This window comes from Paenibacillus sp. GCM10023252, assembly GCF_042653305.1.
GTDB lineage: Bacteria > Bacillota > Bacilli > Paenibacillales > Paenibacillaceae > Pristimantibacillus.
Map to the genome: position 1 here is coordinate 57,143 of NZ_JBHSHW010000023.1, position 57,671 is coordinate 114,813.

Below are 57,671 nucleotides of genomic sequence, written 5' to 3' on the forward strand. Positions count from 1 at the left end.
CTCCTGCAGACGGCAGGCGATCTGCTCGTTCGCAGGTACAGCCGGAAGTAGGATTGGCATAGATAGAATATTACTTGGAGGGATTCACTTACTATGAAAAAAATCACCTGGTTGTCACTTGTATTGGTTCTCGTTCTAGTCCTGTCTGCGTGCGGCGCGAAGTCGAACAACACAAACAATGGGGAGTCTGGTTCGAATGGACAGACTCAGCCTACAGATGAGCCTAAGACGGAGACCGTTAAGCTGAAGGTTGGCGCTACTTCCCGTCCTCACGCAGAGCTTCTGAACTTCGTTAAGCCTGCATTGAAGGAGCAAGGCGTAGAGCTTGAAGTCGTAGAATTCACGGATTACATTCAACTGAACACGCAAGTGTTCGAGAAGCAGTTGGATGCGAACTTCTTCCAGCACACGCCGTTCCTGGATCAAGATAACAAGGACCGCGGCTACAACCTCGTGAATGTTGGCGGTGTCCACATTGAGCCGCTGGGCAGCTACTCGAAGAAGATTAAGGATATTGCTGAGCTGAAGGAAGGCGGCCTGGTCGCTATTCCGAACGATCCGTCCAATGGAGGCCGTGCGCTGTCCCTGCTTGCAGCTAACGAGTTGATTAAGCTGAAGGAAGGCGTCGGTGTGAACGGTACGGTAGCTGATATCGTGGATAACCCGAAGAAGCTGAAGTTCAAGGAGATTGAAGCCGCTACTCTGCCGCGCGTGCTGGATGAGGTTGAGCTTGCCTTGATCAACACGAACTATGCTCTTGAAGCGAAGCTGGTGCCAACGAAGGATGCTCTGTTCATCGAAGGCAATGACTCTCCTTATGTGAACATTGTCGTTGCTCGTCCGGACAACAAGGATTCCGACGGCATCAAGAAGCTGGTTGCCGCTCTGAACACACCTGAAGTGAAGAAGTTCATTGAGGATGAGTATAAGGGCGCGGTTGTTCCTGCGTTTTAATTAGTTAGTTTGTGAGATTGTGAAGGCCCCGGTTCCTTTGTGGAATCGGGGCCTTTGTTTATTGGGCGAGGCGAGGGTGCGTTGGGCAGGAGGAAGTGGGCAGGTGTGACCGCTCCCGGGAGCGGCATGATCGATAAGGTGCAAAAGTGCACCACAATGACCGCCAACGGGGCGCGGTGCGGTCGATAAGGTGCAAAAGTGCACCACAATGACCGCCAACCGGGCGCGGCGTGGTCGATAAGGTGCAAAAGTGCACCACAATGACCGCCAGCTGGGAGCGGCGTGGCCGATAAGGTGCAAAAGTGCACCACGTTGACCGCCAACCGGGCGCGGTGTGGTCGATAAGGTGCAGAAGTGCACCATCGCCCGCTCGAATGGAGATGTCGTTATTGACGCGCCTGATGGCCATAGCAATATCGAAGCTTGGGACGCATTCGTGAGGAGTGTGGAGAGCAAGCAAGAGGCGAAGGTCAAGATGGGGGTAACTTGTCTGGCTATTGATGTTCAGAAGAATGCAGGATGGGTGGAATACCAGCTTGTCGGCTGCGGGGAAGGCGAATATGAGAAGGTGGAGTTATTCCGTGTTAAGGAGTAACTCCACATCTTGAGTATCACGGATTTAATGACTTGTAGCAGGCTTGAGTTAACCTGCCGTGACTTGCCGTGGGATCATGTTTTTCCGGCGATAGACACTTAGTAACAGACCAACGATACCAAGCTCCAAGACATAATTGGTTCCTGAATAGCTTACGAATGGCAGGGTGACAGAGGTCATCGGCATTAGTCCAATCGTCATTAGGATGTTCCACATGAAGTGTACGGTCAGAATGCCAAGTAAGCCTAAGACAAGTCTCTTCGCGAATGGGTCTGCAAGCTGCTTAAGCATGAGACTGATTCTGCGCAGGAAGTAGAAGGATAAGAGAACGAGCGTGATACCGAACATCCAACCAAATGAATAAACTAAATAGCTTAAAATAAGTTCGTTATGAAGAGAAGCCAGTTCTAAGGGCTCAGCATGAAGGCCTTGTCCCCACCAACCGGCGGATTGTATGGCTTGCATAGAATGCTCCGTTGCGTACCTTGCATCTTGTGACGCCATCGATGGCGTGAAAAACGCTTTTAATCGATAAAGGGTAAATTCTCGTTGATCCACATTGGCTAGAAGTACTAAGGCAAGCATAAGTGCTGGATATACAAGGGTGAACGAAGTAACCTTCCAACTCCGTTGTCCGAACGTAACCATTAGAATGATGGTGAAATAGTAGAGAGCCAATGGTATAGAGGTATGGGCAGTAAAGAATAGCAATGCAGGAATAGTTAGGAATAGAAACAGTGTACCAAAACCTTTGATGGTATCTAACTTGTTGGACATCATTGCTGCAAATGCAATAATGAGAAGGATTGTTGATACCATAGTTATATCAAAATAGAATGCTCCGAAGCCAAGCCATTTTTGTTGACCATTAAGCTGAGCGCCGTAAAATATTACAGCTAACATCAACGTTACTGCTAAAGTACTAATGGGCCAGCTTAACTTCACAAACTTCCGATAGTCTAAGAAATACAAGCCAATCATTAATATTAACCCGCTTCCCGTGTAAAAGGCTTTGTGCTCAAAAAAGTGAACTTGGCTTAAAGATACTGAGAGATTAGCGGAATCGAGAGAAAGCATGGCCAGCAATCCTAAAGCAACGAAAATTAATATGGCGGCCACGATTGACCACTCTGTCTTTGGCTTATGTACTTGGTGAAGCTGTTGTCCTACGGTTGTGGAGTTCCCCATCTGCTCCAACGCCTTTTGGATAGCATCTTCTTCATTCATGCCTTGGGCCGCATAATCATCTAGGATATCTTGCAAATGGCTCTCTAGTTCCAGCCTAATCTCTGCGTGCAGCTCTCTTGCTTTAATCTGACTGCAGACCTCATTAATGTAGGTATTAATCTTCTCATGATTCGTTAGCTGATTCATGACTTCCCCTCCCCAAGCACCTGATCCACAGCGGTACGGAACACGGTCCATTCCTGCTTCTTCTCTCCAAGCTTCAGCCGGCCTTGCTCGGTAATTTTGTAATATTTGCGCTTGCGCCCCCCTTGTTCACTCCAGATTGCCACAACTAGGTGATCTGCCTCCAGCGAGTGAAGGATGGGATACAAAGTGCCTTCCTTGAAAGTGAACAAGCCGCCCGATGTGCGCTCAATCTCCTTCGTCATCTCATATCCGTACATCTCCTTGCGATCAAGCATGGTAAGGATGAGTATGACGGTGCTGCCCTTCATCAGTTCCTTGTTAATCTGCATGCAGTTGAACCTCCAATTCTATATATAGCTTATCAATGCATCGAGTATCTATGTATAATAATAATGGGTACATATGGAATTGGCAAGAGGGGCTTAATGATTCATAAGTGAACTAGACTAGAGGTCATAATTGGAACATGACATCGCTTGGTATGAGTCGGAAGGGTTAAACTTTAAAGATATTTGCAAGATCAACTTGGAGTATAGTAGAGCTCATGTACTCAAATATCTGCTACATCCTTGCATCCCTATATTCAAGATAGGTCGTTAAATTCACAATATCCCTCAGATGAGCTTAGGGAAATGGCTGACCAATGGCTGTCGAAGTATGATGAGAGAGAAAAGCAAAAGGGATTACCTATCGAGACTACTACAATTTCGGCTGTTTTTTATTGAACTATAGGGCATGCAAGCGCAACAATACTGGTCGATTCTCGTCTAGATAGATAAGGGGTGAGAAGAATGAAAATAAAAAAATATGTTAAACCAGTTATTTGTGCTTCATTAACTGTATTGATGTTATCTGGCTGTGGCTTAAGTTCGCATGTAAACCAAGTAGAAACAGAACACAAACAGACAAATCAAAATACTATTGCATTTGTAGGTCAAAATTCTGAAAGCGTAATTTTACCAAAATTAAAACTACATAAAAAAACGAATGAATCTGCAGATATGATCGGTCTTATCGTGTATAAAGGTCGAATTTATACGCAAACTGCTACACACATAGCTCCGAAGTTTGCATCCTCGCTGCTTGGTGAGAAAATTGGACGTACGAAAGGTAACATTGATGAGTGGAGCGATCAATCTGCTTATGCAACTGAGCTCGCCTCAACCATTGGTGAAATTGAAATTTATACCGTTACGGGATATGACAGTGACTTCAGAATCATGTCGTATATGGAGCAGGATGGGGAGATATTGTCCGAGTTCTATGAGTGTCTTAACGGACTATCAGTAAATAGTGGAGAAGATATTTTTAAGAAACTGAAATTAGAAGACAATATTCAATCTGCTTCTTGGGAAGAACGTGACAGCTGGAATTATAATAAACAGGAATTTCATAATCTTTCGGTCAATGAAACGTTGCATAAATTTCTAGGCGAGTTAAATAAGGCATTACCAATTGAACAGCAACCTTTACAACAGATTGGTATCTTTGAAACCGAAGAACAAAAATTTGTTTTACTAAAATTAAACGATAATAGTGAAGTCAGATTACGGTTATTCAAGGATAGCTATGTGATGTATAGTAATGCCCATGTTTTCTTTAAAATGGACGATGGAGTATTTGATGATCTATGGAAGAGCTTAATGTGAGGTTAAATCAGATAGCTTAATTAACAACGAGAACAAGCTTCTAATTAGATTAAACTACGGAGAACGTTAACTGAACAAAGCCGGCTAAGATCGGGTAGATTACACTAATGCATACACCTCTCTGTTCTGGATAAATTATTTAATGTTTGTTTGGATAAAGGTAGAGAGGGGCATGAATCTTGAGGATAATCATTTGCTTTGTAATCCTATTATCAATGGCAGGATCGCAATTGTGTCATGCATCTGTTGAAAAGCCAAATAAGGACTCAAAAGAATTACAATTTCAAGATATGCTTGTATTGCTGTTGCTTCCTCATATGACAGAAAAACTTGCTGATGTATATTCGGATTTATTTACAGTACCAGGATCACCAGATATTTATCCTTATTTTGTTGATGTGAAGGATGTCAGAAGGGTAAATGGCTTCCGTGGTTTTGATTTCTTGATTACTCTTGATGTGCATCCAACTGTGGGACCTCATATTCCCGTTGGTGAAGATATTTTTACATATCGAATCTCTCCTGCTGGAGTTGAGATTAAAAATTTCGAACATGTTAAAGGGCCCAATAAACATGATTTCTCTCCAAATTACCAGGATCTTTTAAAGTAACGGAGATCGATAACTTAAAGCTGCTCTTAGGATGTAAAATGGCCGCAACACTGACTGACTCAGTGTCGCGGCCATTTTTTCAAATCAATGACCGTGCAGCTTATCGTGAATCGCTTGCTCGATGGCGTCCATAGGATCCTTAGGTGTCTCGGGCTCTACAGGCTTCTCAGGAGCTGGCGTTGGTTGTGGATTGCCTTCTTCAACCAATAGACCAGTGGCAAGAGCTGCCTCCTTCGTCACTTGGCCCTTCGCAACGAGGCGGTTCAGGACGGTCTGTTCTTCCCCCTTCAGCTTCGTCGTAAGCATCGCATACATGACCTCGACCATACTCCCGCGAACGAACGGATCTGCTGAGGTTAGCCGGGCAGCTGCATCGGTGCTAAGCATACCCGCCTGGACGGCGAGCTTGGCTGCGGATTGTGGCTGAGCATCTACATATCCTAATGAGCGCAGCATCATCGTAATGAATTGCTTGCCTGTTACACTCTGCTCAGGTGAGAATTGCGTTGTGCTTGTCCCCTTGATATAACCCTTATTAGTCGCATGCATCACGTAGGGATAAGCCCAATGTGTAGAACTCAGATCTGTGAATAGGGAAGCAGCACCGACTTCACTAGCCATTGACGTAAGGTCTCCAGACATTCGAAGCAGGACAACAGCTGCTTGCGCACGAGTCATCGTTTTACTTAGTTCGGGACCCTTGCTCGTACCTTGGAATAACCCGAGAGCCTCAAGCGTCTCCCGCTCCTTCTGATAGGGGCTGTCATTCGCATGTGAGATAGCAGTTGGCAGTATAAGCACTGCGATCATGAGGAGGACGAAGACAGCTCTAGTTATTTTCATCAGCAGGAACCTCCTTCAGCGGAGCAGCGGCATCGGCGATTGTATCGACCAAGGTGCTCGCTGCCATGGAGTAGTGGTTGACAGCAGACGCCACATCCTGATTGGTTGCTCCCTCATGAGGAGAGGATAACGTATAGCCTAGAATATTGCCCGACGGGTCGAGGTTTTTGACAAGGTGGACGGTCTTCATGGGCTTGGTGTAATCCTTAATCACTTCCTTGCTGCCTAATTGCTTACCAGACCAGAATTGTATGGTGGAAGTCCGGAGCAGCTGGTGGGATTGGTCATAGTATTCATTCGAGAGTGAGTTATGAAGGAATCGCTCGCTCCCATTCTCTCCGGTCAGCTTAATGAATTGCTCTTCGAATGCGTTGCTCCCCGTCTTCAGTGTGACTATGCCATAGACGATCGACAGCGGCTTATCCGTTCCCCCTGCTAGGGCGGTCAGCCAATGATTGGGATCCGCGGCAGTGGGGTGCAGAGTGAACTCGGCAGCATAACTAACTTCAATAGAATCAATTGCATAATGAAGAGCTTCTCCTTCGGCTGAAGCTTGATGAAGCGGGATGGCAAGCAGGGCGAGCAGCAGCAGGGTGGTCATGATTTTTCTCATTGGTTAATATCCTCTCCGTAGTAAAATGTCGGAATTCCTCCTCTCTTATTCGACATATCCCTTATATTTCCTTCATTACCACCTCGTGCAACTATTGGAGGGTCAGATTCGTTCATATTCATAACGAGGTCAGGAGGATGTTGAGGAGAGGAGAAGTTACGATGCACTTAGGGAAGTTAGGGTTAGCAGTCTTGATGAGCCTCATATTGTTCGGGGTGTTGGGATGTGCAGAGGAGGAGCCGGCTCAAGTGGAGACAAGCCCAAGCCCGACATTAGCTGCTAGTCCAACCCCATTGGTCCGCAAGGAGGGGGTTAAGGTGGAGGTAAGATTCTACAGTAATCTGGTGAAGGATAGTGACTTGTTAGTTGAATATGATAGGGAGGAGGGTCAGGTGTTCACAGCCGCGCTCAGCACAGGGGTCCGAATGAAGGGGATTATGAAAAGCAGACAACCAGATTACCGGGTTACAGTGGCTGGGGAGAGTGCCCCTGCTGAAGTCATCTTGTGGCTGAACTTCGACAAGTCTAGCGGGATGTACAGGTATGAATCTGACCCGGACACCCATTATACGCTGACGGAAGCTTCAGCGCAGGCTCTAGTTGAACTGATGTCCAAGCTAGAGTACTCTCCAGAGCAGGCGGAGAAGAACGGTGATCTGGTGAATGTGCATGGTCAGATTAGCAATCTGTCCGTATGGAAGAAGTTCACGGGGAATGTGGAGGCAGGCAAGCAGGATGCTGTGCGTGTAACGTCTTATACCACGGAGGGAGGCGCAGTGTTCGATCATCTGTCCTTCGACGGGAAGAGTATACAGCATATTCAAGACGGCACACTGGATGCATGGGGATCACGCGAGCGAATACTCAGCTACTGTGAAGGATTAGATTCGGACCAAGTGGAGGGAGGCATCCGGTACAAGGTAACTGGCTGCCGGGAAGGGAGTGTAAGTATCCCTCTCTTCACAGTAGAGAAGCTGAAATAGGGGGGGTGAAATAGAGGTAAAAAATACCTCTAAATGAGCCGGATGGTGGGTTTGAAGCGAAATAGAGGTAAAAAATACCTCTAAATGATCCGGATGATGGGTTTGGAGGCCTCGCCGCCTCGGCCGTCAAGGTTAAAAGACAGATATGAATGGGAAGGGCCATCCTGCAAAGGATGGCCCAAACTTGTCGTTACAGATTGCGTTGAGGGACCTCTAGCTGGAAGTGCCGGCCGGAACGGGAGGCTTCTTCGCTGCGTTCTTGGCTGCCTCCACATGGAAGTACTCCTGCAGCTCGGCTGCCTTCTTAGGATCCTCGAGGGACAGCTTGTCCTTCAGAAAATGCTCCACAAGCAGCTCCCAGCTAGGCACGGCCTTGCGAGCGAGCATCGCCTTAATGGCGTTCTTCACCATTCGGCGTTCCTTCGCATTGGAGTATACATCCTTGAACTTCTGCATCCGCTCTAAGTCCAGCTCGGTGAACACCGCACGCAGAATCTCCGCCGTCATCTTCGCATCATCAAGCGCTCGGTGAGCCGAGCCTTCTCCAGAGATGCCAAGCTCAAGCAGGGCTCCTTCGACGCTGACGTCGTTCGTCAGCCCATTCACCCGCAAGTAGCCCTTCAGCAGATCGTAATAGTCTGCCGCCATCCAATAGGAATCGTCCAGCTTATGCATGCGCGTGTCGAACACGATTCGCTTCAGATCCTCGCCGCCCCAGGTGAAGAGCAGACAGGACTCACTCCTCGCCAGCCAGCTGAGGAATTCACCAATTACCTTAGGGAATCCATCTGCGGTATCGATGTCCTCTTGGGGGATTCCGGTTTTTTTCTTAATGAAGGAATTAAGCTTGGAGAAGTATACGGGCTTCACCAGCGCCGTGAATTCATCTACATACTGCAGAGAGGAGTTCAGGCGTACCGCTCCAATCTCAATCACCTCCATCGGCAGCTCGCTTGCGAACTTCCGTCCATTGAACTCAATATCCAGAATAATATAATCCATGATGTCGTCCTTCCTCCGTCCTCGAACTCGTACCTCCATTCTATCAGAAATACTTCTCCTTAGGATAACCGAATTCGCAGCTCTTATCCTGTCATCTACTAGACAGCCCCCTCATATAATCTATCAGAGTGGTCAGTAGATCACGACAATTCGCAAGATAGAGAGGAAGATAGGGCATGCGGCGTAGGATGAGGATGCTGGGGTGGGCTCTAATTATTGCGTGCAGCACGGCAAGTGCAGGGAGCTGGGCTGGGTATAAGGGAGAGGCGGTTAGAGCGGAAGGACTACCATCAGGGAGGATAGCCGTAGTTCCACAAGAAGGCTCACCGCAAGCCCCTTCAGCGTCATTCACAGCGCCGAATTCCACCGCGCAAGGGGGGATGGTGGCAGGTATGCCAGACGAGCCCGTGGAGTCCGCTATGCTGGACAAGCCAGCCATGGCGGAAGGGCCAATCGAGTCCGCTAAGCTGGCCATGACGGATGGACCAGTCCAGCTTGCTGAGCTGGACAAGCTGGCTGCGGACGTGCAAGTCGCGGTCGCGTCCACTGAGCTGGACAAGCTGGCTGCGGACGTGCAAGTCGCGGTCACGTCCACTGAGTCGGAAAAACTGGCCACGGACATCCGAGTCGAGTCCGCCAAGCTGGCCAAGACGGGCGGACCAGCCCAACCAGCTAAGCCAGCTAAGCCAGCCCAGCCGGCCAAGCCTACCGTGTACTTGACCTTCGATGATGGACCTAGCGAGCATACGCTCGAGGTTCTGGATATTCTAAGCAGCTACAAGGTCACAGCCACCTTCTTCATGCTCGGAGAGCATGTGGACGAGAGACCGGATATCGTGCGCCGTGTCGTCCAGGAAGGACATGCCATTGGCAACCATACGTATGACCATGAGTACAAGAAGCTGTACGGCGGATTCGCTGAATTCGCCCGGCAATTGATGAAGACGGATCAGACAATCTATCAGGCTGCAGGGCAGCATACTAGGCTGGTGAGGGCTCCTGGAGGTAGTTATGGGAACTTCGACAAGGGGTATTGGGAGGCGATGAGGAAGTCGGGCTATCTGGTTCACGACTGGAATGTAGACAGCGGAGATTCTAGGCGGCTGGACGTAACGGCTGATGAGATTATACAGAATATACACAGCTCCAAGCTTGCTCATGAACTGACGGTGCTTCTGCATGACAGTCATAGCCATGCCGAGACGATTAAGGCGCTGCCTCGGATTATTGATTTTTACAAGGGTAAGGGGTATACGTTCGCTGCTCTTAATGAACAGGTGAAGCCTGTCCAATTCTCCCAAGCAGCGAAGCTGAAGTGGTCACGTGGTGAGGTTGAGCTTGCTGCAGCAGATGAGCTGAGGAAGTATGTCCTGCGTATGACGACGCCTCCTCCACAGCCGAAGCCGCCGCTGCTCGTCCATCTAGAGGATGGAGACCTGAAGCTGGCGGGCAGTGAATACATGCTGAGCAAGGGTGTCATCTCGGTCCCGCTGGACAAGCTGGTGGAGGCGCTAGGCGGAACCTACACCGAGGATAGGGAGAGCGGCATTGCTGAGGCGGCAGTAGGGGACAAGAGGGTGTTCTGGGTGAGAGAGGAAGCGGACTTAAGCAAGCCTCATCTAGTGCCGATCCGCGCCGCATTAAGCGAGTTCGGGATTCAGATTACGGACTATGCCTTCACAGCTGAGCTGAAGGAGATCTGGACATAGAACATCCGGGCGAATCTAGCAGGTCTATATCGAGAGGAAGCTGGCGAGACTGGAAGATAGAATAGATATACTCTTCCAGGAGGTCGGATGTCATATGAGTACCCCAAGTTACAGATTGAATTGGCAGGAGAACGAGCAAGGAGCGTGGCCAGAGCCCCCTCATGTCTTGCTTAGCCGCCTCATCTCGAGGGTGGAGACGGTCATGCTGGGCAAGCATGAAGTCGTATTGTCGGTATTGACCGCGCTGCTGGCGGGAGGTCATGTCCTCTTGGAGGATCGGCCCGGCGTTGGCAAAACGATGCTCGCGCATGCCTTCGCGCGTGTACTCGGAGGGGATTACCGCAGAATACAATTCACCTCAGATCTGCTTCCTGCGGATGTAACAGGCGGTCAGGTATGGGACAGCCGCCACAGTGAGTTCGTCTATCGGCCTGGCCCGATTATGGCGAATCTAGTATTAGCGGACGAGATTAACCGCACCTCGCCCCGCACACAGTCTGCCTTGCTAGAGGCCATGGAAGAGCGGAAGGTAACGATTGATGGCGAGACGCGGTCCTTGCCGGAGCCCTTCATGCTGATTGCTACACAGAATCCGCTTAGCTATGAGGGAACGAACGCGCTGCCTGAAGCGCAGCTGGATCGATTCATGATGCGGCTGTCCATCGGATACCCGGATGCAGAGCAGGAAGGGAGGATGCTGGACAAGTACGCCTCAGGACAGAGGATGGACCCTGAATCTCTTCGTCCGGTCGTGCATCCGAATGAGTGGCTGCGTATGCAGCAAGAGGCTAGAGGGGCCCATGTGCATCCTGATCTGATTAGCTATATCGTGCGAATCATAGGAGCTACCCGTTCCACGCCAGATCTGCTGCTGGGTGGGAGCCCGAGAGCTTCAAGAGATTGGCTGCGAGCTGCGAGTGCACGCTCGTATATCGAGGGCCGCAGCTATGTGCTCCCGGATGACCTTCGGGCAACTGCGTCTGCCGTAATAAGCCACCGGCTCATAGCTAGAGGAGGAGCACACCATGGTGGAGCTGCTGAGGCCGTGCTCCAGCGGATCATGAGGGAGACGCCGATGCCTGCAGGAGCAGTGACTTCGGCTGCGGCTGGGTCTGCTTCGGGGAGACGGAGACCGCTATGAAGAGCGCAGCAGGCAAGGCGAAGCAGGCGGGATATCAGACGAGATGGGCGGCCTGGACGATCATTGCTGCCGGCTGGTTAACGAGTGTGGCAGCCATCGTCCTGCGGGGAGGGGCTGCGGAATGGTTCCTTGCTGTGGTGCTGACTGGGCTTATACTCACCAGCGGATGGCTGCCTCATGCGGCCTTGCGAAGTGTGGTCCTTGTTCACAGAGAGATTAGCGAAGAAGTCGCGGAGAGCGGCTCATCGGCCACGATTAGACTGACAGTAGAGCAGCGGCTGCCCTGGTTGGTTGGCTGGATGGTGGCAGAGGAGGAGCTGCTTAGCCGCAGCTCAATGAAGCCTCGTTCAGCCTCACTAACCGTTATGCACGGATTAGGAATGAGCAAGATATGGTCGCTGAAGTATGAGGTGACTGAGCTGCAGCGAGGGCTGTATGAATATGAGGAGATTCGGATTACGGTACTGGACTGGCTGGGATTGACAGCGGTCAGCAAGTCACTTCGCTGCCCAGGCCGTCTGATCGTGCTCCCTGCTGTAAGTGTGGGAAGCGGCGGAGGGAGCGGCAGCTCGCCATGGATCGAGCAAGTAGAGGCGCCATTGTCAGTAGCGTCGAGGTATGGGGCAAGCACAGCGATGAGGACGGGAAGAGAGCTGGGCTATGGAGCTGACAGCCGTCCGTATCGTGAAGGAGATTCTCTACGCCATATCAACTGGAAGGCTGCAGCGAAGGGAATTGGATTGTACACGAAGGAGCATGGCAAGGAGCTGCAGGTGGAGGCGCTGGTCGCTATAGATATCGACGCTGCTAGCTATGGCAAGGATGACGGCTTGTTCGACGCTTGTGCAAGCTTGGCAGGAAGTGCTCTGCAAGAGGCGGCTGATGCAGGCATGAGGTGCCGACTGCTGATTCTGTCTCGTGAGAGGAGTACCGGACTTCCTGTGGGTGCCAAGCAAGCAGCCGAGGAGACTGTAGTTGTCACTAAGCTGCTCCAAGGGTCCAATGACGGTGTGAGAGGAATCAGCTTACTTCTTCAGGAGCTAGGGACAATCTGTCCTATGGATGACAGTAAGGCAATCGTGAGGAATGGGGCGATGCAGACGTACCGACTCCCCCGCAATAGCGAGTTGGTCTGTTATACGGCTGACTGGCAGAGGAGCAAGAGCTACGAATCACTTGCCGCGGAGGCAGCCGAACAAGGCAGCAGAGTCCATCTGCGAATTGTGGTGAAGGACAGCCAGCTGACCTACGCTATGCGCGAACAGCAGAGCAAGCTGGAGCGGAGCGGGGTGCTGGTTAGCTGGGTGCCTTACAGTCAACCGCTCGGTACGCGACTAGCTGGGAATGAAGGAGGTGCTTCCCATGGCCAAGTTCAGACGGTCTAGCTCAAGCGGTCCAAGCTCGAGCGGGAGAGATGGCTCGGCAGATGCTGCAGGTGCAGGGGCAGGGGCAGCAGGAACAACAGGAGTGGCAGGAATACCAGGGGCTAGCAGCCCAACGAGTCACTTCGGAGGGTCATTATGGTATCGGCTGCTGACGAGCTTGCTGTTGTATGGGCTAATCATCGAGTGGCTGCTGCCGTGGATGCATGCTGAGGATTGGAGTGAGGTGTACCAGTTCGGTCCGCTGCTCGTGGTGGTGGGCTGCATACTCGGAGCGGGGCTGTTCCAGCTGCCTTGGGGGCTGTCTCTGCTGGTGCAGGCATCCATCTGTATACTCACCGTAATGTGGCTGTTCCAAGGGAGCGAGCAATCCAGCCTGGCCTGGTTGATGGCGCTGCCAAGGCTAATCTGGGACGATGTCCGGCTGCTTTTTCAAGTGGGGATGTGGTCCATGTCGGGTGAACTGCGCACCTTGCTCCTGTTCGCAGGCTGGGCGATGCTTGCGCCAGCGCTTCAAGCGCTTATCTGGATGAGGCAGCTTGCTCTGGGGCTTGCTGCTATTACTGCAGCTTACTTGTTAGTGCTGGACATCTGGCTTGGTATGAATGTGCTGGACGGATTGGTCCGTACCGCTGTGGAAGGGCTATTGCTAGCTATGCTTACAGCAGTTCCTCGCGCACAGAGATTGCTGGGGGAGGATACTTACAATGCCTCGGGCAGCAGACGGCAAGGAAGAGGGATAGCGGCTCCTCTCCTGCTTATTCTGATGCTCATTGGAGCGGGAATGCTGCTTGCGAATGGCCGACCGGAATCTAATGAGCCTGCATCATGGACAGGTAAGCTGACGAATCGTCTGGAAGAGGCTGTAAGTAATATGGGCGACGGGACTAGCAGCGGGGCGGAATTGAAGGCTGGAGGAGTCGGCAGCTATTCCTTCAAGACGGGCTACGGATTCGATGATTCACAGCTTGGGGAGGCTCTGGAACGGGATGAGAGAGTGATCCTCATAGGGAGTTCGCCTGTGCGCACATATTGGCGTGGTGAGAGCAAGAGCGTCTATGACGGCAGAGGCTGGCAGAGCAGTGACAGCTTGATGTCGATGCTGCCTGTTCAGGATGAGGAGCAGGGGGGAGGGCGGCAGGTCCAGGGCGCTGTGGATAGTGGCCGTAAGATAACACAATCGGTTAAGGTTGCAGCTCCTGCTGCGGGGATGCCGCTCTTCAGCGGAAGTGACCGTGTACGAGTGAAGGGTCTGATAGGTGCGGATCCGAGGCGGAGTCTGGATACTTACATTCTGTATAAGGGCAATGGCGCCATCTACCCTCCGAGTGACAAGGTGAAGGTAGAGAGTTACACGCTTGATGTGACACTTCCGGTTACGGATGCAGCTGCTCTTCGAGCGTCTTCGGGAACGTTCTGGAGCGGACTCCGAGGGGAGACGACTAGTGAGTCGGTTGGAGTGAGCAATAGCGGGCTGGGGGTTGGAGCGGACGAGGCGAGCCAGTCTACCCAGAAGACCGCCGCCACTCTGTCCGTGACGGAGCTTAAGCCATACCTTCAATTGCCGAAGTCTCTTCCGAGCCGAGTGGTTGCACTTGCTTCGGAAGTATCGGGAGGCGGGGTCACGAGCCGTTATGACCAGGTCAAGGCGGTTGAGACTTATCTGCGGAGCAACTATAAATACACCCTGACGGAGAGCAAGGTTCCACCGGCGGGTGCTGACTTTGCGGATGATTTCTTATTCGAGCAGAAGCAGGGGTATTGTGCGCACTTCTCAACGGCGATGGTCGTTATGCTGCGAAGCCAAGGAATTCCGGCCAGATGGGTGAAGGGATATGCTTCGGGAACGTTGTTGTCAGACGGGAAGCTTGGGGGGAGCGGCCTTGCTGGCGACGAATCTGATGAGGCTGGCGGTGTTCGCCTAGCTGAGTATGAGATTCGTGCCAAGGATGCTCATGCTTGGGTGGAGGTCTACTTCGACGGCATAGGTTGGGTGCCGTTCGATCCGACGCCGGGCTTCGCCGGCGTCATCGGTGCCGCAGCAGCGGCACCTGCGGGCACGGCCGGCGGCGGCTCCGCCCAGCCGGCCGGCACGCACGGCAGCGCAGCCCTCGGCGAAGCCGCTAGCGCTGCCGCAGCGCCGGCAGCTCGCCCGGACGGACTGTCCGGGCGCGCGCAGGCGCTGCTCGAGGCGGCCGAGGACGCGGCCGCCTCAGGGGTTGCGCGAGTAGGCGAAGCCCTCGCGCAGGCGGCGCGGAGCGCCGCCGGGGCAGCGGCGGGGGCGGAGCCCGCCGCTGTGAGCGCCGCAGGCGCGGCCGCGCTAGCGCTGGCGGCAGCCGCGCTGGCTATTGGGCAGCGCGAGAGGCTGCGCCTCGCGCTGGCGCTGCGCCGCTACCGCGCGGCGTATACCGCGGCGGAGGCGGCCGTGACGGCCCCCCTTCAGCCGAGGACTCGGCTTCGGAACAGCTATATTCAGGCGGCCAATCTCATCTGGCCGCAGCTGCACCGCCGTATCGGCGGACGCTCGCCTGATCAATCGGCTCGCGAATATGCAGCCTCGGTTGCCCTCGAACTCTCGCCGGAGCGCATTGCTGCTCTCCAGCAATTCGTCGCTTGGGACGACTCGGCCAGGTACGGCCGGCCCGATTACTGGGCCGCACCAACCCCGCAAGAGCTCGAAGCCGCAGCGCAGCAGCTCTGCGGCCCGCGTAGGCGAGTCGTAGCTGTTAACAAGTCGGCAAGTACCAATCAAGGCAGCCCAATCCTACCTAGCAGCAACAGACCTACCTAGCCGCTCCACCATAGCGGACTAACTCAAGCATTGATTGTATGGTCAATGCTTATGGGTAGTCCGCTTCTTTGTTGTTTCCAGCAAGCCCCCTCACTCTTATTGGGATAAGCGTAGCCACTTAACAAGGATTTTCCTCGTTAAGCGTGCCCGGGTAGAGGGTGATAGCAGGTTTAACAAGGATTATCCTCGTTAGTGCCTAAGAGCAAGCTAGTTTGGGGCTAGCGTAGCCACTTAATAAGGATTTTCCTCGTTAAGCTTGCCCGGGTAGAGGGTGATAGCAGGTTTAACAAGGATTTTCCTCGTTAAGTGCCTAAGAGCAAGCTAGTTTGGGGCTAGCGTAGCAACTTAATAAGGATTTTCCTCATTAAGCTTGCCCGGGTAGAGGGTGATAGCAGGTTTAACAAGGATTTTCCTCGTTAAGTGCATAAGAGCAAGCTAGTTGGGGGCTAGCGAAGTCACTTAACAAGGATTTTCCTCGTTAAGCTTGCCCGGGTGGAGGGTGATAGCAGGTTTAACAAGGATTTTCCTCGTTAAGTGCCTAAGAGCAAGCTAGTTTGGGGCTAGCGTAGCAACTTAACAAGGATTTTCCTCGTTAAGCGTGCCCGGGTAGAGGGTGATAGCAGGTTTAACAAGGATTTTCCTCGTTAAGTGCCTAAGAGCAAGCTAGTTTGGGGCTAGCGTAGCAACTTAATAAGGATTTTCCTCATTAAGCTTGCCCGGGTAGAGGGTGATAGCAGGTTTAACAAGGATTTTCCTCGTTAAGTGCATAAGAGCAAGCTAGTTGGGGGCTAGCGAAGTCACTTAACAAGGATTTTCCTCATTAAGCTTGCCCGGGTAGAGGGTGATAGCAGGTTTAACAAGGATTTTCCTCGTTAAGTTGCTGCGAGAATCCGTGCAGCCACCATTTTCACCAGCTTAATATGGAATGTCTAGAAGCCCTTGCTTAATCGGTCTTAGCCTAATAACGCACAAGTCCCATCCCGCGTTGATCCCCAACCTTGACTCCCTCGAAGACCATTCTATATAATTAACCCATTAATTGAGGGAGGCTCGGTCATGAATAAGAATGAAATTATCGTTGTCCTTGATTTCGGGGGACAATACAACCAGCTCATCGCGCGTCGCATCAGGGATCTAGGTGTCTACAGCGAGCTGCTGCCTTACAATACTCCAGCGGCCAAGATTGCTGAGCTTCAGCCGAAGGGCATCGTCTTCTCCGGCGGCCCGGCAAGCGTCTATGCGGAGAACGCTCCGCAAGTAGATCCGGCTGTCTATGATCTTGGCGTTCCTATATTCGGAATCTGCTACGGCATGCAGCTCATCTCCCATCAGCTGAAGGGCAAGGTTGAGCGTGCAGGCAAGCGGGAATACGGCAAGGCTGATGTCCTGTTCGAATCTACCAGCCATCTCATTCAAGGATTGGACAAGCAGCAGACGGTCTGGATGAGCCACGGCGACCATGTCGTTGAACTGCCGGAAGGCTTCCGTGTGGATGCCAGCACAGAGCATGCGCCAATCGCAGCGATGAGCCACCCGGAGCGTAATATCTATGCGGTTCAATTCCACCCGGAAGTGCGCCACTCCCTGAAGGGCAACGAGATGATTCACAACTTCCTCTACAACGTGTGCGGCTGCGATGGCAACTGGACCATGGAATCCTTCATTGAAGACACCATCCGTGACATTCGCGAGCAGGTCGGAAGCAGCAAGGTGCTCTGCGCCCTGTCCGGCGGTGTAGATTCCTCCGTCGTTGCCATCCTTCTTCACAAGGCAATCGGCGATCAGCTGACTTGTATGTTCATTGACCACGGCCTCCTCCGCAAGGGTGAAGCCGAGAGCGTCATGGAGACGTTCGTGGGCAAGTTCGATATGAAGGTTGTTAAGATTGATGCTAGCGAGCGGTTCCTCGGCAAGCTTCGCGGCGTAGATGATCCTGAGCAGAAGCGCAAGATTATCGGCAACGAGTTCATCTACGTATTCCAAGAGGAATCTGCGAAGTTCGATGACTTCGAGTTCCTGGCTCAAGGCACCCTGTACACCGATATCGTCGAGAGCGGTACAGCTACAGCGCAGACGATCAAGTCTCACCACAACGTGGGCGGCCTGCCGGAAGACATTAAGTTCAAGCTGGTCGAGCCTTTGAAGGCGCTTTTCAAGGATGAGGTTCGTAAGGTTGGAGCAGAGTGTGGACTTCCAGAAGCAATCGTATGGCGTCAGCCGTTCCCGGGTCCTGGTCTAGCGATACGTGTATTAGGTGAGGTAACGGATGAAAAGCTCACCATCGTACGCGAATCCGACGCCATTCTCCGCGATGAGATTGCTAAGGCGGGTCTGGATCGCGAGATCTGGCAGTACTTCACCGCGCTTCCGAACATGAAGAGCGTAGGCGTTATGGGCGATGCCCGCACCTATTCCTACACCGTCGGCATCCGCGCCGTGACGTCCATCGACGGCATGACCGCTGACTGGGCGCGCATCCCTTGGGATGTGCTTGAGAAGATCTCCGTCCGTATCGTGAACGAGGTCGACAACGTCAACCGTATCGTGTATGACATCACTTCCAAGCCGCCGGCCACTATCGAGTGGGAATAGGCTCTACTCTATATAAAGCACGCAACAAGCACACCCCCTTCATGCAGAAGCGGGTGTGCTTGTTTTATCTACGCATTTTTTTCGGAACAAGATATTACCGCCAGTTCATGAAGTTGGGGCGGCCGTGGAGGCGACATCCCTGTTTTTCTCCTTTTGCACACTATCCCCTTTGCTCAGCAACACGGTGCGTGAAGCGAGTTATGTTTTTTTCAGTATGACGACAGAGTCCTGTATAGCCCATCCCTGACCGAAGGGGATAGTGTAGCAAAGGAGCGCAAAAGCCTTACCGCTCGAATAGTAACGGTGGTCCGATCTTGCCTCCCTTCCTCAGCTTCTCTTAATCTTCCCTTCAAGTTCACTTAAGACTGCTCGGTTATACTAAGCTCATTAGCAAGAGACGGAGGAATAATGATGAGCAGACGATCCAATCTGAAAATGCTGGCAGCCAGCATGCTGGTCACGAGCCTAGCCTTGAACGGGCTATTGCAGCCAGACAACGACGAGCGCGGCGTGCAGCCACCGCTTACTAATCAGTCTGACCGGCAGGATAAGCCTGCAGATACGAGCAGCTAATTGTCGAATGGTGACGAAATGTTCGCTATATACGTACAATGTAAATTTTACAAATGAATATTATTCGTGTTTCATCTTGACGAATAGGACCTAAGTCATTATGATGAGTATCTGAATACAACATCAGGAGACACAACAACAGAATATCTTTTCGTATAATCTCAAGAATCGGCTTGAGAGTCTCTACCAAGGTCACCGTAATGATCTGGCTACGAAAAGTAAGGATCGTATACCCGCGCTCGGTCCAGCGGTATACTTTCCCTCTTTTTGCGGAACCTAGGAGAACATGCGATTACTTGCATCTGTTTTCTTCTAGGTTCTTTGTTTTGTTCCACACAAATTTTGGGAGGTCATTTATCAAAATGGAACGTTTCTTTCGTCTTAAGGAACACGGGACAAATGTCAGAACAGAAATCATGGCAGGCCTGACGACTTTCATGACGATGGCTTATATTCTAGCTGTCAATCCAATCGTGCTTAGCCCTACAGGCATGGATTGGACGAGCATCTTCCTTGCAACGGCGCTTGCTGCTGGTATCTTCACCATCGCGATGGGATTGTTCGTGAACTTCCCGGTTGCACTGGCACCAGGGATGGGGCTTAATGCGTACTTCGCTTCAACCGTCATTGCTTCGCAAGCGACGGACCAGCCGATCTCGGTGTCTATGGCGCTGACGGCTGTGTTTATATCGGGTATTATTTTCATCATTCTTACCGTTACTCAAGTTCGTCAGATGCTGTTAACCGCTGTACCGGACAGCTTGAAGCATGCAATTACGGTAGGTATCGGGTTGTTCATCACGATTATCGGTCTGAAGAACAGCGGTCTGCTGACCGTTGCGGTGACTAGCTTCAATGATATTAAGGCCGGTGCATACACAGATGTTGGCGGCGCTGAGACGGTTATCCACCTCGGAAGCCTGCACAACGAGAACGTCATCCTGACAATCGTTGCTCTGCTGCTCATCGCCATTCTAATGGTTGTTCGTGTGCCGGGTGCGATTCTGTGGGGGATACTCGGAACGACTGCAATTGCTATCATTACTGGTCAAGTAGATGTGAAGAAGCAGCTGACTGGCCAGACTTGGGCCCCAGACTTCAGCAAGCTGAACTTCTTCGACTTCGACTTCGCAGGTGTGATGGAAGTGGGATTGGTTACCGTCATCCTGACATTCACCTTCGTCGAGCTATTCGATACGTTCGGTACACTTGTCGGTACGGCTAACCGTGCAGGCATTATGAAGGACCCTGTGCAAGGCAAGAAGCGCGTAGGTAAGGCGATGTTCGTGGATGCCATAGGCGTCAGCGGCGGCGCCATGCTCGGTACGAGCACAGTGACTGCATACGTTGAGAGTGCAGCGGGCGTGGCGCAAGGCGGACGTACAGGTCTGACTTCGGTAACGACAGGGATCTGCTTCCTGCTTGCTCTGTTCCTCTCGCCGATAGTTGCCCTGGTTCCAGGTCCAGCAACGGCAGCGGCTCTAATCATCGTCGGCGTGCTGATGATGCAGTCTGTTAAGGAGATTGACTTCAGCGACATGGTGTACGCGATTCCGTCGTTCTTCACGATCGTGCTTATGCCATTCACGTACAACATTGCGAACGGCATTTCCTTCGGTATCGTATTCTACGTGGTTCTTGCTTCGCTCGCGAATGCAACAGGCCGTGGTGAGAAGGGCAAGTACACCGTTCACCCGCTCATGTGGATTCTAGCCGTACTCATCGTAGCCCGCTTCATCTTCCTCGGCGGCGAATAGAATAGACACACCAAAAAAGCAGCGCTGGACCGGCGCTGCTTTTTTGGTGTTATTTCAGCTAACGCCCAAACATTGCTTCTAAGCATCAGAAGCAAGATAACCTGATAAGCCCTCACAGAGGTCTTAACTTACTTAAGAGCTTATATAACAATGAGTTTAAGACCTCTGTGAAGTCTTAAACTTCCAAGAGGGGCCGGCATCAGCAACCAATCAGCAGGTTAAGCCCTCCAGGAGGTCTTAACTCATCAATAATTGGATGCCAGAATGAGTTTAAGACTCCTGATAAGTCTTAAACTTCAGATAGAAGTGGCCTGTATGGGATCCTAGAGTTGGATGTTTCTAAGATAAGGGGAATCCAGGTTAAGTTTATAAGCTCTGATTCTACTTTGTCCGGAACCTGCTGGCAGCAGAATGTTTTTCTGAGTCATGCTCCTCAGTATAATGCGAGCCTTCTCATCCATAACTCTCATATATGAACACACATCAGCAGGCTGAATGGGGCGGCGTAAGCGCACTAGAAGTCGGACCACTTCCTTCTCCACTATATCATCTATAGACGTGCTCTCGTTCCTGCCCAGCCTGGATCCCATGTATTGCTGGAGAACCTGCTGACACAGGCGAGGGTTGTCCTTCACGGTATCGTAAGAGAATCGGATGACCTCCCAGCGGTCGATGACTAGCGAATTCTGCCTCATTCGTGAGTCTGCGAAGTCCCTGCGGCTAATGTTAGCCTGATGCGAGCCATAGCTGTCAATCTCAATAATGAATCGAACAGGATATTCCATCCAGGCATAATCAACAAATCTTATGCCATCAAGGTAGTCAATGATCTCATACTCAGGGTGCAGATTATGAAAATGTCCGAATCCAGGATACCAGACCTTCTCGGCAAAGGCCCTCTCTGCGTGTGCATGACCCTCCACTAATCGTCTTCTTCGTTCGCCACGACGTGCGTTCGTATGATGCTCCAGCCAGCTATTGTACATGCTCTCGAATCCCATCTTCGCTATCCTCCCAACCTAATAGAACAAAAAAGCCGCAACCCTGCAAAACGATTACTCGTCCTGCAAAATAGCGGCGTGTTCTTCACGACCAATAAACTCTTATACAACTGCTCAAAACATAGCATAATCTTCCAAATACCACAAGAGGGTAAAAGAAAGAAGAAAAGCATTGTGAGAACAGCAGGTTGAACACCAGTAGTGTGAAAAGGATTGTGCCACGGGAAGAGAAGAAGTTATAAGAGATGTAAGGAAGGAGAGGGTTCATCAAGGAAGATTAAACGATCTAGGAGGTGTGAAAGGGATCTTGCGGTGGGTTAGTGTGTATCCGAGAGTGAGTGCCTAGATTAGTAACTCCTGCCCAACAGAGGTATAATGGTATAAGGCATGAAGATAGAAGCAACCAACAAGCTGGAGCGATCTGCATCAAGCAAGTTGATGATTACATGGACAAGGAGAGGTTAACGATGAGAACAGAACAAGCAATGTTCGCAGGAGGCTGCTTCTGGTGTATGGTGTCACCCTTCGAGGAGATGCCGGGCATCCTGTCTGTCGTGTCTGGATATTCGGGCGGCCATACGGTGAACCCGACCTACGAGGAAGTATGCTCGGAGACGACCGGTCATGCCGAAGTGGTACAGATCACGTTCGATCCGGACGTATTCCCCTACGAGAAGCTGGTGGATCTGTTCTGGCGGCAGATCGATCCTACCGATGAGGGCGGACAGTTCCATGACCGCGGCAATTCTTATCGGACGGGAATCTTCTATTATAATGAAGAGCAGCGCGCGACGGCAGAAGCGTCCAAGCAAGCTCTGCAGGAGAGCGGCCGCTTCGATAAGCCAATCGTAACGCCAATCGAGCCTGCTCAGACGTTCTACCCGGCGGAGGATTATCATCAAGGCTACCATAGAACGAATCCGCTCCGTTACAAGATGTACCGCAAAGGCTCAGGCCGCGACGCCTTCCTCAAAAAGATGTGGAAAATTAAAAAGGATACCGGTGAGCTTAGACAGCGCCTGACGCCTATTCAATATGAAGTGACGCAAAATAGTGCGACGGAGCGGCCTTTTCAAAACGAGTTCCATGACTTCAAAGGAGAAGGGCTATACGTGGATATCGTATCGGGCGAGCCGCTGTTCAGCTCTCTGGACAAGTTCGACTCCGGCTGCGGCTGGCCAAGCTTCACAACTCCGCTCCACCAGGCGTCCATTAATGAATTAACCGACACGACACATGGCATGGTGCGGACCGAGGTTCGCAGCCAGGAAGCGGACTCCCATCTCGGCCATGTGTTCAACGACGGTCCAGGTCCGAATGGACTGCGCTACTGCATTAACTCCGCGGCCCTTCGCTTCATTCCGAAGGACGAGCTGGACAAGGAAGGCTATGGACAATATCTGAGCCTGTGGAAATAAAAATAAGAAAAGAATACCGCGCCGCCATTCAGTCTCCTCTGAATGGCGGCTTCTTCCATATCACCGCATATTCAACTCTTGTCTGAGGGATACTCTACCTATCAGGGAGGAGGAAGATTACCCCAATGACTCAGACCCCGCTATTCCCCATTCATCTGGAGCATACGGTACGTGAGCTTATGAAGCTGATGGCTGCGGGAAGCTCGCCAGCCATCCGCTCTCGTGAGTTCATCTTCCATGGCAGCAGGGGAGTCTTGCTCTACCATGGGTATTATTCTGATCAGAACAAGCTGGAGACGCATGTGCTTAGACCGATTCAGGAGGCGCATGCGATACAGCTGCAGGATACGATACCGATACTAGCTATGCACCCTTCGATAAGTCTGGAGGAAGTGAAGCAGGCCTTGCTTCAAGGTCATTGCGCTATACTCCTACAGGGGTCTGCCGTAATCTGGCTGGCTGACTTGAGTGTCCAGCCTGAGAGCGTGCTCACTGAGCCTCAGAACGAACAGGTCGTTCGCGGCTCTCAAGAGGGGTTCAATGATGACATCGACAGCAACATCCAGTCCATTCATAAGAGGCTGAGTGCCGAACAGCTACGAATTCAGACCCTGCAGCTGGGGAAGAAGAATAAGACCCAAGTATCCATACTATACGTCGACAGCCTAGCACAACCATCCGTCGTTCAGGCCATTGCCGATAAGCTCAATCAATTCCCTGGAGACTACGTGAAGTCGCCTGGGCAAGTGAGCGACAGCTTAGAGACAAGTCCTTGGTCCCTATTTCCACAGATGCTCTACACGGAGCGGGTTGATACCTGCGTCTCTCATCTCATGGAAGGCAAGGTCATCGTATTCATCAACGGGAGTAACTCTGCCCTCGTCTTGCCCGTTACGTTCTATATGTTCTACGAGGCAGCTGATGATGCAACCGCTCGCTGGTGGAACGGGACCTTCTTCCGCATCTTGAGGTTGTCCAGCTCTCTCATTACACTAGCGCTGCCCGCTATCTATATAGCGATCGTCTCCTTCCATTATGAAGTATTGCCTATAGATATCGTCTTCTCTCTTAAGGCGTCCTTAGAGAATATCCCGTTCGACCCGCTGCTGGAAGCGCTATTCATGATGATGGTGCTGGAGCTGCTTAGGGAGGCGGCTCTTCGTCTGCCGAAGCCGATTGCTCCAACCTTGTCTATCGTTGGAGGTCTCGTAATCGGGACAGAGGTGGTTAGGGCGAATCTGGTGTCGACGACGATGATTGTTGTGATCTCATTAACAGCGGTAGCCTCCTTCAGCCTGCCTTCCAATGAGATGCGCAACGCCTATCGGCTCGTCTCCTTCCCCTTGCTGTTCGCTGCTGCTATGCTCGGATTTCCTGGAATTGTACTAGGGTTCAGTCTGCTGCTCATGCATCTATGCAAGCTGGAGACTTACGGCGTTCCATACTTCTATCCAGCTGCCCCGCTTAAGGTTGGCAAGCTGCTGCAAGCCTTCATTCAGCTGCCCAGCCATTTCCTCAAGAATAGACAGTGGCTAAGGAGGGAGGATGAATGACAAGATTTCAGTTATTTACCTTTCTGCTGCAATCTCAGATTGGGATTGGCATATTAGCTTTTCCATATGATCTGCATAAGGCGGCTGGAGCTGACGGCTGGATCTCTGTACTCCTAGCTGGAGCTGCAATTCAGCTGCTATTGGTGATTTATGTTAGACTCATGAACCGTTATCCTCAGATGAGTCTGTATGAGTTGGCCCCTAAGCTGCTCGGTCGGTGGGCAGGAGGGGGCCTTAACTTGCTCTTCCTCATCCATTTCATACTGGCAGCCTGTGTCATTTTACTGCTGGAGATGGTGCTTATTCAGAATTGGATTTTTCCTTTTTATAACCCATGGCTTATGCTTGTGGCTAACTTAATCCTGCTAAGCTACTTCGCGAAGGAGCGAATCCAGATTATCGTTAGATACCATACGCTGGTCTCCTTCTTCATACTAGTGATGCTTGGCTTAATGTTCTTCGGATTGAATCACTTGGACATCAGATACTTGCTGCCCATCGGTCGAGAGGGATGGCAGGAATGGCTGCTCGGAATGCGAAGCTCCATCCTTACGTTCCTCGGCTTCGAGCTGTTCCTGATTGTAAGCTCGGAGGTGAAGCGCACGGAGGGCAAGGGATTAATGGCGCCTGTCATGTGGGCTAACGGCTGCGCGACACTCTTCTATCTCATCATCCTGCTCATCTGCTTCATGCACTTCAGCCCCGAATCCATTGACAAGATTCCGCAGCCCGTTCCATATTACCTGAATGGAATTACGATGCCGATCATTGAACGATTCGATCTGCTGTTCCTCTCCTTCTGGTTAGTTAAGGTCACAGCGACCTTAATTGGATATGTCTATGCAGCAGGTATGGGGCTCAAGATACTGTTCAAGAGCAGGGAGTCGAAGTGGCCCACTCTAATTCTCTCACTGATGATCTGCGTGGCAGGAGCTTGGTGGAATTCAGGAGAGATGGTGAGCATGTTAATCAGCTTGCTCGAGAATGTAAGCTTCTTCGTAATCGCGGCACCCATTCTACTGTTCATTGTGGCGCTGATGAAGCATAGACGGAAGGAGCATAGAGCATGAGCAGACAATGGGCAATACGAGGCTTAGCGACGTGGTTAACACTGATTGTCTTAACTACAGGCTGTGAGTACGGGGAGAAATTGAAGGATCTGCAGCTCATCTACGCAGCGTCACTTGACAGGAATGATCGGAATGAGATTGTAACGACGATAGCCCTCCAATCCCCTGGCAGTGAGGAGCGAACTACACCCGTTCATGAAGTGCTCAGTGACGCTGGACCGACCGTAGAATATTCTATGTTCAAAAAAGTAGGCATCCAAGTTGCAGGCCCCATCGCCACCTCCAAAAATCAAGTGTTCCTCATCGGGGAGCAGTTAGCCCGTGAGGACTTGTCTGTCGTGCTGGATACTCTATTCCGGAACTCGAATGATCCATTGGTAGCTAAGGTTGCTGTGGTACAAGGCAAGGCTAGTGACCTTATTCGACTGGAGCGTATCGGATCGGCAACGGCAGGGGAATATCTGCGCAAAATTCTCGTGAGTGCGAGATATGAGACAGCGATTCCGGAGGTAACTCTGCACTCTCTCCTTCCAATCTTCCACGATCCCGGTATGGATTCCGTGCTGCCATTCATTCAGAAGCAAGGGGACCGGGCTGCCATTAAGGGCATAGCCTTAATGAATAATCGGAGATATACCGGCGTATTCCTGAATGATACGCAGGCGCCAGTATTCTTATTACTCGCAGCGAAGAAGGGGCCCTTGTGCATCCTGACACGCAAGTTGTCAGAGGAGACCGAGGCTGAAGGAGAGATGACTGGACGAGAATCTTATATCTCCATTAATGTGGACAAGATGAAGCGTACCAAGCAGGTAAGGGTAGATCAGACCGGCCGAGTACACATTAAGCTGCGACTAGACTTGAAGGCGAATGTGCTCGAGTATCCGGAGGGGGGACTCAATGACAAGGCCAGGAAGGAGCAGCTTGGCAAGCAGCTGTCAGCCTTGCTGCAGCAAGAGGCGGTACAAGTCGCAAGTATCCTCCAGCAGTCGAATTCCGATGCCCTTGGCATAGGACGGGACGTGATGGCCTATTATCCTAAGGCTTGGGAAGCTATGAATTGGAAGGAAGACTACCGTAAGGTCAAGTTCGACATTCAAGTTCGGATGAAGCTCGGGACACATGGCATTATGAACTAGTTCATCGCTCATTGGTTCCTGAGCGGCTCAGCATGAGGTACAATGAGAGGACGACGACGTCAATCGTCAATGTAACTTGGTGAGGAGTGGGTAGGAGCGATGATCTCCTTATTATCTGTCTATGTAGATGACCCTGATCCGGATTGGCATAAGGCGAGATCGCCGATTCCGAGGCATATCTTCTTCTTAGTCACACAGGGCTCCTTCACGTACGAGGTGGATGGGGTCATCTATAAGCTCAGCAAGGGTGATGCCTTGTTCATGCCGCACGGCGTCATCAGGGAGGGGACTCAACAACCTGGTGAGACCCACCAGAAGTACACCATTCTATTCGATATGAAGCAGGATGAGAACCTGCTCCCCCTGCTGGCCGAGCGGCGTACCGTCCATGTGAAGGCAAGCAGCTACGATTATATGAAGCAGCGCTTCTCCATCCTGATTCAGCAATGGCTGGGCCGTATGCCTTATTATGAGACGATATGCGAGACCATTGCTGTGGAGATGCTTGCTTCTATGAATCGGGACCGGGATTATGCAAGAGTACCTTCTATTAAGATGGCCCACGTTCAAGCCATTCAGCAATATATACTGAACCACTTCCGTGAACCTCTAGCTATTCATACTCTTGCGAAGCTTGTTGACCGCACGCCGAATTACGTCACATCCTTGTTCAAGGAAGTAACCGGCATCTCGCCGCTCACATATCTCCAACAGGTCCGGATTGCTGCTGCGAAGGATCTGCTGCTTCACACCACCTTGACGGTGGGGCAAGTGGCTGAGCAGCTAGGATTTTATGATGTATCCCATTTTCACCGCACATTCCGCAGGCATACCGGTCTTCCTCCATCAGCTCTTCATCAGGAATCGACTGTAGATTCTTACAATTCATTGTAGATTGGTCCATCGCAATGTCTCCTCTGTATCCGCTATCATAGTAGTGGAATGTACAAGATAGATATCGGAGGGATAAGTGATGGGCAACATTAAGATGGATATCATGACGAGTCACCCGGCTCTGGTTAGCTTCTGGGACTTCCAAGAGGAAGCTGGACAAGCTCGGAAGGATTACGGACCGTATGGATATGCGCTTCTTGAAGGGAGCGGCGGACCCGTTGCGCGTGAGGAGGATGGGGTATTCGGCGACTATAGTGCTAGAATCGAGGAAGGCAAGTGGTTCCACATCCCGCGAGCGAGCTGTCCTGCACTTAATCTGTCGGGTCCGAACGCTCGGTTGACGGTGGCTGCGTGGGTGAAGCGCGGACATAAGTCGAATACACAGTGCGAATTCCTTGCGGGTATGTGGAACGAGACCGGGGCGAAGCGCCAGTATGGGTTGTTCCTGAATCTATGGATCTGGGACAGCGGGGAGCAAGTATGCGGACATATCTCGTCTACCGGAGGACCAACCGAGGGTCATCCCTGGTGTATGGATGCTTCTATTGGAGAGACGCGCGTGCCGAGAGAAGAGTGGCAATTCGTAGCTATCACCTACGATGGGAGGTATGTTCGTTCCTACCTGAACGGAGTGCTGGATCAGCGCGAGATACGCAATCCCTACGAATATCCTGGCGGAATCTATGAGGGAGGCGTAGATGGAGCCGACTTCACGGTAGCGGCCGTTGATCGGCTTGGTGAGATTGGCAACTTCTATGTTGGCAGTCTAGGGGGGCTTGCTGTGTACGAGGAGGCGCTTGCTGAGGAGGAATTGCTTGCCTTGGCACAGGCAACAGCAACTTAACAGGCTTTGATAGGTTGAGATATGTATAGCCCCGGTCGGCAGTTGCTGACCGGGGCTTGCCTGTCGTTGAACGAGGTCCGTTTATTCCTTACAGCTATCATATCGAGCACTGGGACGGGCGCTTGATTACAGGCACGGTATCGGTTCGTTAAGGTCGTGTGTGGGACGTAGAAAGTATAGGGCTGCCGTTCATGGTTTCCGCATTTTGTTGAGTACCGCCTGGGCGATGAACCAGCCATAATGAAGGTGACCGGCATACTACCGCTGCCAGTCTACTTCGGGAATCACAAGAGGAGGAGAATGATGAGAAGATCAAGCAAGCGATGGGGAAGGACGCTGGTCGCCTTGCTGGCAGCAGTCTTGGCCATGCCTGGACTGCTGCTGATGGAGCAATCTGCCCAGCTCGCCCATGCGGCGGGGGCATCGTACTATGTCTCTACTACCGGCAATGACACGACAGGTGCCGGAACGCTCGCCAGTCCTTGGAGGACGATTCAGAAGGCTTCGACCGTCGCGACTGCCGGCGACACCGTCTATATCCGCAGCGGCACCTACCGCGAGACGGTCACACCGACGAATTCGGGTACTGTCGGCAATCCCATTACTTACACCGCGTACAATAATGAGAGCGTTACTGTAAGCGGCGCTGATGTCGTGTCAGGCACGTGGACCGTACATTCCGGCAACGTGTACAAGACAACGGCTATGAATTGGACACTTGGACGTGGAATGGACCAGATTTTTGTAAGCGGTAACATGATGACAGAGGCTCGGTGGCCGAATTCCACGGACATCAACAAGCCGGTATTCAAGACGGTTGCGACGACGACAACGCGCAACACGACAGCCAAGACCGTATCGTTCACGGATACTGCGAATCTGACACAGGCGTCCGGGTATTGGAATGGGGCCAGTCTGTTCATGCATATCTACAACGGATTCCCGCAGACCGGCATAATCAATACTTACACAACTGGGACCATCCAAGCTACCATGGATACCTCACCCGACTATGAGAGTGCGGGAGGAACGAAGTCGTACTACATCTTCGGTCATCTGAACGCGCTCGATACGGCGAAGGAGTTCTTCCGGGATAGCGCGGGAACGCTGTATCTATGGACGGCTGACGGCACCAGCCCGGCCGGATATACAATTGAAGCGAAGAAGAGAGAATATGCCTTCAACCTGACGGGACGCTCTTACGTCACGATCAAGGGCATCTCTCTCAAGGCTGCTACGATCACGACCAACAGCAGCTTCGATTATGCGACACCGTCGACGCATGCGGCAACCGCTCATCATATCGTCATTGACGATATCGATGCGCAGTACGTGTCTCACTTCAACACACTGGTGGGAGGAGGCATGTGGGTCGGCAGACCGTATAAGCATGGATTGTTCCTGGCGGGGTCCGACCATACGGTGAAGAACAGCACGATTAACTGGAGCGCAGGGAACGGCGTGTACATTGGCGACGGAGCGAATAACAAGGTGCTGAATAATACAATCAGCAATGTAGGCTATACGATGGCTGGAGCCGCCGTCGACAGCGGCTCGAGCGATGAAGACGATGGTACGGTTGATCATGCCAACGAATTCGGCGAAGTTGCCTACAATACCATTCACACCTTCGGCAAGATCGGAATATCCATGTCCGGCATCAAGGGGGGGAGCATCCACCATAACGAGCTGTACAACGGGCTGCTCCAAGTGGCTGATGCCGGTGCTATCTATGGCTGGAATCGGGATACGAACCGGCTGGAGATTGCCTACAACCGGGTGCGGGACATGAACGCCGGGGTCATTAGCGGGAACAAGACGGGCATCTATCTCGACAATCGGATGCGCAATGCAATCGTACACCATAACCTGACCTACAATGTGCAGCGTGCACTCATTCTGAACATGCCGGGCGCATCCTTCCCGAAGGACGGCCAGTTCCGGTATGTGTACAACAACACATTCGATGCCACGAGCCTCGGCATGACCTACTCTCCTACGGGAACGACCGAGCAGGACTGGGGACAGACCTATCTGAAGAACAATATCTTCACCAGAGGATTCTTCCCGGCGGATGGCAATACGAAGGGCATGCAGCAGAACAATCTCTACTCGGGAACAAGTCCCTTGTTCGTGAACGCCGCAGCAGGCAACTATACACTGCAATCGACATCCCCGGCCATTAATGCCGGACAGGTAATTGGCGGTATTACCGATGGTTATGCTAGCAGCGCACCGGATGTGGGGGCCTTCGAATCAGGTGCAGCCGCCTGGACGGCAGGTGCGGGAACGATGCCTTCGGATGCGGAGACGATCACTTCACTGGCCTTCACCGCGACTGAAGATGCGTTCGTCAGGCAGGATGCGGCTACGACGAATTACAACGGAACGCAGAGGCTGTATGTAAGATCGTCCGGTACGGCGGCGCAGTACGGCTATGTGAAGTTCAACGTAACCGGTATTACTGGCAAGAGGATTCGCTCTATTAAGCTTAGGCTGACAGAGTCGAGCACGGATGCGGCAGGCAACACGAACTGGACGGTTAACAAGACGACTAGCGCCTGGAGTGAATCAACAGTGACCTGGAATACGAAGCCTGCTACTGATGCAGTTGCGACAGGAAGCTTCACACTTGCTATTCACGGGGCTGGATATGACAGCAGCATTGGGGAGAACACCGTGATGGAGCTGGTGCTGGACCGAACGGCATTCAGCACAGACGGAACGGTAGGACTGGCCTTGCTGCCACTCAGCGGTGCTAATCCGAGCGCATACATGAATCGGGATACGGCGGCTATGCCGCAGCTGATTGTCGACTATTATGGTACCGGTGGCACGCCGGATACGCAGCCGCCGACTGCGCCGGCTAATCTGGCCAGTCCTTCCAAGACGTCGAACAGCGTCAATCTGTCATGGAGCGCATCCACGGACAATGTGGGTGTTGCAGGCTATGACGTGTACCGTGGGGCGACCAGAGTGAACGCCAGTCTCGTCACATCCACTTCCTATATAGATACCGGGCTCGCCGCCAGCACGGCTTATACGTATACCGTCAAGGCGAAGGATGCGGCGGGCAATGAGTCGGCCGCCAGCTCAAGCCTTGGGGTAACGACGAACGCGGCTTCCGGCAACCGTAATGCTTATTCGACTGTTGAAGCGGAGAGCTACAACGCGATGAGCGGCATTAGTCAGCCAGGAACCTACATCGGCAGCTTCGACAACAACGACTGGATTCGGTACGATAATGTGGACTTCGGCAGCAACGGGGCCGCCTCGGTCACCATCCGTCTAGCGGTACCAGCAGCCTATGCCGGACAGCAGATTCAGCTTCGCCTCGGAAGCACGACTGGCACATTAATCGGAACGTTAACGACTGCAGCAACAGCAGACTTCAATACGTATGCCGCTCAGTCGACTGCGGTGAGCGGTGCGACTGGAGTTCAGACGCTGTTCCTTGTTGCCTCAGGAACTAGCGGAATAGCGAATCTCGATTGGCTGACGTTCACACAATCAAGCGGCAGTTCCACCGTCCTAAGCGAGGGATTCGACGGTATGACGAGCAATACCGCTCCTGCAGGCTGGACCGTGTCTACTCCTGCTAGCACTACTGCTACAGTAGCGGAGCTGCCGAGCCCAACGGACAAGAGTCTCCAATTGACAGATGCCAATGCCGCTAACCGTGCGACGGCTTCCAAGTCGTTCACGAATCAGACGGGGACCTTCACGTGGGAATGGAGCTATTACCTGACTTCCGGAACTAAGCCGGACTTCAAGCTGCTAAGCGGGAGTACGGACGCCGTAGTGCTCACACATGATACGACGGGACAGCTTAGTTACACGAATGCGTCCGGAACACCCATTAACTTCACAGCGGTAAGCGGACAGACCTGGAATACCATTAAGGTAATTGCGGACCCTGCAACCGATACGTTCGACCTGTACCTGAATAATACGCTGGAGTTAAGCAACGCTCCGTTCCGTAATGCGGTAGGAGGTATCGATGCCGTTCTGTTCCAGACTTGTTACGGATGCACGACATCCGTTCTGATTGACGACCTGTCCATCACCAATTAAGATGAGCGCCAACCAAGACCGCTTCTGGCACCAACAGGCGTCTGAAGCGGTCTTGGTCTACTGTCATATGCCATGCAGGCCATATTCAGCTGTCATCCTCTAACAAGCAGGAATGAGCGGGCAGTGCATCATTTATGTGATTAGTAGAGTGAGTTTCTTCAGTGATAGCGGGCTAAGTTGAATAGAAGCATAGCTTGCGGAATGAGATACTCGAGATAGACGGAGGAAGGGAATGAAGAGCATGCTTGAAGCAGATTATCCGAAGAGGAACAGCCGCATCGTGTTCATAGGCGACAGCATTACCGACAGCGGGAGGTTCGACGACGCCGAGGGCTTGGGCCGTGGCTACGTGCGTCATCTGCACAATCACTATGCAATAGATTATCCAGATCGAGGTATCGCGATTATGAATAAGGGAATAGGCGGCAACCGCGTCACCGATCTGGCTGCCCGCTGGGACGAGGACGTACTGGCTCAGGCTCCGACTCTGGTGTCCATCTCCATCGGCATTAACGACGTATGGAGGCAGCTGGATTGCCCGAATATCGAGCAGGTCATGCCCGAGCTATTCGAACAGGTATATGACGAGATTCTGGTGCGGACGCGCGAGGGCAGCACCGCAGACATTGTCTTGATGGAGCCCACCGTCATTCAGGAGGATCCGAACGCGCCGGGCAACAAGCTGTTAACCGTATATGTGGACATCGTGCGGCGGTTGGCTGCGAAGCATGGGACCATACTCGTTCCGCTGCATGGCGCGTTCCTTGAGTTCATCGCCCGAGGTACCGGCAAGCCGCTCACTTGTGACGGGGTGCATATGTCCCCGCTGGGGGACATGTTCATCCTGCGACAATGGCTGAAGGCGGTGCATGGCGATCGGTAAGGAGCACCAATCCATGAAGGACAATTGGGAGACGCTTGCGCCGGGAATCTTCAGGAGAGTAATCGGCAATCCGATGGGTGAGACTCCGCTGTCAGTGCTTAAGAGGCTGCCGCTTAGGGATGCTCTGGAGCGCAAGGGCAAGACGGATCTGCCTCCTGCAGCTTCCGAGATGGAAGAAGAGCGTCGGCATAGTGCAATTATCATTCGAGTTCCCCTGCTGGAGGACGAACGGCTATACGGCTTGGGACTGCAATTCTTCAGAATGAATCATCGCGGGAGAACACGCTATATGCGGGTGAACAGCGACCCGGGACAGGACACAGGTGAGACACATGCACCGGTGCCGCTGCTAGTTGCCGATCGCGGCTGTGGAATCCTCGTCAATACGTCTCGTGCGATTACGATTCATTGCGGGTCAACGAAGCGGCTGAAGGATACCCGGCCAGAGGAGGTGCGGGATCGCAATAGAGATTCGAGCTGGAGGGCGACGCCGGTATCGGACTTCCTGGAGATCGTGCTCCCCGCTGAAGGAGCGGAGCTGATACTCATCGGAGGGCCTGCCATGCTTGACGTCGTCGAGCGTTACAATCTGCTGTGCGGGGGAGGAACGCTGCCGCCTCGATGGGGGCTCGGATTCTGGCATCGTATGCCGTCTCTGTACGGCGAACAGGAGGTTCGTGAAGAAGCACGGCAATTCCGAGATAGGGGCATTCCGTGTGACGTCATCGGGCTAGAGCCCGGCTGGCACAGTGCAAGCTATCCCGCAACTTATGACTGGTCTCTCGAACGATATCCTAATCCAGCGCTGTTGACGGAGCAGCTTGGTGAACAAGGATTCAGAGTCAATCTATGGGAGCATCCTTACGTATCACCGCAATCGTCACTGTATGACAAGCTCTCGCCGCTGTCCGGGAATTACTCGGTGTGGGGAGGTGCGGCACCGGATTATACGATGGAGGAAGCTCGGCAAGCATATAAGGATCACCATGACGCCAATCACCTCGCTATCGGTGTCTCCGGCTACAAGCACGATGAATGCGACGGCAGCGAACTGACCAATGCGTCATGGATGTTCCCTGCCCACGCCAGCTTCCCATCCGGACACGATGGGGAGCAGATGCGCCAGCTGTACGGACTGCTCCTCCAGCATACGGCTGATGAGATGTTCCGCAAGATTAACCGGCGGACATTCGGACTTGTCCGGGCGTCCAACGCAGGAGCCTCCTCCCTGCCCTATGTGCTGTATTCCGACAAGTATGATCACAGACAATATATCCGGGCGCTCTGTAATTGTTCCTTCAGCGGTCTCCTCTGGACGCCCGAGGTGAGGCGGGCTGAGGATGCAGAGGACTGGGTGCGCCGCATGCAGACCGTCTGCTTCTCGCCGCTCGCAATGCTTAATGCTTGGGGAGACGGAACGAAGCCATGGTCTTATCCGGAGGTTGAGCCGATTATCCGTCATTATATCCGGCTGCGTATGCGACTCATGCCCTACCTGTATACAGCCTTCGCCCGTTATCGATTCTATGGCACGCCGCCATTCCGTGCCATGCCTCTTGTTATGCTGGGATCTGAAGGTGACGCCGTCATGGAGACAGGAGAAGCGGTGGACACGATGGAGTCGCTGGATACGGTGAAGGCTGCCTATGGAGCAAGTAACGAGCGAGTCTGGGACGATCAATATATGGTTGGAGAGGATCTGCTGGTGGCTCCCTTGTTCGCAGGAGAGACTTCGCGAGAGGTGCTCCTGCCACCTGGTATCTGGTATGAACTCGAGACCGGGGAGCGTCACGATGGAGGGGTAATCATTCGCGCCGATGCCGGCCTGGAGCGAATTCCAGTCTATGTGCGCGGAGGAGCCATACTTCCGCTAGCAGAGGCTGTCGATCACGTGCCGAATAGGGGATCCAGGCTGCCGGTGCAGCTCGTCCACTTCGGTGATTCACCGGGGGAATGTCTCCTGTACGACGATGACGGAGAGACGTTCGACTACGAGCGGGGACACTACAAGTGGGTAACATTCCAGGCCAAGCGGGATGACAGAGGGAAGCTTGTCGGTACGTCTGCGGATGAAGCCGACAGATTGATGAGCTATGAGATTATCGGATGGGAATTCGGCGCTAGCCGACTGCCCGAAGATCATTAATTCACAGGAATGATTCATCCTGCTGATGGGCGGCAAGATGTCCTAATCCTAGACAATGCCAATAGCCGCAAGCGGAGCATACCGCTTGCGGCTATTACCATGTATTCGGCAACAAGGTTGCCTGCGCGCTAGAATATATTCCGCTGCCAGCCTGCCAGCTTGGCATAGGCCTCTACATAGTAGTAGTCGCCGTAGATAAGTGACACGTTAATATTCTGACCTCCCGGCTTATTCCCCGTTCCCCCTAGCAGTATCGCTTCATGCTCCAAGTTGTCTAGCGCGCTGTAGTTGTCTGTCAAGGATTGCAGCATCTGCTCAGCCTTCCTCTTGTAGAAGCGAGACTCAGCTGGAGGCACATGCAGGGCGATCTCGAGCAAGCCGGAGGCTGCTATAGCGGCTGCTGACGTATCGCGCGGCTCATCCGCAGCCGGCTCATCCACACGGAAGTCCCAATGGGGAACATGGTCATCTGCAAGCGATGCGAGGAAGAAGTGGGATACCCGCTTAGCCGCATCGAGGTAGTGAACGTCCTTCGTATACTTGTACGTGTTGGCGAAGCCGTAGATAGCCCACGCTGCACCGCGGCTCCATGCGGATCCGACTCCGAAGCCTTGGCCGCCGATGGATTCAATCGCTTCACCCGTCTCCGGATCGAAGGAGACGATATGGTTGACGGATCCATCGGGACGAATGAATTGCTCCAGTGAGGTATTCGCATGCTTGACGGCAATATGCTTATACCTGGGGTCTCCTGTCTCGTTAGACGCCCAGAAGAGCAGCGAGATATTCATCATGCAGTCTATAATGGCCCAACCCGGATTATGGTTCCAGGCACGGATGAACCCTCCTGCAGCATTGAAGCGTCCAGCTAGGAAGTTCGCTGCCTGCAGCCCTCTGCGCCTGCCGTCCTCATCGCCGGTAATCGAGTGCTTAATGACGGCAGTTGCCAAGAATTGGAATCCTACATCGTGATGCAGATCATGGGCAGGCCTACTCAGCCACTGTTCAATATCCTCATCCCACCGGAAGGCGGCTTCCTTGTAATGGTCCTTACCCGTCATATCATGCATAATCCACAGCAGCCCAGGCCAGAATCCGGAAGTCCACCAGTCGGTGGAGAGGTTGTCATACTTCCCGTCCTCCTTGGCTACATGCGGGCTCTTATCCCCAATGAGCTCTATCATGCGGTCTACCTTAAGCTCCAGCTTCTCCATTACGGACCGTGAGCCAACTTCAATCATCGTAACAATCCCTCCAAGATCATGATGACGTCATTGTACCGTACAACCTCACTCTGAAAGTTGAAGCGTAATGTGCTAAAATGTTGTTAGGTTGTCATGTTCATGAAGGAGCGCGGACAAAAATGAGAATGATGATGGAGCAGGTTAGAATCGATAGGGGCTCACTTGGGATGAGTTATCGCAAGTATACGGAGCAGCCGTTCGAAGGGTATTACCACAGCCATCATGTCGGTGAACTTCTCTATATCCACCAGGGCAAGGGTAAGGTTATTGTAGGCGGGCGAACGTATGACATGAAGGCTGGCATGCTCTTCTACTTCCAGCCGTTCCAGCTTCACAGAGTCCATGCGGATATAAGCGCGGACGCTCCTTATGTACGAACGATTATTCATTATGTACCATCAATGGTAGAGAAGCATCTGCAGGCTGCGCCTCTGCTGCAGCAATTCTACCTTCATCTATGGCAGGATAAGCTGGATGTGCAGGGCTACGATCTGGGTACAACTGCCTCTTATATGGAAGCGCTATGCAGGTATTATTCCGATCGGCTGCAGCAAGCGTCGGCTGCGGAGCTGGAGGAGGTTGTCGGCCTCTTCTACACGCAGCTGGTTGAGATCGTTAGGCCCTTCGATTCGGGGGCGGGAACAAGTATGGACACGGGGATATCACGAGTCCAGCGGTATTCGGAAGTCATAATGCAATGGGTGGAGAAGCATTACAGAGAAGAATTCCATCTGGACCTGCTGGCGGAGTCTATGCACTTGTCCAAGTTCTATGTGTCTCGAATATTCCGTCTGGAGACAGGGAGCTCCATTACGGACTATATGATGGCTTATCGGCTGAAGGAAGCTTGTCTGCTGCTCCATTCGACTTCGCTCTCCATCGAGCGAATTGGAGCTGAGGTAGGTATGAAGGATACATCCTACTTCATACAGATGTTCAAGAAGCATATTGGCGTTACACCGCGGCAGTATCGAGTTAGAGGGGATAATTAGAAGGAGGAATAACGAGATGAACAAGATGAGTATGAGCTTGGAAGAAGCGATACGAACAAGGCGTACGATCGGGCGTGTGAAGAAGGATCCCGTGGAGAGGGCAGTCATTGAGAAGCTGCTGGAGGCCGCTTGCTGGGCGCCTTGCCATCATCATACGGAGCCATGGCGCTTCATCGTCATGACTGGCGAAGGAAGGGCGAAGCTGGGAGAGGGCTATGCCCGGGTTGCGATGTCTGAGATGGCAGGCAGCACAGACTCGCTTGAAGAGAGGCTGCTGAAGGAGAAGGGCAAGGCTTACCGTGCACCGGTTGTCATTGCGGTAATCTGCTCGCCCTCTAGCGATGCTAAGGTGAACCGGATAGAGGAGCTTGCTGCGGCTCATGCTGCTACGCAGAATCTGCTGCTCGCCGCGCATGCTGATGGACTCGGGGCGATCTGGCGCTCGGGTGACCCGATGTATCATCCGCTCATGAAGGAGACCTTCGGTCTGCAGCCGCAAGAGGAGATCGTTGCGCTCGTCTATCTGGGTTACCCGGAATTGGCTCTGCCTGCAGGCAGACGTACAGCGCCGGCTGCCAAGACGACTTGGCTGGAAGAATAGGCTGCCATTATAGCCATTATCATATCGCTCCGCCATGACATCATGGCGGGGCTATTTATTTATACTCCCTCTTATTCACATTGACTCTGCAGCTCCATCAGCGTTATAATGCTAAATACTTCACTTATAATTATCTTAGTACTAAATTAATAGTCGGCGCAGCAAGAAAGGAGGGAATGGCTATGTCGGCAATCGATCAGAATGATCTTACTCAGCAGCTGACTGAGCAGTCAGGCTACAATGCGGGTCTAATGGAAGTGTCGACACTATTCCGTACACTAGTCAAGAGAGTATCCCAAGAATGGAATAAGCGAATCCAAGGCAACTTGTCCTTCTCACAATTCAAGATTATTTTCAGGCTGCACTGCAATGGTCCGCAGAAGGTATCGGAGCTGGCGCAGTCGCTCAATATTACTTCTGGGGCAGTCACAGGTGCTGTGGATAAGCTGCTAAGTGGGGGCTATGTGAGTCGAGAGCGTGCAGAGGATGATCGCAGAGTCGTCTATATTACGCTCTCAGAACCAGGCCGAGAGATGATTGAATCGGTGCTGGTCGAGCAGAAGGAAGCCATCACGGACTTCTTCGGCGGACTGCCTGATGAAGACATGGAGCATCTGAAGCGTATATTCACGGACGTGTTGCAGAAGATAGACAATAGACAACAAGAGGAGTAGAGAAATAATGGAACACCTGACACCGAAGCGCAAGCTTACGATTATGATTGCCATCATCTTCGCGATGTTCTTCGCAGCTATCAATCAGACGATTGTATCGACGGCTATGCCTACGATTCTGGCAAGATTGAATGGCATGGACTATTACACATGGGCAATTACCATCTATATGCTCACTTCAACGATTGCAACCGTACTAGTCGGCAAGCTGTCGGACATCTACGGACGCAAGCCGTTTATTCTGGCGGGTATCGGTTTTTTCATGGTGGGGGCGTTCCTTACCGGCTTGTCCGAGACCGCACAGCAGCTCATCACCTATCGTGGCATTCAAGGGGTAGGGGCTGGCATTATTATGGCCACCGCCTTCACCGCAGTAGGGGATCTATACCCGCCTCGCGAACGGGGCAAGTGGACGGGCGTCATGACGGCGGTATTCGGCTTCTCCAGCGTCATCGGGCCAACTCTTGGCGGATATATCGTGGATCATCTCGCTTGGCACTGGGTGTTCTGGATCTTCCTGCCGCTGGGCATCGTCGCCTTCATCATGATCTTAACCCTGTTCCCGAAGGTAGACCGCAAGGCCTCAGAGTCGATCGACTACTTAGGATCACTCTTCCTGACTACCACCATTGTCCCTCTGCTGCTGGCCTTCTCCTGGGCGGGCTCCAAGTATGAATGGGGCTCCAGCGAGATTCTGTGGCTGTTCGCGGCGACGCTAGTCTCCCTGCTTATCTTCTTATATGTAGAGACACGTGCGAAGAGTCCCGTCATGCCGCTATCGCTGTTCAAGAATAAGCTTGTCACCCTGTCGAATGTCATCGGCTTCCTCATGAACTTCGGCATGATGGGGGCGCTCATCTACCTGAGCTTCTTCGTGCAGGGAGTGCTTGCGATCTCTCCAACCTATGCCGGGTATGTGACGATGCCGATGTCCATCGGAATGGTCATTACAAGCGCGCTTGGCGGACAGCTCATCTCCAAGACGGGCAAGTACAAGCGGTTCGCCTTAATGGGCATGCCGATTATGGTAGTGGGTATGGCGCTGATGATTGTGATGAACAGCGTCTGGATGGCCGTACTCAGTATGATTATATTCGGTCTCGGCTTAGGACTAGGCATGCCTGTGTTCTCTCTAGTCGTGCAGAATGCTGTACCTCACAAGGAGCTTGGCGTGGCTACAGGGACGATGCAGCTCTTCCGTAATATGGGCGGTACGATAGGTATTGCAGTCATGGGCTCCGTGCTCAGCTCCTCCTTGAAGCATCATATGGAGGATGCCGTGAAGTCAGGACAGGGCGTTGACTTCTCCAAGCTGGATCCGAAGGTTGCGGAGCAGCTTGCCGCCTTCCAGAATCCGCAGATGCTGACAGATCAGAAGAAGCTTGAAGCGATACACCAGAGCTTGCCTCAGGATCTTCAGCCCATGTTCGTTAAGCTCGTTGATTCACTCCGAGATGCGCTCAGCTCATCCTTATCGACTGTATTCTTAGTCGGTACGCTTATTCTTGTCGTTGCACTGGTGCTTACTTTCTTCATTAAGGAAGTGCCTCTGCGCACGACGAATCAGACGCCTCTTACCGAGGTGAAGAACGACAAGGAAGGGGCTCCGCGGAAGATCGGGGAACCAGCCTCGGACTAACATCAGCTATGAAGAAGGGCAGCTCATGAGCCGTAATTTCGGTTCTTGAGCTGCCTTTGCTTCTGGCAATCTGTATGGCAAGAGTGAATGGTTATTTGTATGATTTAATCTCGACAAGCAGGAATTGGTTTATATTTGCAAAAAGCGAACTTTAACTGTTTCCTTTCTGTTTAATGTTCGTCTTTTGGCGTTGACAAGGGAAGTGGGGCTTGTTAAACTATAGAAGGTCTTAGAAGGACCGGAACCTTTCAATTATATAATTTTGTAATTTATACTCGTATAATGTCGGGAATATGGCCCGATGAGTCTCTACCCGAGAACCATGAATTTTCGGACTACGAGCTTTTCAAGGGGCGGGGACTTCCGCTCGCGGAGCAGTCTGCGCTTGCCCCTGGGAGGCCCTGAGTCCCGCGACATCGGATGATCCGTTGTCTCCGGGACTTTTGTCGTTATTTAAGAGTGATACACTACATTCAACCAAGCAAAGGTGGGTTCAATCGCATGTCTGCGACAGTTGGCGTCATCATGGGCAGCAAATCGGACTGGGATACAATGAAGTTAGCCTGCGATGTACTTGATGAATTGCAAATACCGTATGAGAAGAAGGTCGTGTCCGCGCATCGGACGCCGGATCTCATGTTCGAATACGCGGAATCAGCAGCAGAGCGGGGCCTTAAGGTCATTATCGCGGGTGCTGGCGGAGCCGCACATCTACCCGGCATGGTCGCTGCGAAGACGATCTTGCCGGTTATTGGCGTTCCGGTGAAGTCCTCGAATCTGAACGGGCTCGATTCTCTCCTCTCGATCGTTCAGATGCCTGGCGGCATCCCGGTCGCTACAGTAGCTATCGGCAATGCAGGCGGTACGAATGCGGGCCTATTGGCAGCTCAGATCTTGGGTGCATTCGATCCGGAGGTGCAGGCTCGCGTGCAGGCACGGCGGGATCGCATTCAGCAGGAAGTGCTGGCAAGCGGTGAGACGCTATGAGCCGAGAGGTTACAGCAGCAGGGTGGCAGGGTGAGGGGCAGACCTCTCAGACAGGCAATGAGCCGGGACAGGCTGCGGAGCAAAAGGTCATTCTGCCAGGCAGCACGATTGGCGTGCTGGGCGGCGGACAGCTGGGCCGGATGATGGCGCTGGCTGGAAGCGCGATGGGCTATCGCTTCGTCACGCTGGATCCGACAGCGGACGGGCCATGCGGCCAAGTAGCCGAGGGGATCGTTGCGGCTTACGATGATCGGGAGGCCGCTCGGGAGCTGGCCGCGAGATCGGATGTCATCACGTACGAGTTCGAGAACGTCGATGCGGAAGTTGCGGCCATGTTAATGAAGGAATCTTATGTGCCGCAGGGAAGCGAGCTGCTCTATACGACGCAGCATCGGCTACGCGAGAAGCGCGCGATCGAGGCGGCGGGTGTAAGAGTAGCACCGTACCGTGAGATTCGAAGCAGCGTAGAGCTGCTCGAAGGCGTCCGGCAGTTCGGCCTTCCGTGCGTGCTTAAGACCGCAACCGGCGGTTACGACGGCAAGGGTCAGTGGGTCGTGCGCGCTGAGAGCGAAGTGGAAGAAGCTTATGCGACACTCGCACGCTCTGGCGCTGAGCTGGTGCTCGAGCAGTTCATTCGCTTCGAGCGGGAGTTGTCGGTCATCGCAGCAAGGAGCCCGCACGGTGAGGTGAAGGCCTTCCCCGTGTCGGAGAACATCCATGTTGAGAACATTCTGCATCTGTCCATCGTACCCGCCAGGGTGGATGAGCAAGTTCAGCGTGAGGCGGAAGCACTGGCGATTCGAATTGCTGAGGGGCTTGGCGTCGTGGGGCTCATCGCTGTAGAGCTGTTCCAGACCGCGGATGGCGAGCTGTTCGTCAACGAGCTGGCGCCGCGCCCGCACAACAGCGGCCACTACACGATGGAAGCCTGCCGCACCTCGCAGTTCGAGCAGCATGTACGCGCGGTATGCAACCTGCCGCTGGGCGACCCGTCACTCATGACGCCGGTCGTCATGGTGAACGTGCTGGGGCAGCATGTGGAGCCGGTCATCCGGCGAATGGCAGCAGCCGATGAGGCAGCAGCAAGGCTCGGCGCAGAGCCGAAGCTTCACCTGTACGGCAAGAAGGATGCAGTCCACAAGCGCAAGATGGGACATGTGAACGTGCTCGCTTCCTCCGTGGAAGCCGCACTTGATTGGATAGAAGAGACAGGAATATGGACCGAAGAGATAACCAATTGGAAGGTGTGAAGGGTACATGTTAGAGCGTTACAGCAGACCTGAGATGAGAGCAATCTGGACCGAGGAGAACAAGTTCAAGGCATGGCTGGAGGTTGAGCTGTGTGCTTGTGAAGCTTGGTCAGAGCTTGGCGTTATTCCGAAGGAAGACGTCGAGGCGCTGCGCCGCGGAGCAAGCTTCAACATTGACCGCATCTACGAGATCGAGCAGGATACGCGCCATGACGTAATCGCCTTCACTCGTGCGGTGTCGGAGACCGTAGGACCTGAGCGCAAGTGGGTGCATTACGGCCTGACTTCCACGGACGTTGTAGATACGGCTCTTGGCTACCTGCTTCTTCAGGCGAACCAGATCCTTACGAAGGACATCGAGCGCTTCATCGCGATTCTGCGTGAGAAGGCCGTTCAATACAAGGATACACCGATGATGGGCCGTACGCATGGCGTTCATGCCGAGCCGACGACCTTCGGTCTGAAGATGGCGCTGTGGTACGAAGAGATGAAGCGGAACCTGGAGCGGTTCCAGCATGCGGCGAAGGGCGTTGAGTATGGCAAAATGTCCGGAGCCGTAGGCACTTACGCCAACATCGATCCATTCGTGGAGACCTTCGTCTGCGAGAAGCTGGGCATTACGGCAGCTCCTATCTCGACCCAGACGCTGCAGCGTGACCGCCACGCGGAATATATGGGAACGCTGGCTCTCGTTGCGTCCTCGCTGGACAAGTTCGCGACCGAGATTCGCGCCCTGCAGAAGAGTGAGTTCCGCGAGGTGGAAGAGCCTTTTGCCAAGGGGCAGAAGGGCTCCTCGGCAATGCCTCACAAGCGCAATCCGATCGGCTGCGAGAACATCTCCGGTCTGTCCCGTGTCATTCGCGGCCATATGCTGACCGCCTATGAGAACGTTCCGCTCTGGCATGAGCGCGATATCTCGCATTCCTCCGCAGAGCGTGTCATCCTGCCGGATGCGACGATGCTGCTCAACTATATGCTGAATCGTCTTGGCAACATTATTAACAACCTTCAAGTGTTCCCGGAGAACATGAAGCGCAATATGCAGCGTACGTTCGGCGTTCCGTTCTCGGGCCGCGTCATGACGAAGCTGATCGACAAGGGCTTCTCCCGCGAGCAGGCATACGACACGGTTCAACCGCGTGCGATGCAGGCTTGGGAAGAGCAGCGCCAGTTCCGTGACATTATCTCGGAGACGGCAGAGATTACGAATGCCCTATCTGCGGAAGAGCTGGATGACGCGTTCAACCCGGCATGGCATCTGAAGCATGTCGATACGATCTTCACGAAGCTCGGCTTGAACGAATAGGGGAGGCACGAGAGAGATGGGAGCACAAGCGTTGTCTACGGCGGCCGACCTCATTAAGGCGCCGCTCATCTATAAGGGCAAGGTTCGCGAGCTGTACGACCTTGGCGAGCACTTCCTCATCGTCGTGACGGATCGCATCTCCGCCTTCGACTATGTCCTTGATCCGGCCGTGCCGGAGAAGGGCAATGTGCTGAACCGGCTGTCGGCCTTCTGGTTCGAGCAGACCGCTCAGCTAGGCCCGAACCATGTCGTTCACACCGATGTCGACCGTCTTGGCGACATCGTGACGGAGCCAGAGCGTCTCCGCAATCGCATCATGGTGACGCGCAAGGCAGAGCGCATCGACATCGAATGTGTCGTGCGCGGCTACATTACCGGCGGAGGCTGGCGTCAGTACCAGCAGACCGGCGAGATTAACGGCATTGCGCTGCCACCTGGCATGCGCAAGAACGAGCGGTTCCCGCAGCCGATCTTCACGCCGGCTGCGAAGAATGATGTCGGTCATGACGAGGATATCCCGTTCAGCCGCATGGAAGAGCTGGTCGGCGCGGAGCTCGCCGCCGAGCTGCGTGAACGCAGCCTCGCGCTGTACGAGTACGCGCACGGCTACTGTGCCGAGCGAGGCATCATCCTCGCCGACTGCAAGTTCGAGTTCGGCCTGATCGACGGCCAGGTGATCTTGATTGACGAGATCTTCACCCCGGATTCCTCACGCTTCTGGGCGGAAGGCAACTATGCCTTCGACATCGAGATCGACAGCATGGACAAGGAGCCGGTGCGCACCTACCTGCTCGGCTCGGTCTGGGACAAGAACTCGAAGCCGGATCCGCTGCCTGACACTGTCGTTGAAGCAACGACGAAGCGCTACCTGGATATCTACCGCCGTCTAACCGGCACGGAACTGAAGTAGAACTAACCTAATCTAGAACCCTAATTCACATATCACGGAGGTCATTGGTCATGATGAGAGCAACCGTCTACGTTACGATTAAGCAGAATGTATTGGATCCACAGGGCACAGCTGTTCAGGGCGCGCTGCATTCGATGGGATTCGCGGAAGCAAGCAAGGTTCGCATCGGCAAGTATCTGGAGCTTGAGCTGGACACGACGGATCGCAGCGAAGCAGAGAAGCGCGTGAAGGACATGTGTGAGAAGCTGCTGGCGAACACGGTTGTCGAAGATTATCGCTTCGAATTGGAGGGCTAATCCATGAAGTTCGCAGTACTCGTATTCCCAGGCTCCAACTGTGATATCGACTGCTTCAAGGCTGTGGAGGATACTATCGGCCAGGAAGTCGACTACGTATGGCACACAGCAACGGACCTCTCGGCCTATGACGCGATTCTCGTGCCGGGCGGCTTCTCCTACGGCGACTATCTGCGTTGCGGCGCAATCGCTCAGTTCGCTCCAGTCATGAATGAAGTGAAGAAGGCTGCAGCAGCCGGCAAGTACATCCTCGGTATCTGCAATGGGTTCCAGATTCTAACCGAAGCGGGCCTGCTTCCAGGCGCTCTGCTTCGCAACAGCGAGCTGAAGTTCCGCTGCCATCAGTCGGCACTCGAAGTCGTGAACAGCGCGACGCCGTTCACGAATCAATATACGCAAGGCGAGATCATCAACATCCCTATCGCTCACGGCGAAGGCAACTACTTCTGCGACGAAGCAACGCTTGCCCAACTGGAGAGCAATAATCAGATCGTATTCCGCTATGCGGCAGGAACGAACCCGAACGGTTCCCTGGGCGACATCGCCGGAATCTGCAACGAGCAAGGCAACGTCGTCGGCATGATGCCGCATCCCGAACGCGCAATTGACCAATTGCTCGGCTCCGAGGACGGCAAGCGGATGTTCACATCAATACTGAATGCATGGAGGGAACAACATGGCGCAGCAGTTAACAGCTAAGGAACCGACAGCGGAGCAGATCGCCGAGCAGCGCATCTACACCCAATTCGGAGTAACAGATTACGAATATGAACTAATCTGCGGATTCCTCGGCCGCAAGCCGAACTATACCGAGATTGGCGTATTCAGCGTCATGTGGTCGGAGCATTGCTCCTATAAGAACTCCAAGCCGATCCTTCGCAAGTTCCCGGTAACCGGACCGCGTGTCCTGATGGGTCCCGGCGAAGGCGCAGGTATTGTAGACATCGGCGACAACCAAGCGGTTGTATTCAAGATCGAATCCCACAACCACCCTTCAGCGGTCGAGCCTTACCAAGGCGCAGCAACGGGTGTTGGCGGCATTATCCGCGATATCTTCTCCATGGGAGCACGTCCGGTTGCGCTGCTGAACTCGCTGCGCTTCGGCAATCTCGAGAATGAGCGCGTGAAGTATCTGTTCGAGCATGTTGTATCCGGTATTGCCGGCTATGGTAACTGTATCGGTATCCCAACCGTAGCAGGCGAAGTGATGTTCGACGAGAGCTACGAAGGCAATCCGCTCGTGAACGCGATGTGCGTCGGTCTCATTGACCACGACAAGATCCAGCGCGGGGTAGCGAAGGGTGTTGGCAATCCGGTGTTCTACGTAGGACCTGCGACGGGCCGCGACGGCATTCACGGAGCGACCTTCGCTTCCGTCGAGCTGTCTGAGGAATCCGAAGAGAAGCGTACCGCGGTACAAGTCGGCGATCCGTTCATGGAGAAGCTCGTTATGGAAGCGACGCTTGAGCTGATCGACTCCGGCATCGTGCTCGGCATTCAAGATATGGGTGCAGCGGGACTTACCTGCTCCTCCGCAGAGATGGCGTCCAAGGCGGGCAACGGCCTGGAGCTGTACCTCGACGAGGTGCCTCAGCGCGAGACGGGCATGACCCCTTACGAGATGATGCTCTCCGAGTCGCAGGAGCGGATGCTGTTCGTCGTTGAGCCTCAGCATGAAGCTCAGGCGAAGGAGATTTTCGACCGGTGGGGCATTATCTGTGCGAAGGTTGGCAAGGTTACGGATGACGGACGTCTGCGCTTGTTCCACCAAGGCGAGCAAGTGGCTGACATGCCGGTGAAGGCGCTCGTTGACGAGTGCCCGGTCTATGACAAGCCGTCCCAAGAGCCTGCTTACTACGCAGCTTCGGCATCCATCAACACAGCAGCTTACAATGAGATTACTGACCTGACGGCCGCTCTGGAGAAGGTGCTGGCTTCCCCAACCGTAGCGAGCAAGGAATGGGTCTATAACCAATATGATTACATGGTTCGTACGTCAACGGCGGTTCAACCGGGCTCGGATGCTGCGGTCGTAACGATTCGCGGCACGCGCAAGGCGCTGGCGATGACGACGGACTGCAACGGACGTTATGTATATCTGGATCCTGAAGTGGGCGGACGGATTGCGGTAGCGGAAGCAGCACGGAACATTGTGTGCTCCGGCGCAGAGCCGCTTGCCATCACGGACAACCTGAACTTCGGCAATCCGGAGAAGCCGGAAGTATTCTGGCAGCTGGAGAAGTCGGCAGACGGTATGTCCGAGGCTTGCCGCGTGCTCGAGACACCGGTTATCGGCGGGAACGTATCCCTGTACAATGAGAACGCGAAGGGCGCGATCTACCCGACGCCAGTCATCGGTATGGTCGGCCTCGTGCATGACATCGACCATATTACGACGCAAGGCTTCAAGAGCGAAGGCGACGTAGTTATCCTGCTCGGCGAGACGAAGGCGGAGTTCGGCGGCAGCGAGCTGCAGTACGTGCTGAAGGGCCAAGCGGAGGGACGTCCTCCAGAGATTGATCTCGCAGCTGAGAAAAAACTGCTAAGCGGCGTACTGTCCGCCATCCAAGGCGGCCTAGTTGCTTCAGCGCATGACCTGTCCGAGGGCGGTCTGGCAGCAGCGGTTGCCGAGTCCTGCATCTCCGGCGGCATCGGCGCAAGCGTGAACGTGGTCACGGATCTTCGTCCGGACCATATGCTGTTCAGTGAGTCGCAGTCCCGCATCCTGTTGTCGGCGAAGCCAGAGCAGGCAGCTAAGCTGCAAGCTCATCTGTCCGAGCATGGCATCGTGAATGCTGTAATCGGCACGGTCGGCGGCAGCAGCGTGACCATTAACGTCAATGGCAAGTCCGGGGTGAATGCACCGGTTAAGCAACTGGAGAAGGTCTGGAAGGATGCGATTCCATGTCTGATGACAAAATAACGTCTGAACCGCAGCTGTGGTCTGGCGACTACTATAACGAAGGCATTGGCCGCGATGATATGTTCGACAAGCTGAGAGAGGAGTGCGGCGTATTCGGGGTGTTCGGTCACCCCGACGCCTCCTCCTTGTCTTATTATGGCCTGCATGCGCTGCAGCATCGGGGCGAGGAGAGCGCGGGGATCGCAACCGTAGACTCCTCCGAGCCAGGCAGCTTCGCTTACCACCGCGGCATGGGGCTGGTCAAGGAAGTGTTCGACAAGGACCGTCTGGACTCTCTTCCAGGCGACCGCGCCATCGGACATGTTCGTTACTCCACAGCGGGGGCGAGCAAGCTGGCGAATGCGCAGCCGCTTATCTTCAAGTACCGCGACGGCGACCTTGCGGTCGCGACGAACGGCAACATCGTGAACGCACCCGAGATTCGCCGGGAGCTGGAGAGCCAAGGCTCGATCTTCCAGACGACGAGCGATACCGAGGTTGTAGCTCACTTAATCGCCCGTTCGAAGAAGGACTTCGTCACCGCAGCGAAGGAAGCTCTGCAGCGTATCGTCGGCGGATTCGCCTTCCTGCTCATGACGAATGACAAGCTGCTGGTCGCTTCTGACCCGCACGGTCTGCGTCCGCTTGTGATGGGGCAGCTTGGAGACGGATACGTATTCTCCTCCGAGTCCTGCGCCTTCGAAGTAATCGGCGCGGAATATGTCCGCGACGTTCAACCTGGCGAGCTTCTCGTGCTCGACGAGTCCGGGATGCGGACGGAGCATTATGCAAGAGTGGAGCGCAGAGCGACTTGCGCGATGGAATTTATATATTTTGCAAGGCCGGATAGTGATATTAATAATGTGAATATTCATTCCGCGCGCAAGCGGATGGGCCAGCAGCTCGCCATTGAATCGTTCGTCGATGCGGATATCGTAACGGGTGTTCCGGATTCGAGTATCTCGGCGGCGATCGGCTTCGCTGAGCAGACAGGCATCCCTTACGAGCTTGGACTGATTAAGAATAAGTATACGGGACGGACGTTCATTCAGCCTTCGCAGGAGCTTCGTGAGAAGGGCGTGAAGATGAAGCTGTCCGCCGTTCGCAAGGTCGTTGAGGGCAAGCGTGTCGTCATGATCGATGATTCCATCGTTCGCGGTACGACGAGCATGCGCATCGTGAACCTGCTTCGTGAAGCAGGAGCAACCGAGGTTCATGTGCGTATCACATCGCCTCCGTTCAAGAACCCTTGCTACTACGGCATTGATACGCCTGACCGCAAGGAGCTGATCGCTTCTTCACGGACGGTGGAAGAGATTCGCCAGCAGATTAACGCGGATTCGCTGTTCTTCCTAAGCAATGAAGGCTTCATCGGCTCGGTTGGTGCCAATGACGATGCGTACAAGGGCGGCATGTGCCTCGCTTGCTTCGACAACGACTACCCGACCCCGGTCGATGAGGAATCGGATAAGAGCTGCAGCTGTTAGAGGGCGGGCGGTATCCAACAACACCCCTCCTCTGCAGCATGGGAGCTGCCAATAGCATAGTAATCTAGAAGTGCGGGATGTACACGGGACCGATTGCTGGTCCGTGCGGCAAGTATAGGATGATATAAGGAGTGGACGAGTGTGGCAGAGGCTTACAAGAAGGCTGGCGTCGATATCGCGGCAGGCAACGAAGCGGTAGAGCGGATGAAGAAGCATGTGAAGAGGACGTTCCGGCCTGAGGTGCTGACGGAGCTTGGCGGCTTCGGCGCCCTGTTCGGCCTGAACAAGGACAAGTATGACGAGCCTGTGCTTGTATCCGGTACGGATGGCGTCGGCACGAAGCTTAAGCTTGCTTTTGCAATGGACAAGCATGACACGATTGGGATTGACGCGGTAGCGATGTGCGTGAACGATATTATCGTTCAAGGCGCGGAGCCTCTGTTCTTCCTGGATTACCTGGCTACTGGCAAGGTTGAGCCTGAGAAGATCGAGCAAGTCGTTGCAGGCATCTCCGAAGGCTGTGTTCAGGCTGGCTGCGCGCTGATTGGCGGCGAGACGGCTGAGATGCCGGGCATGTACCAAGGCGACGAGTATGACATTGCCGGCTTCACGGTTGGGATTGTGGATAAGAAGAAGATCATCGACGGCTCCACGATCGCTCCTGGCGATGTTGTGCTGGGCTTCGCATCAAGCGGGATTCACTCGAATGGCTTCTCCCTCGTACGCCGCTTGCTCCTCGAAGAGTGCGGCTACGCGCTGGATGCGGCTCTTCCGGAGCTGGACGGCAAGGTACTGGGCGATGTGCTGATTGAGCCGACTCGCATCTATGTGAAGTCCGCTCTGAAGCTGATCGACAGCGTACAAGTGAAGGGTATGGCTCATATTACAGGCGGCGGCTTCATCGAGAACATTCCGCGCGTGCTGCCAGCAGGCGTGAACGTGAATGTGGAGTACGGCTCATGGCCGATCCTGCCGGTGTTCAAGCTGATGCAGGACAAGGGCGAGATTACGAACCGCGATATGTTCACGACGTTCAACATGGGGATTGGTCTGGTCGTTGTTGTGCCAGCTGAAGCAGCGGATGAAGCGCTCCGTATTGCCCGTGAGCTTGGCGAAGAAGCTTACCGCATCGGCACCGTTACGGAAGGCGACCGGATCGTAACATTCACGGGAGCGGACGTGTAATGGCTGGATTGCGTATAGCCGTATTCGCATCAGGGCAGGGAACGAACTTCCAGGCTCTGGTCGATGCGGTGCAAGAGGGGAAGCTCGATGGGTCCATCGAGCTTCTTGTCTGTGACAAGCCGGAGGCGCCGGTCGTGGGGCGGGCGGTGGCAGCAGGCGTGGATACGCTGCTGTTCCGTCCGAAGGAATACCCGTCTCGCGAAGCTTATGAGACGGAGATCCTTGCCGAGCTGCAGCGCCGCGGCGTCGAGCTCGTGGTGCTCGCGGGCTACATGCGGATCATCACCGCTGTGCTGGTGGAGCCGTACTATGGCCGGATGATTAATGTGCATCCGGCGCTCTTGCCCTCGTTCCCTGGCGTGAATGGGATCCGCCAGGCTCTCGAGTACGGGGTGAAGGTGACGGGGGTCACCGTTCACTACGTTGACGGCGGCATGGACAGCGGACCGATCATCGCGCAGCAAGCCGTTGAAGTGCAGGCAGGCGACGATGAAGCGTCGCTGGCCTTGCGCATTCACGCCGCGGAGCAGGGGCTGCTGCCCCGCTGCGTGCAGTGGATCGCCGCCGGCCGCGTCCGGCTGGACGGGCGGCGGGTCGTGGTCTCCGCCGCGGGCGCTGCGGCGGAGTAGGCGGCGGCGCGCTGCCGCGCACGCGCAGCGGCTGGCTTCTCAGACGCATGCTGCACACGCGGCGCAAGTGAACTAGCCCTATGCTGCAGCATCAGAATGTGATGCTGCAGCAGTCGGAGCAGGCTAGTGAGGAGCTATAGCATCACAATGTGATGCTGCAGTAGCTGGAGCAGGCTAGTGAGGAGCTATAGCATCACAATGTGATGCTGCAGCAGTCGGAGCAGGCTAGATTGGAGCTATAGCATCACAATGTGATGCTGCAGCAGCTAGAGCAGGCTAGTGCGGAGCTATAGCATCAGAATGTGATGCTGCAGCAGCTGGAGCAGGCTAGTGTGGAGCTGTAGTATCAGAATGTGATGCTGCAGCAGCTGGAGCGGGCTAGATTGGAGCTATAGCATCACAATGTGATGCTGCAGCAGTCGGAGCAGACTGGTGCGGAGCTATAGCATCAGAATGTGATGCTGCAGCAGCTGGAGCAGGCTAATGTGGAGCTATAGCATCAGAATGTGATGCTGCAGCAGCTGGAGCAGGCTAGAGTGGAGCTGTAGTATCAGAATGTGATGCTGCAGCAGCTGGAGCAGGCTAGAGTGGAGCTGTAGCGCCAAAATCTGGCGCTGCAGCCCCGGCGAGGCCGCCAGCAAGGGTCATAGCGCCAAAATCTGGCGCTGCAGCCCCGGCGAGGCCGCCAGCAAGGGTCATAGCGCCAAAATCTGGCGCTGCAGCCCCGGCGAGGCCGCCAGCAAGAGCCATAGCGCCAAAATCTGGCGCTACAGCCCCGGCGAGGCCGCCAGCAAGAGCCATAGCGCCAAAATCTGGCGCTGCAGCCCCGGCGAGGCCGCCAGCAAGGGCCATAGCGCCAAAATCTGGCGCTGCAGCCCCGGCTGAGCCGACGATTTTCATACACTAAATCTAAAATTACACCTATATGGGAGGGGTTCTTGCAGTGGCTATTCGCAGAGCGTTAATTAGCGTGTCGGATAAGACGGGGATTGTGGAGTTCTCACGTGAGCTTGCTAAGCAGGGCGTGGAGATTATATCGACGGGGGGCACATTCAGCCTCCTACAGAAGGAAGGCATCCCGGTCATCGGCATCTCTGATGTGACGGGCTTCCCTGAGATATTGGACGGCCGCGTTAAGACGCTGCATCCAGCGGTGCACAGCGGACTGCTGGCGATTCGCGACAATGAAGAGCATCGCCAAGTGATGGAGGAGCTGAAGCTCGACTACATCGACCTCGTCATCGTGAATCTGTATCCATTCAAGCAGACGATTGCGAAGCCGGACGTGGCTTACGAGGATGCCATCGAGAACATTGACATCGGCGGGCCGACGATGCTGCGCTCAGCAGCGAAGAACCATGCGTTCGTTACCGTCGTTGTCGATGCGGCGGATTACGGGACTGTACTCGAAGAGCTTCAAGCGAGCGGCGATACCACTCTTGAGACGCGCAAGCGCCTGACCGCGAAGGTGTTCCGTCACACCGCAGCCTACGACGCGCTAATCGCAGATTATCTGACGAAGCAAGTGGGCGAAGAGCTTCCTGAGAGCTACACCGTCACTTATGAGAAGCTCCAAGACCTCCGCTACGGTGAGAATCCTCATCAGAAGGCCGCCTTCTACAGCAAGCCGCTCGCAGCTTCCGGCACCATAACAACAGCGGAGCAGCTGCACGGCAAGGAGCTCTCCTACAATAACATCAACGACGCGAACGCGGCGCTTGCCATCGTGAAGGAATTCACGGAGCCTGCGGTCGTTGCCGTGAAGCATATGAACCCATGCGGCGTAGGCATTGGCGAGGATATCCACCAGGCCTATCAGAAAGCCTACGCAGCCGACCCAACCTCTATCTTCGGCGGCATCGTAGCTGCGAATCGGACCATTGGTGCGGATACAGCAGCGCTTCTGAATGAGATTTTCCTAGAGATCGTCATTGCTCCAGACTTCACGCCTGAGGCGCTTGAGATTCTCACGAAGAAGAAGAATATCCGCCTCATGAAGCTCGGCTCGGACTTCACAGCAGCAGCAGAGCGTAAGTCGGAATTCAACGTTACTTCCGTAGATGGCGGCATGCTGGTGCAGCAGTCAGATGTTCACTCGCTTACCGAGGCAGACCTGCAGTTCGTAACGAACCGCAAGCCGACGGAAGAAGAGCTGAAGCAGCTCCTCTTCGGCTGGAAGGTCGTGAAGCATGTGAAGTCGAACGCCATCTTGCTAGCGGCAGACAACATGACGGTCGGCGTAGGCGCAGGCCAGATGAACCGCGTTGGCGCAGCTCGTATTGCAATCGAGCAAGCCGGCGATAAGGCAGCTGGATCCATCCTTGCATCGGATGCCTTCTTCCCAATGGGTGATACGCTGGAGCTCGCAGCGAAGGCAGGCATTACAGCGGTGATTCAGCCAGGCGGCTCTATTAAGGACGAGGAGTCCATCGCCGTCGCGAATGCGAACAATATCGCAATGGTCATGACAGGCGTTCGTCACTTCAGACACTAATCTATTCTCACTCAGCGTATTAGCTGCCGGCAGCCCCGTGAAGGCTTCCTAGGCGTTAATGCGCTGAATGGCTATTAGGACAACACCCAAGGGGGCAGCAATTATGCGGATAATGGTGATTGGCGGCGGCGGACGGGAGCATGCGATTGTCTGGGCGCTAAGGAAGAGCGAGAAGGTGAAGGAAGTGTTCTGCGCACCCGGCAATGCCGGAATTGCACAGCTCGCGGAATGTGTTCCGATTGCAGTGAATCAGTTCGACGAGCTCATTCGATTCGCGAAGGATGCGAGTATTGATCTAGTGGTGGTCGGCCCGGATGATCCGCTGGCGGACGGAATTGTCGATGCGTTCGAAGCGCACAGCATTCCAACCTATGGTCCTCGGAAGAACGCGGCTGAGATTGAGGGCAGCAAGATTTTTATGAAAAACCTGCTCCGCAACTACAACATCCCGACCGCGAAGTACGAGACGTTCACCAACTATGAAGAGGCGCTGACGTATCTGCGCCAGCAGGACATTCCGATCGTCATCAAGGCGGATGGACTGGCGGCGGGCAAGGGGGTCACAGTTGCTTACTCGATGGAGGAAGCAGAAGGGGCGCTTCGCTCGATGATGGTGGACAAGGTGTTCGGCGCATCCGGCGACCAGATCGTCATCGAGGAATTCCTCGAAGGCCAAGAGATGTCAATCCTCGCATTCGTGGATGGCGAGACGGTTCGCGCTATGGTGCCGGCCCAGGACCACAAGCCGGTCTACGATCACGACAAGGGTCCGAACACAGGCGGGATGGGCACGTATTCCCCGCTGCCGCATATCGATCCTGCACTCGTTGAAGATGCGATCGAGAACATCATTAAGCCGACCGCTCGCGCAATGGTCAGCGAAGGCCGCCCGTTCCGCGGCGTACTGTTCGCAGGTCTGATGATGACGAAGCACGGGGTCAAGACGATTGAATTCAATGCACGAATGGGTGATCCTGAGACGCAGGTCGTGCTGCCTCGCTTGCAGACGGATCTCGTTGATATTATTCTAGCCTCCCTTAACGGCAGGCTGGAGGATCTCGAGATTAATTGGAGCGATGAAGCCGCAGTCTGTGTCATTGTTGCCTCGGAAGGCTATCCAGCCTCCTATCCGAAGGGCCTGCCGATTACAGGTCTAGCGGAAGCCGAAGCCTTGGGCGCATTGGTGTTCCACGCCGGAACGGCAGAAGATGCCGAAGGCCGTATCGTCACGAACGGCGGACGTGTCCTCGGCGTCGTCGGGCGCGGACGCGACATCGCCGAAGCTCGCAAGCGTGCATATGAAGCCGTATCGGTCATCCACTTCGACGGTATGCACAGTCGGACGGACATCGCAGCGAAGGCGCTTCAATAGTACGGCTCCTCCACAACCGCCGCCCCTCTCGGAAGAGAGAGGCGGCGGTTTTTAATCGTTGTGCGTCGCGTCAATCCCCCTTTTTTTCTCCTTTTGCTCACTATCCCCTTCGTTCAGGAACTGGAATTCCCGCGCGCTTGATGCGATACATATTCATTGTAATTATTGCTGAGTTAGCGGGATAGTGTTCTAGTTCCGTCTCCTTGCCAGCGATGTATGAGAGAGCCATGTCGCAATCTAGTATTTCATGTTACTAGTTTGTAACTCCTTGGAGGTTCCCGCCGTCTATGATTAAGACAACAGCTAGGAAATAGAGGGTGATGGGAATGAGAAGGATGAAGAGAGTGCGACGAGACAGAAGATGGGGAAGACTGATGAAGGTGAGACTCAGCCGGAGGAGCCTGCTGCTCGGGATGATGGTCTCCCTATTCATATGGGTAGCGGGGTGCTCGGCCAGCCAGCCATTCGGGCTGCTCGCTGCCCTGCAAGCGAATGATACTAGTCAGGATGGCGGAACGGGGCAGAGTGCAGTATCGCCTGAGACGACGGATCCTTCAGTGTCACCGAGCCCGCAGCCGGATGATAGCCCATCGGCCGAATCGTCTCCCGATCCCTCTCCGAATCCAACTGAAGGACCGGACGGTCCGCCGCTTGAGGGTACTCCAAGTCCGGACAGTGGACAGAGCCCGCCGCCGACTAAGCCGCCGGCACCATCGGTATCCCCGCCGTCAACGGATCGGCCGAATGCATCAGACGGGCCGAAGCCAACCGGGAGCCCGACCAGCCCAACCAATCCGACCAGCCCGACCAGTACGACCAGCCCAACCAAGCCTCCTGGCCCAACCAGACCGCCCGCTGATGGGAAGCCGTCCATGGAGAACAAGACCGTCGCCATCACCTTCGATGATGGACCGGATTATCGTTATACACCTGCCATACTGGATATATTGAAGGAGAACGGCGTGAAGGCGACCTTCTTCGTCGTTGGCACACAGGTGAAGAGAGAACCCCAAGTGCTGGAGCGCATCGTTAAGGAAGGCCATGCCATTGGCAATCATACATTCGATCATAAGGACTTAACGAAGCTTAGCAAGGCTCAGATCTTGAAGCAGATGAAGGATACAGATGCCCTAATCAAGCAGACTGTAGGCTTCACCCCGACGATGTTCCGCGCTCCATACGGAGCCGTATCAAGCGCCGTCAAGCAAGTGATGGCAGAGCAGAAGCGCCAGCTGGTAGGATGGACCGTCGACACGCGCGACTGGGCAGGGACGTCCCCGGCGGATATGATTGCCCATATTAGCAAGGAGACGAAGCCTGGTGGTATTATATTAATGCACTCGTTCGGCAGCAAGCATATTGCCGGTACGGTAGAGGCGCTGCCTGAGATCATAGCTGCTCTGAAGCAGAAGGGCTATTCCTTCGTCACCGCTGACAAGCTGGTCTAACGAAGGCAGCATTGGAGGAGGCACGAACACCATTGCGGTTACAATCTCATTATCTATCCATTCGCAGGCGAGCAGGGATTCTACTCCTTGCCGCCTGCGTCTGTGTAATCATTACTGGATGCAAGTATACGGCAGCTCCAGCCGATCTACTAGGACAGCCGCCCATCTCGCAAGACAAGCTCAGCCTCTTGCAAGCCATTGAACATGAGCTTCCCGCCTATAGCAAGCTAACCGTTCCGCTTCGTGAAGATACGCTGGAAGCTATTCGGCAGGTGGATCTGGACGGTGATGGCCGGAAGGAAGCTGTCGTCACTTATTATAATGAATTCGGCTCGCCAGAAGTGCTAGCCCTGAAGCTGGTGAATGCCAGCTGGAAGCCACTCAGCTACATCCAGCAATCGCTGGGCAGACAGATTGACTGGATGAAGCTGCAGGATATGGACGGGGACGGTCATACAGAGCTCCTGCTTGGCTGGATTGGCTCCTACGACAGTCCCAAGTGGGTGGAGGTCTATTCCCTGAAGCGACAGCCCATCCTGAATGAGGCGGGGCAAGAGGTGCTGGAGCCTTCCGCATCCCTTCCATATAGCTACGTCGATACAGGTGATATCGACGGAGATGGGAAGCCGGAGCTTGCCGTTATCTCAGAGACGCCGAGCATGAT

Annotated in this window: 49 protein-coding genes and 2 riboswitches (2 of these 51 running past the window's edge); of the genes, 41 read left to right on the plus strand and 8 right to left on the minus strand. The window is 53.9% G+C overall.

The window, feature by feature from the left end; all coding sequences use genetic code 11:
• The 3 genes from ACFO9Q_RS14405 to ACFO9Q_RS14415 all read left to right on the plus strand — a co-directional run.
• A protein-coding gene (locus tag ACFO9Q_RS14405) for a methionine ABC transporter permease (protein ID WP_379183186.1) crosses the window boundary here: on the plus strand, positions 1–51 show its 3' end. Its footprint begins 624 nt before the window's first position; only the last 51 of its 675 coding nucleotides appear in the window; its start codon lies beyond the left edge, outside the window; the stop codon is at positions 49–51.
• Positions 52–93: 42 nt separating this feature from the next.
• Entirely contained in the window at positions 94–954 is an 861-nt protein-coding gene (locus ACFO9Q_RS14410; protein ID WP_379183188.1) for a MetQ/NlpA family ABC transporter substrate-binding protein, read from the plus strand.
• Between the two features lie 346 nt (positions 955–1,300).
• A complete protein-coding gene (locus ACFO9Q_RS14415; RefSeq protein ID WP_379183190.1) occupies positions 1,301–1,549 on the plus strand; it encodes a hypothetical protein in 249 nt (82 codons plus the stop codon).
• A 48-nt stretch (positions 1,550–1,597) separates the two neighbouring features.
• Here ACFO9Q_RS14415 and ACFO9Q_RS14420 read toward each other — a convergent pair whose 3' ends face one another.
• Together ACFO9Q_RS14420 and ACFO9Q_RS14425 are read right to left on the minus strand one after the other, a co-directional pair.
• Complete coding sequence (locus tag ACFO9Q_RS14420; protein ID WP_379183192.1) at positions 1,598–2,923, minus strand: FtsW/RodA/SpoVE family cell cycle protein; 1,326 nt, start codon at positions 2,921–2,923, stop codon at positions 1,598–1,600.
• On the minus strand, positions 2,920–3,252 hold the full coding sequence (locus ACFO9Q_RS14425) for a PadR family transcriptional regulator (RefSeq protein ID WP_379183194.1): 333 nt from the start codon (positions 3,250–3,252) through the stop codon (positions 2,920–2,922). Before ACFO9Q_RS14425 ends, ACFO9Q_RS14420 begins: the two co-directional genes overlap by 4 nt.
• A 240-nt stretch (positions 3,253–3,492) precedes the next feature.
• Between ACFO9Q_RS14425 and ACFO9Q_RS14430 the strand changes: the two genes are divergently transcribed.
• The 3 genes from ACFO9Q_RS14430 to ACFO9Q_RS14440 all read left to right on the plus strand — a co-directional run bounded on the left by ACFO9Q_RS14430 (position 3,493) and on the right by ACFO9Q_RS14440 (position 5,183).
• Positions 3,493–3,648, plus strand: coding sequence for a DUF4085 family protein (locus tag ACFO9Q_RS14430; protein WP_379183196.1), 156 nt, complete (start codon positions 3,493–3,495; stop codon positions 3,646–3,648).
• 66 nt (positions 3,649–3,714) lie between these two features.
• Positions 3,715–4,572, plus strand: a complete 858-nt coding sequence (locus ACFO9Q_RS14435) for a hypothetical protein (RefSeq protein WP_379183198.1) — start codon at positions 3,715–3,717, stop codon at positions 4,570–4,572.
• A gap of 179 nt (positions 4,573–4,751) precedes the next feature.
• Entirely contained in the window at positions 4,752–5,183 is a 432-nt protein-coding gene (locus tag ACFO9Q_RS14440; protein ID WP_379183200.1) for a DUF3888 domain-containing protein, read from the plus strand.
• Between the two features lie 84 nt (positions 5,184–5,267).
• Here ACFO9Q_RS14440 and ACFO9Q_RS14445 read toward each other — a convergent pair whose 3' ends face one another.
• Positions 5,268–6,026 carry an S-layer homology domain-containing protein gene (locus ACFO9Q_RS14445; RefSeq protein WP_379183202.1) on the minus strand — a complete coding sequence of 253 codons (759 nt, stop codon included), beginning with the start codon at positions 6,024–6,026 and terminating at the stop codon, positions 5,268–5,270.
• Positions 6,013–6,639, minus strand: coding sequence for a hypothetical protein (locus ACFO9Q_RS14450; RefSeq protein ID WP_379183204.1), 627 nt, complete (start codon positions 6,637–6,639; stop codon positions 6,013–6,015). Before ACFO9Q_RS14450 ends, ACFO9Q_RS14445 begins: the two co-directional genes overlap by 14 nt.
• A 161-nt stretch (positions 6,640–6,800) precedes the next feature.
• Here ACFO9Q_RS14450 and ACFO9Q_RS14455 point away from each other — a divergent pair, with 161 nt between their 5' ends.
• Entirely contained in the window at positions 6,801–7,622 is an 822-nt protein-coding gene (locus ACFO9Q_RS14455) for a DUF4362 domain-containing protein (RefSeq protein WP_379183206.1), read from the plus strand.
• Between the two features lie 213 nt (positions 7,623–7,835).
• Here the strand turns inward: ACFO9Q_RS14455 and ACFO9Q_RS14460 are convergent, their stop codons facing one another.
• A complete protein-coding gene (locus tag ACFO9Q_RS14460; protein ID WP_379183208.1) occupies positions 7,836–8,624 on the minus strand; it encodes an exonuclease domain-containing protein in 789 nt (262 codons plus the stop codon).
• 176 nt (positions 8,625–8,800) lie between these two features.
• Here ACFO9Q_RS14460 and ACFO9Q_RS14465 point away from each other — a divergent pair, with 176 nt between their 5' ends.
• The 7 genes from ACFO9Q_RS14465 to ACFO9Q_RS14495 all read left to right on the plus strand — a co-directional run bounded on the left by ACFO9Q_RS14465 (position 8,801) and on the right by ACFO9Q_RS14495 (position 20,569).
• Positions 8,801–10,333: a polysaccharide deacetylase family protein gene (locus ACFO9Q_RS14465; RefSeq protein WP_379183210.1), complete on the plus strand. Its 1,533-nt coding sequence runs from the start codon at positions 8,801–8,803 to the stop codon at positions 10,331–10,333.
• A 94-nt stretch (positions 10,334–10,427) separates the two neighbouring features.
• Entirely contained in the window at positions 10,428–11,474 is a 1,047-nt protein-coding gene (locus ACFO9Q_RS14470) for an AAA family ATPase (protein ID WP_379183212.1), read from the plus strand.
• On the plus strand, positions 11,471–12,859 hold the full coding sequence (locus ACFO9Q_RS14475) for a DUF58 domain-containing protein (RefSeq protein ID WP_379183214.1): 1,389 nt from the start codon (positions 11,471–11,473) through the stop codon (positions 12,857–12,859). Before ACFO9Q_RS14470 ends, ACFO9Q_RS14475 begins: the two co-directional genes overlap by 4 nt.
• Positions 12,837–15,647 (plus strand): DUF4129 domain-containing transglutaminase family protein, encoded by a 2,811-nt coding sequence (locus tag ACFO9Q_RS14480; RefSeq protein ID WP_379183216.1) that lies wholly within the window; start codon positions 12,837–12,839, stop codon positions 15,645–15,647. Before ACFO9Q_RS14475 ends, ACFO9Q_RS14480 begins: the two co-directional genes overlap by 23 nt.
• Positions 15,648–16,703: 1,056 nt before the next feature.
• Positions 16,704–18,239 (plus strand): glutamine-hydrolyzing GMP synthase, encoded by a 1,536-nt coding sequence (gene guaA, locus ACFO9Q_RS14485; protein ID WP_379183218.1) that lies wholly within the window; start codon positions 16,704–16,706, stop codon positions 18,237–18,239.
• A gap of 408 nt (positions 18,240–18,647) precedes the next feature.
• The gene (locus ACFO9Q_RS14490; RefSeq protein WP_379183220.1) at positions 18,648–18,812 is read left to right on the plus strand and encodes a hypothetical protein; all 165 of its coding nucleotides are present in this window, start codon (positions 18,648–18,650) and stop codon (positions 18,810–18,812) included.
• Positions 18,813–18,943: 131 nt separating this feature from the next.
• A riboswitch (purine riboswitch) is annotated at positions 18,944–19,044 on the plus strand.
• A gap of 130 nt (positions 19,045–19,174) precedes the next feature.
• Positions 19,175–20,569, plus strand: coding sequence for an NCS2 family permease (locus ACFO9Q_RS14495; RefSeq protein ID WP_379183222.1), 1,395 nt, complete (start codon positions 19,175–19,177; stop codon positions 20,567–20,569).
• A 323-nt stretch (positions 20,570–20,892) separates the two neighbouring features.
• On the opposite strand, the gene ACFO9Q_RS14500 is transcribed toward ACFO9Q_RS14495, so the two are convergent.
• Complete coding sequence (locus ACFO9Q_RS14500) at positions 20,893–21,570, minus strand: DNA-binding response regulator (protein ID WP_379183224.1); 678 nt, start codon at positions 21,568–21,570, stop codon at positions 20,893–20,895.
• Between the two features lie 467 nt (positions 21,571–22,037).
• On the opposite strand from ACFO9Q_RS14500, the gene msrA reads away from it, so the two are divergent.
• From msrA to ACFO9Q_RS14545, 9 genes are all read left to right on the plus strand, one after another.
• Positions 22,038–22,988 carry a peptide-methionine (S)-S-oxide reductase MsrA gene (gene msrA, locus ACFO9Q_RS14505; protein ID WP_379183226.1) on the plus strand — a complete coding sequence of 317 codons (951 nt, stop codon included), beginning with the start codon at positions 22,038–22,040 and terminating at the stop codon, positions 22,986–22,988.
• A gap of 125 nt (positions 22,989–23,113) precedes the next feature.
• Entirely contained in the window at positions 23,114–24,541 is a 1,428-nt protein-coding gene (locus ACFO9Q_RS14510; RefSeq protein WP_379183228.1) for a spore germination protein, read from the plus strand.
• Entirely contained in the window at positions 24,538–25,611 is a 1,074-nt protein-coding gene (locus ACFO9Q_RS14515; protein WP_379183230.1) for a GerAB/ArcD/ProY family transporter, read from the plus strand. Before ACFO9Q_RS14510 ends, ACFO9Q_RS14515 begins: the two co-directional genes overlap by 4 nt.
• Positions 25,608–26,750, plus strand: coding sequence for a Ger(x)C family spore germination protein (locus tag ACFO9Q_RS14520; protein WP_379183232.1), 1,143 nt, complete (start codon positions 25,608–25,610; stop codon positions 26,748–26,750). The genes ACFO9Q_RS14515 and ACFO9Q_RS14520 overlap by 4 nt, the downstream gene beginning before the upstream one ends.
• Before the next feature lie 99 nt (positions 26,751–26,849).
• Positions 26,850–27,644: an AraC family transcriptional regulator gene (locus ACFO9Q_RS14525; RefSeq protein WP_379183234.1), complete on the plus strand. Its 795-nt coding sequence runs from the start codon at positions 26,850–26,852 to the stop codon at positions 27,642–27,644.
• A gap of 79 nt (positions 27,645–27,723) precedes the next feature.
• On the plus strand, positions 27,724–28,488 hold the full coding sequence (locus tag ACFO9Q_RS14530) for a LamG-like jellyroll fold domain-containing protein (RefSeq protein WP_379183236.1): 765 nt from the start codon (positions 27,724–27,726) through the stop codon (positions 28,486–28,488).
• Positions 28,489–28,788: 300 nt separating this feature from the next.
• Positions 28,789–32,562: a carbohydrate-binding protein gene (locus tag ACFO9Q_RS14535; protein ID WP_379183238.1), complete on the plus strand. Its 3,774-nt coding sequence runs from the start codon at positions 28,789–28,791 to the stop codon at positions 32,560–32,562.
• A gap of 232 nt (positions 32,563–32,794) precedes the next feature.
• Positions 32,795–33,445, plus strand: a complete 651-nt coding sequence (locus ACFO9Q_RS14540) for an SGNH/GDSL hydrolase family protein (RefSeq protein WP_379183240.1) — start codon at positions 32,795–32,797, stop codon at positions 33,443–33,445.
• A 13-nt stretch (positions 33,446–33,458) separates the two neighbouring features.
• A complete protein-coding gene (locus ACFO9Q_RS14545; RefSeq protein ID WP_379183242.1) occupies positions 33,459–35,591 on the plus strand; it encodes a TIM-barrel domain-containing protein in 2,133 nt (710 codons plus the stop codon).
• A 128-nt stretch (positions 35,592–35,719) separates the two neighbouring features.
• Here ACFO9Q_RS14545 and ACFO9Q_RS14550 read toward each other — a convergent pair whose 3' ends face one another.
• The gene (locus ACFO9Q_RS14550; protein ID WP_379183244.1) at positions 35,720–36,832 is read right to left on the minus strand and encodes a glycoside hydrolase family 88 protein; all 1,113 of its coding nucleotides are present in this window, start codon (positions 36,830–36,832) and stop codon (positions 35,720–35,722) included.
• A 122-nt stretch (positions 36,833–36,954) separates the two neighbouring features.
• Here ACFO9Q_RS14550 and ACFO9Q_RS14555 point away from each other — a divergent pair, with 122 nt between their 5' ends.
• The 14 genes from ACFO9Q_RS14555 (at position 36,955) to purN (ending at position 51,693) form a co-directional block, all read left to right on the plus strand.
• Entirely contained in the window at positions 36,955–37,827 is an 873-nt protein-coding gene (locus ACFO9Q_RS14555; RefSeq protein WP_379183246.1) for a helix-turn-helix domain-containing protein, read from the plus strand.
• 31 nt (positions 37,828–37,858) lie between these two features.
• Positions 37,859–38,428, plus strand: coding sequence for a nitroreductase family protein (locus tag ACFO9Q_RS14560; protein WP_379183301.1), 570 nt, complete (start codon positions 37,859–37,861; stop codon positions 38,426–38,428).
• Between the two features lie 182 nt (positions 38,429–38,610).
• Entirely contained in the window at positions 38,611–39,102 is a 492-nt protein-coding gene (locus tag ACFO9Q_RS14565; RefSeq protein WP_379183248.1) for a MarR family winged helix-turn-helix transcriptional regulator, read from the plus strand.
• A 7-nt stretch (positions 39,103–39,109) separates the two neighbouring features.
• The gene (locus ACFO9Q_RS14570) at positions 39,110–40,741 is read left to right on the plus strand and encodes an MDR family MFS transporter (protein ID WP_379183250.1); all 1,632 of its coding nucleotides are present in this window, start codon (positions 39,110–39,112) and stop codon (positions 40,739–40,741) included.
• Positions 40,742–40,996: 255 nt separating this feature from the next.
• Positions 40,997–41,099: riboswitch (purine riboswitch) on the plus strand.
• A 143-nt stretch (positions 41,100–41,242) separates the two neighbouring features.
• Positions 41,243–41,728 (plus strand): 5-(carboxyamino)imidazole ribonucleotide mutase, encoded by a 486-nt coding sequence (gene purE / locus ACFO9Q_RS14575; RefSeq protein ID WP_379183252.1) that lies wholly within the window; start codon positions 41,243–41,245, stop codon positions 41,726–41,728.
• Complete coding sequence (purK, locus tag ACFO9Q_RS14580) at positions 41,725–42,978, plus strand: 5-(carboxyamino)imidazole ribonucleotide synthase (RefSeq protein ID WP_379183254.1); 1,254 nt, start codon at positions 41,725–41,727, stop codon at positions 42,976–42,978. Before purE ends, purK begins: the two co-directional genes overlap by 4 nt.
• Before the next feature lie 7 nt (positions 42,979–42,985).
• Positions 42,986–44,284, plus strand: coding sequence for an adenylosuccinate lyase (gene purB / locus ACFO9Q_RS14585; RefSeq protein ID WP_379183256.1), 1,299 nt, complete (start codon positions 42,986–42,988; stop codon positions 44,282–44,284).
• Between the two features lie 16 nt (positions 44,285–44,300).
• Entirely contained in the window at positions 44,301–45,194 is an 894-nt protein-coding gene (locus ACFO9Q_RS14590; RefSeq protein WP_379183258.1) for a phosphoribosylaminoimidazolesuccinocarboxamide synthase, read from the plus strand.
• Between the two features lie 50 nt (positions 45,195–45,244).
• Entirely contained in the window at positions 45,245–45,490 is a 246-nt protein-coding gene (purS, locus tag ACFO9Q_RS14595; RefSeq protein ID WP_379183260.1) for a phosphoribosylformylglycinamidine synthase subunit PurS, read from the plus strand.
• Between the two features lie 3 nt (positions 45,491–45,493).
• Positions 45,494–46,189 carry a phosphoribosylformylglycinamidine synthase subunit PurQ gene (purQ, locus tag ACFO9Q_RS14600; protein WP_379183262.1) on the plus strand — a complete coding sequence of 232 codons (696 nt, stop codon included), beginning with the start codon at positions 45,494–45,496 and terminating at the stop codon, positions 46,187–46,189.
• Complete coding sequence (purL, locus tag ACFO9Q_RS14605; protein WP_379183264.1) at positions 46,167–48,413, plus strand: phosphoribosylformylglycinamidine synthase subunit PurL; 2,247 nt, start codon at positions 46,167–46,169, stop codon at positions 48,411–48,413. Before purQ ends, purL begins: the two co-directional genes overlap by 23 nt.
• Positions 48,395–49,879, plus strand: a complete 1,485-nt coding sequence (gene purF / locus ACFO9Q_RS14610) for an amidophosphoribosyltransferase (RefSeq protein WP_379183266.1) — start codon at positions 48,395–48,397, stop codon at positions 49,877–49,879. The genes purL and purF overlap by 19 nt, the downstream gene beginning before the upstream one ends.
• A gap of 141 nt (positions 49,880–50,020) precedes the next feature.
• Positions 50,021–51,064 (plus strand): phosphoribosylformylglycinamidine cyclo-ligase, encoded by a 1,044-nt coding sequence (purM, locus tag ACFO9Q_RS14615; RefSeq protein ID WP_379183268.1) that lies wholly within the window; start codon positions 50,021–50,023, stop codon positions 51,062–51,064.
• Positions 51,064–51,693, plus strand: a complete 630-nt coding sequence (gene purN, locus ACFO9Q_RS14620; protein WP_379183270.1) for a phosphoribosylglycinamide formyltransferase — start codon at positions 51,064–51,066, stop codon at positions 51,691–51,693. Before purM ends, purN begins: the two co-directional genes overlap by 1 nt.
• A 582-nt stretch (positions 51,694–52,275) precedes the next feature.
• On the opposite strand, the gene ACFO9Q_RS14625 is transcribed toward purN, so the two are convergent.
• Positions 52,276–52,593, minus strand: coding sequence for a hypothetical protein (locus tag ACFO9Q_RS14625; protein ID WP_379183272.1), 318 nt, complete (start codon positions 52,591–52,593; stop codon positions 52,276–52,278).
• A gap of 43 nt (positions 52,594–52,636) precedes the next feature.
• On the opposite strand from ACFO9Q_RS14625, the gene purH reads away from it, so the two are divergent.
• The 4 genes from purH to ACFO9Q_RS14645 all read left to right on the plus strand — a co-directional run.
• Positions 52,637–54,187 carry a bifunctional phosphoribosylaminoimidazolecarboxamide formyltransferase/IMP cyclohydrolase gene (gene purH / locus ACFO9Q_RS14630; RefSeq protein ID WP_379183274.1) on the plus strand — a complete coding sequence of 517 codons (1,551 nt, stop codon included), beginning with the start codon at positions 52,637–52,639 and terminating at the stop codon, positions 54,185–54,187.
• A 103-nt stretch (positions 54,188–54,290) separates the two neighbouring features.
• Entirely contained in the window at positions 54,291–55,559 is a 1,269-nt protein-coding gene (gene purD / locus ACFO9Q_RS14635) for a phosphoribosylamine--glycine ligase (protein ID WP_379183276.1), read from the plus strand.
• Between the two features lie 326 nt (positions 55,560–55,885).
• Complete coding sequence (locus ACFO9Q_RS14640) at positions 55,886–57,007, plus strand: polysaccharide deacetylase family protein (RefSeq protein WP_379183278.1); 1,122 nt, start codon at positions 55,886–55,888, stop codon at positions 57,005–57,007.
• Between the two features lie 32 nt (positions 57,008–57,039).
• Positions 57,040–57,671, plus strand: the 5' portion of a protein-coding gene (locus tag ACFO9Q_RS14645; protein WP_379183280.1) for an FG-GAP-like repeat-containing protein. It continues 802 nt past the right edge of the window; 632 of the gene's 1,434 nt are visible here — the first part of the coding sequence; its start codon is at positions 57,040–57,042; its stop codon lies beyond the right edge, outside the window.

Excerpts from the sequence above, each read along its gene's own strand:
- ACFO9Q_RS14565 (WP_379183248.1), top strand. The coding sequence starts at position 38,611 with ATGTCGGCAATCGATCAGAATGATCTTACTCAGCAGCTGACTGAGCAG.
- ACFO9Q_RS14640 (WP_379183278.1), top strand. The coding sequence starts at position 55,886 with ATGAGAAGGATGAAGAGAGTGCGACGAGACAGAAGATGGGGAAGACTG.
- ACFO9Q_RS14410 (WP_379183188.1), top strand. The coding sequence starts at position 94 with ATGAAAAAAATCACCTGGTTGTCACTTGTATTGGTTCTCGTTCTAGTC.
- purQ (WP_379183262.1), top strand. The coding sequence starts at position 45,494 with ATGAAGTTCGCAGTACTCGTATTCCCAGGCTCCAACTGTGATATCGAC.
- ACFO9Q_RS14490 (WP_379183220.1), top strand. The coding sequence starts at position 18,648 with ATGATGAGCAGACGATCCAATCTGAAAATGCTGGCAGCCAGCATGCTG.
- ACFO9Q_RS14555 (WP_379183246.1), top strand. The coding sequence starts at position 36,955 with ATGAGAATGATGATGGAGCAGGTTAGAATCGATAGGGGCTCACTTGGG.
- purL (WP_379183264.1), top strand. The coding sequence starts at position 46,167 with ATGGCGCAGCAGTTAACAGCTAAGGAACCGACAGCGGAGCAGATCGCC.
- ACFO9Q_RS14495 (WP_379183222.1), top strand. The coding sequence starts at position 19,175 with ATGGAACGTTTCTTTCGTCTTAAGGAACACGGGACAAATGTCAGAACA.
- purE (WP_379183252.1), top strand. The coding sequence starts at position 41,243 with ATGTCTGCGACAGTTGGCGTCATCATGGGCAGCAAATCGGACTGGGAT.
- ACFO9Q_RS14435 (WP_379183198.1), top strand. The coding sequence starts at position 3,715 with ATGAAAATAAAAAAATATGTTAAACCAGTTATTTGTGCTTCATTAACT.
- ACFO9Q_RS14460 (WP_379183208.1), bottom strand. The coding sequence starts at position 8,624 with ATGGATTATATTATTCTGGATATTGAGTTCAATGGACGGAAGTTCGCA.
- ACFO9Q_RS14550 (WP_379183244.1), bottom strand. The coding sequence starts at position 36,832 with ATGATTGAAGTTGGCTCACGGTCCGTAATGGAGAAGCTGGAGCTTAAG.
- ACFO9Q_RS14525 (WP_379183234.1), top strand. The coding sequence starts at position 26,850 with ATGATCTCCTTATTATCTGTCTATGTAGATGACCCTGATCCGGATTGG.
- ACFO9Q_RS14530 (WP_379183236.1), top strand. The coding sequence starts at position 27,724 with ATGGGCAACATTAAGATGGATATCATGACGAGTCACCCGGCTCTGGTT.
- msrA (WP_379183226.1), top strand. The coding sequence starts at position 22,038 with ATGAGAACAGAACAAGCAATGTTCGCAGGAGGCTGCTTCTGGTGTATG.
- purK (WP_379183254.1), top strand. The coding sequence starts at position 41,725 with ATGAGCCGAGAGGTTACAGCAGCAGGGTGGCAGGGTGAGGGGCAGACC.
- ACFO9Q_RS14475 (WP_379183214.1), top strand. The coding sequence starts at position 11,471 with ATGAAGAGCGCAGCAGGCAAGGCGAAGCAGGCGGGATATCAGACGAGA.
- ACFO9Q_RS14625 (WP_379183272.1), bottom strand. The coding sequence starts at position 52,593 with ATGAAAATCGTCGGCTCAGCCGGGGCTGCAGCGCCAGATTTTGGCGCT.
- ACFO9Q_RS14510 (WP_379183228.1), top strand. The coding sequence starts at position 23,114 with ATGACTCAGACCCCGCTATTCCCCATTCATCTGGAGCATACGGTACGT.
- ACFO9Q_RS14480 (WP_379183216.1), top strand. The coding sequence starts at position 12,837 with ATGGCCAAGTTCAGACGGTCTAGCTCAAGCGGTCCAAGCTCGAGCGGG.
- purD (WP_379183276.1), top strand. The coding sequence starts at position 54,291 with ATGCGGATAATGGTGATTGGCGGCGGCGGACGGGAGCATGCGATTGTC.
- purS (WP_379183260.1), top strand. The coding sequence starts at position 45,245 with ATGATGAGAGCAACCGTCTACGTTACGATTAAGCAGAATGTATTGGAT.
- purF (WP_379183266.1), top strand. The coding sequence starts at position 48,395 with ATGTCTGATGACAAAATAACGTCTGAACCGCAGCTGTGGTCTGGCGAC.
- ACFO9Q_RS14590 (WP_379183258.1), top strand. The coding sequence starts at position 44,301 with ATGGGAGCACAAGCGTTGTCTACGGCGGCCGACCTCATTAAGGCGCCG.
- ACFO9Q_RS14515 (WP_379183230.1), top strand. The coding sequence starts at position 24,538 with ATGACAAGATTTCAGTTATTTACCTTTCTGCTGCAATCTCAGATTGGG.
- ACFO9Q_RS14420 (WP_379183192.1), bottom strand. The coding sequence starts at position 2,923 with ATGAATCAGCTAACGAATCATGAGAAGATTAATACCTACATTAATGAG.
- ACFO9Q_RS14520 (WP_379183232.1), top strand. The coding sequence starts at position 25,608 with ATGAGCAGACAATGGGCAATACGAGGCTTAGCGACGTGGTTAACACTG.
- ACFO9Q_RS14570 (WP_379183250.1), top strand. The coding sequence starts at position 39,110 with ATGGAACACCTGACACCGAAGCGCAAGCTTACGATTATGATTGCCATC.
- ACFO9Q_RS14500 (WP_379183224.1), bottom strand. The coding sequence starts at position 21,570 with ATGGGATTCGAGAGCATGTACAATAGCTGGCTGGAGCATCATACGAAC.
- ACFO9Q_RS14450 (WP_379183204.1), bottom strand. The coding sequence starts at position 6,639 with ATGAGAAAAATCATGACCACCCTGCTGCTGCTCGCCCTGCTTGCCATC.
- guaA (WP_379183218.1), top strand. The coding sequence starts at position 16,704 with ATGAATAAGAATGAAATTATCGTTGTCCTTGATTTCGGGGGACAATAC.
- ACFO9Q_RS14540 (WP_379183240.1), top strand. The coding sequence starts at position 32,795 with ATGAAGAGCATGCTTGAAGCAGATTATCCGAAGAGGAACAGCCGCATC.
- ACFO9Q_RS14425 (WP_379183194.1), bottom strand. The coding sequence starts at position 3,252 with ATGCAGATTAACAAGGAACTGATGAAGGGCAGCACCGTCATACTCATC.
- ACFO9Q_RS14535 (WP_379183238.1), top strand. The coding sequence starts at position 28,789 with ATGATGAGAAGATCAAGCAAGCGATGGGGAAGGACGCTGGTCGCCTTG.
- ACFO9Q_RS14470 (WP_379183212.1), top strand. The coding sequence starts at position 10,428 with ATGAGTACCCCAAGTTACAGATTGAATTGGCAGGAGAACGAGCAAGGA.
- ACFO9Q_RS14560 (WP_379183301.1), top strand. The coding sequence starts at position 37,859 with ATGAGCTTGGAAGAAGCGATACGAACAAGGCGTACGATCGGGCGTGTG.
- purN (WP_379183270.1), top strand. The coding sequence starts at position 51,064 with ATGGCTGGATTGCGTATAGCCGTATTCGCATCAGGGCAGGGAACGAAC.
- ACFO9Q_RS14545 (WP_379183242.1), top strand. The coding sequence starts at position 33,459 with ATGAAGGACAATTGGGAGACGCTTGCGCCGGGAATCTTCAGGAGAGTA.
- ACFO9Q_RS14445 (WP_379183202.1), bottom strand. The coding sequence starts at position 6,026 with ATGAAAATAACTAGAGCTGTCTTCGTCCTCCTCATGATCGCAGTGCTT.
- purB (WP_379183256.1), top strand. The coding sequence starts at position 42,986 with ATGTTAGAGCGTTACAGCAGACCTGAGATGAGAGCAATCTGGACCGAG.
- ACFO9Q_RS14455 (WP_379183206.1), top strand. The coding sequence starts at position 6,801 with ATGCACTTAGGGAAGTTAGGGTTAGCAGTCTTGATGAGCCTCATATTG.
- ACFO9Q_RS14465 (WP_379183210.1), top strand. The coding sequence starts at position 8,801 with ATGCGGCGTAGGATGAGGATGCTGGGGTGGGCTCTAATTATTGCGTGC.